At 65.7% G+C, this 57671-nt stretch carries 43 protein-coding genes; 28 read left to right on the top strand and 15 right to left on the bottom strand.

Features of this window, described 5'->3' with window-relative positions; translation table 11 throughout:
* The first annotated feature begins 184 nt into the window (after positions 1-184).
* The 3 genes from J0O65_RS00215 to J0O65_RS00205 all read left to right on the top strand — a co-directional run bounded on the left by J0O65_RS00215 (position 185) and on the right by J0O65_RS00205 (position 2112).
* Positions 185-382, top strand: a complete 198-nt coding sequence (locus J0O65_RS00215) for a hypothetical protein (RefSeq protein ID WP_131685576.1) — start codon at positions 185-187, stop codon at positions 380-382.
* 358 nt (positions 383-740) lie between these two features.
* The gene (locus J0O65_RS00210; RefSeq protein ID WP_152253193.1) at positions 741-1691 is read left to right on the top strand and encodes a GSU2403 family nucleotidyltransferase fold protein; all 951 of its coding nucleotides are present in this window, start codon (positions 741-743) and stop codon (positions 1689-1691) included.
* A 223-nt stretch (positions 1692-1914) separates the two neighbouring features.
* Entirely contained in the window at positions 1915-2112 is a 198-nt protein-coding gene (locus J0O65_RS00205) for a hypothetical protein (RefSeq protein WP_215402981.1), read from the top strand.
* Between the two features lie 61 nt (positions 2113-2173).
* Here J0O65_RS00205 and J0O65_RS00200 read toward each other — a convergent pair whose 3' ends face one another.
* Positions 2174-3562: a YfcC family protein gene (locus J0O65_RS00200; RefSeq protein ID WP_215402978.1), complete on the bottom strand. Its 1389-nt coding sequence runs from the start codon at positions 3560-3562 to the stop codon at positions 2174-2176.
* Positions 3563-3580: 18 nt separating this feature from the next.
* Entirely contained in the window at positions 3581-4717 is a 1137-nt protein-coding gene (locus J0O65_RS00195; protein ID WP_215402976.1) for a succinylglutamate desuccinylase/aspartoacylase family protein, read from the bottom strand.
* Between the two features lie 199 nt (positions 4718-4916).
* On the opposite strand from J0O65_RS00195, the gene J0O65_RS00190 reads away from it, so the two are divergent.
* The 3 genes from J0O65_RS00190 to J0O65_RS00180 all read left to right on the top strand — a co-directional run bounded on the left by J0O65_RS00190 (position 4917) and on the right by J0O65_RS00180 (position 10138).
* Positions 4917-5915: a MurR/RpiR family transcriptional regulator gene (locus J0O65_RS00190; protein WP_215402974.1), complete on the top strand. Its 999-nt coding sequence runs from the start codon at positions 4917-4919 to the stop codon at positions 5913-5915.
* A gap of 35 nt (positions 5916-5950) precedes the next feature.
* Positions 5951-8737 carry a TonB-dependent receptor gene (locus tag J0O65_RS00185; protein ID WP_215402972.1) on the top strand — a complete coding sequence of 929 codons (2787 nt, stop codon included), beginning with the start codon at positions 5951-5953 and terminating at the stop codon, positions 8735-8737.
* 147 nt (positions 8738-8884) lie between these two features.
* The gene (locus J0O65_RS00180) at positions 8885-10138 is read left to right on the top strand and encodes a cyanophycinase (protein ID WP_152253187.1); all 1254 of its coding nucleotides are present in this window, start codon (positions 8885-8887) and stop codon (positions 10136-10138) included.
* An 8-nt stretch (positions 10139-10146) separates the two neighbouring features.
* On the opposite strand, the gene J0O65_RS00175 is transcribed toward J0O65_RS00180, so the two are convergent.
* Positions 10147-11331, bottom strand: coding sequence for a DUF418 domain-containing protein (locus tag J0O65_RS00175; RefSeq protein WP_215402970.1), 1185 nt, complete (start codon positions 11329-11331; stop codon positions 10147-10149).
* A complete protein-coding gene (locus J0O65_RS00170; protein ID WP_215402968.1) occupies positions 11328-11942 on the bottom strand; it encodes a TetR/AcrR family transcriptional regulator in 615 nt (204 codons plus the stop codon). The genes J0O65_RS00175 and J0O65_RS00170 overlap by 4 nt, the downstream gene beginning before the upstream one ends.
* Before the next feature lie 215 nt (positions 11943-12157).
* On the opposite strand from J0O65_RS00170, the gene J0O65_RS00165 reads away from it, so the two are divergent.
* The 13 genes from J0O65_RS00165 (at position 12158) to J0O65_RS00105 (ending at position 29939) form a co-directional block, all read left to right on the top strand.
* Positions 12158-13597, top strand: a complete 1440-nt coding sequence (locus tag J0O65_RS00165) for an IgA Peptidase M64 (RefSeq protein ID WP_215402966.1) — start codon at positions 12158-12160, stop codon at positions 13595-13597.
* A gap of 428 nt (positions 13598-14025) precedes the next feature.
* Positions 14026-14211 carry a hypothetical protein gene (locus J0O65_RS00160; protein WP_215402964.1) on the top strand — a complete coding sequence of 62 codons (186 nt, stop codon included), beginning with the start codon at positions 14026-14028 and terminating at the stop codon, positions 14209-14211.
* Positions 14208-14993, top strand: coding sequence for an enoyl-ACP reductase FabI (gene fabI / locus J0O65_RS00155; RefSeq protein WP_215402961.1), 786 nt, complete (start codon positions 14208-14210; stop codon positions 14991-14993). Before J0O65_RS00160 ends, fabI begins: the two co-directional genes overlap by 4 nt.
* 10 nt (positions 14994-15003) lie before the next feature.
* Entirely contained in the window at positions 15004-16452 is a 1449-nt protein-coding gene (locus J0O65_RS00150; RefSeq protein WP_215403611.1) for an efflux transporter outer membrane subunit, read from the top strand.
* Positions 16453-16470: 18 nt separating this feature from the next.
* On the top strand, positions 16471-17544 hold the full coding sequence (locus J0O65_RS00145) for an HlyD family secretion protein (RefSeq protein WP_215402959.1): 1074 nt from the start codon (positions 16471-16473) through the stop codon (positions 17542-17544).
* Entirely contained in the window at positions 17541-20300 is a 2760-nt protein-coding gene (rbbA, locus tag J0O65_RS00140) for a ribosome-associated ATPase/putative transporter RbbA (RefSeq protein ID WP_215402957.1), read from the top strand. Before J0O65_RS00145 ends, rbbA begins: the two co-directional genes overlap by 4 nt.
* A complete protein-coding gene (locus J0O65_RS00135) occupies positions 20300-21424 on the top strand; it encodes an ABC transporter permease (protein ID WP_215402955.1) in 1125 nt (374 codons plus the stop codon). The genes rbbA and J0O65_RS00135 overlap by 1 nt, the downstream gene beginning before the upstream one ends.
* Positions 21425-21471: 47 nt before the next feature.
* Complete coding sequence (locus J0O65_RS00130) at positions 21472-23736, top strand: DUF3141 domain-containing protein (RefSeq protein ID WP_215402952.1); 2265 nt, start codon at positions 21472-21474, stop codon at positions 23734-23736.
* Positions 23737-23745: 9 nt separating this feature from the next.
* Positions 23746-25161: a bifunctional enoyl-CoA hydratase/phosphate acetyltransferase gene (locus J0O65_RS00125; protein WP_215402950.1), complete on the top strand. Its 1416-nt coding sequence runs from the start codon at positions 23746-23748 to the stop codon at positions 25159-25161.
* Positions 25158-26378 carry an acetate/propionate family kinase gene (locus J0O65_RS00120; protein WP_215402948.1) on the top strand — a complete coding sequence of 407 codons (1221 nt, stop codon included), beginning with the start codon at positions 25158-25160 and terminating at the stop codon, positions 26376-26378. The genes J0O65_RS00125 and J0O65_RS00120 overlap by 4 nt, the downstream gene beginning before the upstream one ends.
* Before the next feature lie 214 nt (positions 26379-26592).
* Positions 26593-27069 (top strand): hypothetical protein, encoded by a 477-nt coding sequence (locus tag J0O65_RS00115; RefSeq protein ID WP_215402946.1) that lies wholly within the window; start codon positions 26593-26595, stop codon positions 27067-27069.
* A 165-nt stretch (positions 27070-27234) separates the two neighbouring features.
* Positions 27235-29568 carry a DUF8189 domain-containing protein gene (locus J0O65_RS00110; protein WP_285896766.1) on the top strand — a complete coding sequence of 778 codons (2334 nt, stop codon included), beginning with the start codon at positions 27235-27237 and terminating at the stop codon, positions 29566-29568.
* Between the two features lie 26 nt (positions 29569-29594).
* Positions 29595-29939 carry a hypothetical protein gene (locus J0O65_RS00105; protein ID WP_215402944.1) on the top strand — a complete coding sequence of 115 codons (345 nt, stop codon included), beginning with the start codon at positions 29595-29597 and terminating at the stop codon, positions 29937-29939.
* Here J0O65_RS00105 and J0O65_RS00100 read toward each other — a convergent pair.
* The 6 genes from J0O65_RS00100 to J0O65_RS00075 form a co-directional block, all read right to left on the bottom strand.
* Positions 29936-30124 (bottom strand): helix-turn-helix domain-containing protein, encoded by a 189-nt coding sequence (locus J0O65_RS00100; RefSeq protein ID WP_152253174.1) that lies wholly within the window; start codon positions 30122-30124, stop codon positions 29936-29938. The genes J0O65_RS00105 and J0O65_RS00100 overlap by 4 nt on opposite strands.
* A gap of 199 nt (positions 30125-30323) precedes the next feature.
* Positions 30324-32678, bottom strand: a complete 2355-nt coding sequence (gene parC, locus J0O65_RS00095; protein WP_215402942.1) for a DNA topoisomerase IV subunit A — start codon at positions 32676-32678, stop codon at positions 30324-30326.
* 48 nt (positions 32679-32726) lie between these two features.
* The gene (locus J0O65_RS00090; RefSeq protein ID WP_215402940.1) at positions 32727-34547 is read right to left on the bottom strand and encodes a J domain-containing protein; all 1821 of its coding nucleotides are present in this window, start codon (positions 34545-34547) and stop codon (positions 32727-32729) included.
* Between the two features lie 75 nt (positions 34548-34622).
* Complete coding sequence (locus J0O65_RS00085) at positions 34623-36341, bottom strand: J domain-containing protein (RefSeq protein WP_215402938.1); 1719 nt, start codon at positions 36339-36341, stop codon at positions 34623-34625.
* Positions 36338-38047 carry a molecular chaperone HscC gene (locus tag J0O65_RS00080; RefSeq protein WP_285896765.1) on the bottom strand — a complete coding sequence of 570 codons (1710 nt, stop codon included), beginning with the start codon at positions 38045-38047 and terminating at the stop codon, positions 36338-36340. The genes J0O65_RS00085 and J0O65_RS00080 overlap by 4 nt, the downstream gene beginning before the upstream one ends.
* Positions 38047-40044 carry a DNA topoisomerase IV subunit B gene (locus tag J0O65_RS00075; RefSeq protein ID WP_215402936.1) on the bottom strand — a complete coding sequence of 666 codons (1998 nt, stop codon included), beginning with the start codon at positions 40042-40044 and terminating at the stop codon, positions 38047-38049. The genes J0O65_RS00080 and J0O65_RS00075 overlap by 1 nt, the downstream gene beginning before the upstream one ends.
* Positions 40045-40507: 463 nt before the next feature.
* Between J0O65_RS00075 and kdpF the strand changes: the two genes are divergently transcribed.
* The 7 genes from kdpF (at position 40508) to J0O65_RS00040 (ending at position 49455) form a co-directional block, all read left to right on the top strand.
* Positions 40508-40597, top strand: coding sequence for a K(+)-transporting ATPase subunit F (kdpF, locus tag J0O65_RS00070; RefSeq protein ID WP_034746483.1), 90 nt, complete (start codon positions 40508-40510; stop codon positions 40595-40597).
* Entirely contained in the window at positions 40597-42402 is a 1806-nt protein-coding gene (kdpA, locus tag J0O65_RS00065) for a potassium-transporting ATPase subunit KdpA (RefSeq protein ID WP_215402934.1), read from the top strand. The genes kdpF and kdpA overlap by 1 nt, the downstream gene beginning before the upstream one ends.
* A gap of 9 nt (positions 42403-42411) precedes the next feature.
* On the top strand, positions 42412-44496 hold the full coding sequence (gene kdpB / locus J0O65_RS00060) for a potassium-transporting ATPase subunit KdpB (RefSeq protein ID WP_215402932.1): 2085 nt from the start codon (positions 42412-42414) through the stop codon (positions 44494-44496).
* Positions 44497-44506: 10 nt separating this feature from the next.
* Complete coding sequence (kdpC, locus tag J0O65_RS00055) at positions 44507-45082, top strand: potassium-transporting ATPase subunit KdpC (protein WP_152253167.1); 576 nt, start codon at positions 44507-44509, stop codon at positions 45080-45082.
* 58 nt (positions 45083-45140) lie between these two features.
* On the top strand, positions 45141-47882 hold the full coding sequence (locus tag J0O65_RS00050; RefSeq protein ID WP_215402930.1) for a DUF4118 domain-containing protein: 2742 nt from the start codon (positions 45141-45143) through the stop codon (positions 47880-47882).
* Positions 47879-48577 carry a two-component system response regulator KdpE gene (gene kdpE, locus J0O65_RS00045; protein ID WP_215402928.1) on the top strand — a complete coding sequence of 233 codons (699 nt, stop codon included), beginning with the start codon at positions 47879-47881 and terminating at the stop codon, positions 48575-48577. Before J0O65_RS00050 ends, kdpE begins: the two co-directional genes overlap by 4 nt.
* A gap of 131 nt (positions 48578-48708) precedes the next feature.
* On the top strand, positions 48709-49455 hold the full coding sequence (locus tag J0O65_RS00040; protein ID WP_215402926.1) for a TorF family putative porin: 747 nt from the start codon (positions 48709-48711) through the stop codon (positions 49453-49455).
* A 55-nt stretch (positions 49456-49510) separates the two neighbouring features.
* Here the strand turns inward: J0O65_RS00040 and J0O65_RS00035 are convergent, their stop codons facing one another.
* From J0O65_RS00035 to J0O65_RS00025, 3 genes are read right to left on the bottom strand one after another with little or no spacing between them, the layout of a single operon-like run.
* The gene (locus J0O65_RS00035; protein ID WP_251373200.1) at positions 49511-50020 is read right to left on the bottom strand and encodes a P-loop NTPase family protein; all 510 of its coding nucleotides are present in this window, start codon (positions 50018-50020) and stop codon (positions 49511-49513) included.
* 10 nt (positions 50021-50030) lie between these two features.
* The gene (gene dapA / locus J0O65_RS00030) at positions 50031-51068 is read right to left on the bottom strand and encodes a 4-hydroxy-tetrahydrodipicolinate synthase (RefSeq protein WP_215402922.1); all 1038 of its coding nucleotides are present in this window, start codon (positions 51066-51068) and stop codon (positions 50031-50033) included.
* Positions 51065-51373 (bottom strand): hypothetical protein, encoded by a 309-nt coding sequence (locus J0O65_RS00025; protein WP_233515995.1) that lies wholly within the window; start codon positions 51371-51373, stop codon positions 51065-51067. Before J0O65_RS00025 ends, dapA begins: the two co-directional genes overlap by 4 nt.
* Before the next feature lie 211 nt (positions 51374-51584).
* Between J0O65_RS00025 and J0O65_RS00020 the strand changes: the two genes are divergently transcribed.
* Both J0O65_RS00020 and J0O65_RS00015 read left to right on the top strand, forming a co-directional pair.
* A complete protein-coding gene (locus tag J0O65_RS00020) occupies positions 51585-52586 on the top strand; it encodes a gamma-glutamyl-gamma-aminobutyrate hydrolase family protein (RefSeq protein ID WP_215402920.1) in 1002 nt (333 codons plus the stop codon).
* Positions 52583-53662: an alginate lyase family protein gene (locus J0O65_RS00015; RefSeq protein ID WP_215402918.1), complete on the top strand. Its 1080-nt coding sequence runs from the start codon at positions 52583-52585 to the stop codon at positions 53660-53662. The genes J0O65_RS00020 and J0O65_RS00015 overlap by 4 nt, the downstream gene beginning before the upstream one ends.
* A 13-nt stretch (positions 53663-53675) precedes the next feature.
* On the opposite strand, the gene J0O65_RS00010 is transcribed toward J0O65_RS00015, so the two are convergent.
* Complete coding sequence (locus J0O65_RS00010) at positions 53676-56147, bottom strand: TonB-dependent siderophore receptor (protein ID WP_215402916.1); 2472 nt, start codon at positions 56145-56147, stop codon at positions 53676-53678.
* Between the two features lie 95 nt (positions 56148-56242).
* On the bottom strand, positions 56243-57559 hold the full coding sequence (locus J0O65_RS28345) for a sigma-70 family RNA polymerase sigma factor (protein ID WP_215402914.1): 1317 nt from the start codon (positions 57557-57559) through the stop codon (positions 56243-56245).
* Between the last annotated feature and the right edge of the window lie 112 nt (positions 57560-57671).

Below are 57671 nucleotides of genomic sequence, written 5' to 3'. Positions count from 1 at the left end.
TGGCCGGGAATGGGGCTGGCAAGCGTCAAATGCCACGGCGCGGGCACCTTGTGCGTTCCATCCGGGCTTTTTGTATTCTGTCCCGCGAATCGTGCGTTTGGTCGCATGCCGATGGCAGTTGAGGGAGGATCGGCCTACAGTTCCATCATCGCAGCAGACAACCAGCCACCCAAAGGACACCATCATGAACATCGCTAAAAACATGGAAGCCATCTTCGTCGCCATCATCGCCATCGCCGCTGCCACCAGCCTGGCCACCGCCGCCGTGCCGAAGTTCCGCGCCGCGCCGGCACCCATCCTTGCCAGCGCCGATCAAGCCACCATGCACACCGTGTACGTCAGCGCCAAGCGCCTGAGCGCGGAAGAAAAAGCCGCCCTGTAAGCGCGGCCATGCAGTGCCTGCAGTATCAGTAAGCCATATCAGTACCACCATCAGCACCATCATTTCCAGCAATACAGCATCATCGCCAGTCAGGACCGGTGGCATCCCGGTCCTTGCCAGCCCAGCTGACAGCAAGGTCAATGCAGCGTCAGCTGACCGACCACCAGCGCGGTTCGGCGGCAGGGGCGTCCCGTCGGCATCCGTGCCGCGTTCAATCAACCATTGCTTGTGTCCTGGTGGCCGTGTTCTTTTCAAGCTGTAAAAAATTCCCAGCCCCGTGAATTAATTGTAAGTAATTGATTTTTATATTTTTTCGGCATAAAATTAAAAAACAAATAAATGTACCGAGGAGTCTTCCATGCGAGAGCGGCCTGCCGACGCCACGCGACAATATATTGATGCAGTCGCCACTTTTGAGGCCTATGAAGATGCGCTTGCCGAGGCCGCTAAAGTGCGAGGGGGGATGTATTGGCATAAAGGACCTGTCTCGGCGCCTGACGATGCCTATCTGGTGCGTACCAGTGCTTCCGGCAGTGAGAAGAGTTTGGGGCGGCGCTCGCCGGAAACGGAAGCAATGTACGCCAGTTTCCGGCAGAGAAAGGAAATGGCTGCCGCGCGGCGAGATGGTCTGAAGGCCTCATTGCTCAAGCAGAAGCGCATGAACCGTGCACTTCGCGTTGGACGCGTCGCACCGATTATTGTGGATATTTTGAACCGCCTGGCGGCTACCAGGCTCGGTGAGCACTTTCGTGTGGTTGGTACGCACGCGCTGTATGCCTATGAATCGGCTGCCGGCATGACCTTTGAGGACGATGCGGTAGCAACACGTGACATTGATCTGCTGTGGGATGTACGAAAACGCGTCGCATTCGCTACCGCCTTGAGCAAGGTTGACGTTTCCATGTTGGGCGTGCTTCAGAAAGTGGACCCGACGTTCCGAATCCGGGATTCGCAGAAATATACCGCCGTCAATAAAGATGGATTCGAGGTTGATATTATCCGCCGCGTGCAGGTCGGTGATGATCCGCATCCCATTCGCTTGAGTGATAAGGACGACGATTTCTGGGTGGCGCAAGCACCGCGTGCCCAGGAGTTGCTCGATTCAGCGCAATTCTCGGCGGTCATCGTCGCCACCAATGGCGCCATGGCCAGGATGAATACGCTGGAGCCGATGGCCTTTGTCCGTTTCAAGCAATGGATGAGTGCATTGCCCGAGCGCGATCCGCTCAAGCGTCGCCGCGATGCACTGCAGGCGAGGGCAGTCGAGGATGTTGTGCAAGAGTATCTACCGCAGTGGGTCCAGAACTGAGTCGGCAGTGTCTGCGCGCAGTGGGGCTGGGCGCCTGGCACCGACGCTGATATCGATGTCGATGCTGCTTCTTGCGTTTGCCGCTACTGGGGCGTTTCGTCGCGTCCGTTTGTATTCTGTCCCGCCGATTGGGCACTCTGTCGCAATCCGGTGGAGATGGCGGTTCGATGCGCCTACAGTTCCATCATCGCAGCAGACAACCAGCCAATCAAAGGACACCATCATGAACATCGCTAAAAACATGGAAGCCATCTTCGTCGCCATCATCGCCATCGCCGCCGCCACCAGCCTGGCCACCGCCGCCGTGCCGAAGTTCCGCGCCGCTCCTGTCACCATCGTCGCCAGCGCCGATCAAGCCACCATGCACACCGTGTACGTCAGCGCCAAGCGCCTGAGCGCGGAAGAAAAAGCCGCGCTGTAAGCGTGGCGCAATGCCCGATTTGTCGGCCTGCCATCGGCATGGGCCAATCGCGCGCTCCGTTTTACTGCCAGTGCATCAGGCAGGGAGGAATCAGGAGCAGCAGCGCCAGCACCAGGTAGATCAGCTGCAGCGGGATCATCCACTTGGCCCACGTAATCCACGGCACGCGCGCCAGCGCCAGCACGCCGACGGTGATGCCGGAAGTGGGGATCATCGGGGTGGTGAATTCGCCGAACTGGAAGGCCAGGATGGCGGTCTGGCGCGTCACGCCCACCAGGTCGGCCAGCGGCGCCATGATGGGCATGGTGAGCGCCGCCTGGCCGCTGCCGGAATGGATGAAGAAGTTGATCACCGACTGCATGAAGAACATCTTCTGCGCGGCGAAGACGGGACTCGACGAGGCCACCAGGGGCGTCAACGCATGCAGCATGGTGTCGATGATCTGCGCGTCGCGCGCCAGGATCATGGTGCCGCGCGCCAGCGCGATGACCAGCGCCACGCTGACCATGTCGCGCGCGCCCTGCACGAAAGACGCGACCAGGCCGTCCATGTCGAGCCGGCCGACCAGGCCGACGACGATGGCCATCACCAGGAACAGGGCGGCGATTTCATCGATGAACCAGTCGTACTTGACGACGCCGACGACCATCGTCAGCAAGGTCGCCATGAAGATCCACAGCACGGCGCGGTGCGTGCGCGTCATGCCGGCAAAGCTGTCCAGGTCCATCGAGTGCTCGCTGCGCTTTTCGATGTCGAGCAGGTAGGTGGGGCTTTTTTCCGGATGGCGCTTGATGCGCGCCGCGTACCACATCAAAAACACGATGCTGACCGCGGTGGCGATAGCCCACACGATCAGGCGGTAGCCGATGCCGGAGAAGATCGGCACGCCGGCGATGCCCTGCGCGATGCCGACATTGAACGGGTTCAGGAAGGCGGCGGAAAAGCCCACCTGCGAGCCGATGAAGGGAATCGACACGCCCGTGATGGTGTCATAGCCCAGGGCCAGGGCCAGCGGCACGAAGATCAGAATGAAGGGAATGGCTTCCTCGTTCATGCCGAAGGTCGCGCCGCCGAGCGAGAACATGGTGAAGAACACGGGGATGATGGCGGCGCGCACGAAGCGCGAACTGGTATGCGCCTTGGCGATGGCCTTGATCAGGGAGTCGAAGGCTTCCGTTTTTTGCAGCACGGCGAAGGCGCCGCCGACGATCAGCACGAAGCCGATGATCAGGCTGGCGTCGACGAAGCCCTTGATGGGCGCCATCATCAGGGCGGCGATGCCCTGCGGCTTGTTGTCGACATAGTGAAACGTGCCGGGGATGATCAGCTGCTTGCCGTTCACCAGCTGCGTGTCGAATTTTCCGCCCGGCACCAGCCAGGTGGCCAGGGCGATCATGGCCAGGATGGCGCACAGCAGGACGAAGGTATTGGGGAGCTTGAATTTTCTCATGGCGCTTTTTTGTGACATTTATTGGCTCAGCAAGCTGCCGCCGCGGAAGGCGATGGCGCCGGCGACCTTGCCGACGTTCATGCCGCGCAGGACGTGGCGGTGCGCGCTGCGCGCAAAAAAGACGCCGGCGACCGTGCAGCGCAAGGTCGTCGTCTCGCCGCTTACGGGGTCGATCAGGTCGGCCACCGCGTCGCCGGCGGCCAGCGCCTCGCCCATGTCGCGCAGGTAGACCAGCACGCCGTGATGCGGCGCGAGGATCGGTTCCACGCCGGCCAGCGGCGTCGGCGCGCATTGCGGCGCGGGCAGGTCGTCGCCGGCGCCGGGGATGTCCAGCACGCCCTCGATGGCGAGAAAACGCAGCAGGGCGGCAGCGTCGCGTTCGGCCAGGGCGTAGCTCACCTCCACTTCGCCGCGCAATTCGACGGTGGTCGACAGGCAGGCGGCGGGAATCGGATAGCGGCCGCCGAAGTGCGCGTCGAGATCCCACCACAATCGGCTGCAGGCTTCGTCGAACGGCTCTTCGCCGGCCGCCAGCTCCAGCAGCACGGCGCGCGCGCCCAGCAGGGCGGACAGCGGCGCGATCTGCGCGGCCAGCGGCGTGCCGGTATAAATGTGCAGCGCCGCCTCGTTGTCGCAATGCAGGTCGAGCACGATGTCGGCGTCGACGGCCATGCCCAGCAGGGTTTTCTTCAGCGCCTCCGCATCCGTGCCAGGCCGCCAGGCGGCGACGGCGGCGCGCGCATGCTCGCGTATCAGCGCCACGTTGGCTTGCGCATCCTGACCCAGCCGGCCGTCGAGCGTGGTTTTCAGTTCATCGGCCACGTGGCGGTAGGCGCGGTTGAAGTTGATGCCGGTGGTCAGGTCGAAGCGGCCGAACGGCGCGCCATGGATGGCTTGCGCCAGGCCGATCGGGTTGGCGGCCGGCACCAGGATGATTTCGCCGTGCACCTTGCCCGCCGCCTCCAGCGCCAGCAGTTCGCGGCGCAGGAACTGCGACACCAGCATGCCCGGCACCTCGTCCGCATGCAGCGCCGCCTGGATATACACCTTCTTGCCGCTGCGGCTATTGGCCGCCGCACCGCCAAAGTGGAAACTGCTCAATTGGCAGGCGACGCTGGCGTGCGCGGTGGAGATGGGATGCTGTTGTACTTGCATGGTGAATTCGCCCCAAAACGGGGCGCGGTTGATGGATTTCGGTCGATTATGTAGCAATATTTTCACGAAGTAAATCAATGAAAATCCTTTTACAAATATTTGTTGAGTTTTCTTTTTGATATGAGTAAAGTGGTTTCCAGCGACCCGTTTCGCCTCCATTCGTCATCCGCCATGCACAAGAACACAGGCCGCCAGTGATATGAAATCATCCGCCAGTCCTGCACGCAGCAGCCTTCACGCGCCACGGGTTGGCACGCTATCGGCGCCCGATGCCGCGTTCGCGCAATCGCCGCTGGGGCAGGCGCTGATGCATGTGCTGGCCAGCGGCTCGGCGTCGCAGCGGCAGATCGCCGATTACCTGCTGCGCAACCAGATGCGCGTGACGGCGCTGGGCATCGAGGAACTGGCCGACAGCTGCCAGGTGTCGACGGCCACCATCAGCCGCTTCGCGCGCGACATCGGCCAGAAGAATTATTCGGCCATGCGCGGCGCCATGGCCGAAACCCTGCAATCGCTGTTGCAGCCCGTCGACAAATTGCGCCGCACGATAGAGCGGCGCGCGCGCGCCACCTCGCCCGTCACGCAAAGCCTGGAATATGCGGCCGCGAACATCGCCGCCACGTCCGACGCCCTGTCGCCGCACGCCATGCAGGCCGTGGTGCGCCGCCTGACGCGCGCCAAGGTGGTGTATGTGATGGGCTTTGGCCTGTCGGCCAACCTGGCCGGCATGCTGGTGCAGCATCTGCAGCCGTTTTGCCCGCACGTGGTGGAAGTGGTGGGCATCGGCGGTTCGGAAGTGGCGGCCGGCCACCTGGTCAACTTGACGGCGCAGGACGTGCTGGTGGTGATCTCGTTCCCCCGTTACACGCTCGACTGCATCGGCCTGGCCAGTTTCGCGCGCGACCGCGGCGCCTGCATCGTGGCGCTCACCGACTCGCCCGCGTCGCCCCTGGCCGAACTGGCCGATCACGCGCTGTATGCGCAAAGCACGCATCCCGTCCTGCCCAGCGGCGCCAGCACGGCGCTGGCCATGATCGAGGCGCTGGCCGTGGCGCTGATGGTGTCGAACAAGAAGAACGTTGAAAAAGCGGCCCGCCTGAGCGAAGTCATCGCCGCCTACCTGTACGGCGGCGAGCATGGCGTGCAGGCCACGCGGAAAACAGCGGTGAAGCAGCGCAAGGCAGTACAAAAATCATGATAAAAATCAGACATACACCATCGGGGAGAGAGGCAATGCACATGAAAAGACAGGACGGCGGCTCCTTGCCGCGCGAGTCGGCGCTGGCGCAAGGCGTACGCCTGGCGCTGGGGGCCGTGGGCGTGTCGGCGGCGCTGGGCATGCTGGGCAATGGCGCGCAGGCGCAGGAGCAGGATGCAGAACCGGCGCAGAAAAAAATGCAGCGCGTGGAAATCACTGGGTCGGCCATCAAGCGGCTGGAATCGGAGACGGCGCTGCCGGTGCAGATCATCACGCGCGCCGAGATCGACAAGGCGGGCGTGACGACGGCGGCCGAGCTGATGGCGCGCGTGTCGGCCAACGTGGGCGGCCTGACGGACGGCGCCAGCATCAACGTGGGCGGCGACCAGCGCGGCTTCAACAGCGCCAACCTGCGCGGCGTGGGCACGTCGTCGACCCTGGTGCTGCTCAATGGCCGGCGCATGGCCAACTTTGCCTCGCCCGGCGACGATGCGGGCGTGGACCTGAACAACATCCCCGCCGCCGCCCTGCAGCGCGTGGAAGTGCTGCTCGACGGCGCCTCGGCCTTGTACGGCACGGACGCCATCGGCGGCGTCATCAATTTCATCACGCGCAAGGATTACCAGGGCGTGGAGCTGAACGCCTACGGCAGCGGCACGCAGGAAGGCGGGGCCGGCAAGCGCACGGCCAGCATCACGGCCGGCACGGGCGACCTGGCCACGGATGGCTACAATATCTTTGCCGTGGTCGATGTGCAAAAGACGGACCGCCTCAGCTCCTCGCAGCGCAAATTCATTCCGAACCTGCAGGTGCCGCAGCGCCTCGGGCATTTGCTGTCGAGTTTTACCAGCCCGGCGAATATCCGCCTGTCGGGGGAGCAGCGCGACTATTTGCAGGACAATGGCTTCCTGCTCAACGGCCAGCCGATCACCAACCGGCAGATCAATCTGTCGATCCCGAACTGTTCGCCGCCGGCCAATCTGTACCTGCCGGCGGGCACGGGCGGCGTCGATGCCTGTACCTACGATTACATGGGCGACACGGAGCTGTATCCGAAGACGGACAAGCAGAACCTGCTCACGCGCGGCGTACTGAAGCTGAACAACGACCACCAGCTGTATGCGGAGGTGGCGCTGAGCCGCTCGCGCAGCTATTACGTGGGCTCGTCGGCGCGTGTGATTGGCTATCTCGATTACAGCAAGGTGCCGCAGCTGGCCAATACCGGCCTCGATAGCATAGTCGACGAAGACGGCAATCCGACTGCGCGCGAACTGGAACTGCGCATGCGCCTGAACGAGGCGGGCATGCGCACCAGCCAGTTGACCAGCGAGAGCCAGCGCTTCGTGGTGGGCGCCAGCGGCACGCTCGCCGGCTGGGATTACGACGTGGGCTTCAATCACAGCGTCAATGTCGTGAAGGACCGCGATACGCATGGTTATGTCCTGTACGACAAGCTGTTGGAAGGCATCGCCTCCGGCGACATCAACCCGTTTGGCCCATCGAGCGCGAAGGGCAAGGCGCTGCTCGACAGCATCCAGGTCAATGACGAAGTACGGCATGCGCGCGGCACCATGGACTCGCTCGACTTCAAGGCGTCGCGCGCCCTGATGGCGTTGGGCGGCGGCGACCTGGCGCTGGCCGCGGGCGGCGAAGTGCGCCGCGAGCGCACCGAGTTCCGTCCATCCGCGTTGCTGATGAGCGACAACATCAACAACGACGCGGCGCCCGAAGGCGGCGTGGCCACCAGCGACAGCCGCAATGTAAAGGCCGTCTACGGCGAATTGCTGCTGCCGTTTACCAAGCAGTGGCAGGCGCAGTTGTCCGGCCGCTACGACCATTACCAGCAGGTGGGCGGCGCCCTCAGTCCGAAGATCGGTTTGACCTACATGCCCAGCAAGCAGGTGCTGCTGCGGGCTTCCGCAGGCAAGGGCTTTCGCGCGCCATCGATGTCGGACCTGCACCGGCCCACCGCCTACAGCAGTACGGCGACCTTGCCGGATCCCGTGTATTGCGCGAGCGAGAACAATGATTACTCCGTCTGCGCCGATAACTGGGATACGCGCCGCTACAGCAACGACAAGCTGAAACCGGAGCGCAGCCGCCAGTTCACGGCCGGCCTGGTGCTCGAACCGAGCCAGCACTGGACCTTCAGTGCCGACTACTGGAACATCAAGCGCACGGACCTGATCAGCGAAATCGGCGACGACATCATCCTCGGCAACCTGGCCAAGTACGGCGACCTCGTGCATCGCAACAAGGACAATGAAATCGACTACATCGAGCTGCGCAAGGAAAACCGCGGCGCGCAAAAGGCCGCGGGCATCGATATCACGGCCGACCTGCATGGGGTAAAGACGGCATGGGGGCGTTTCGGCAGCCACCTGAGCGGCACCTATGTGCTCGATTCGACCATCCAGACCAGTCCCGGCGACGCCTTCATCAGCAACCTGAACAAGTTCGTCACGGATGGCGTGGTGCAGCGCTGGCGCCACACGATCACCCTGGACTGGGACAATGGCCCGTATTCGGCCAGCCTGTCGAACACCTATTCGAGTGGCTACGATGACCAGAATTCGGCCATCAACACGGACGACGGCAGCGTCGTCAAGCCGAACCGGGTGAAGGCGTATACCTTGTGGGACATGTCGGGCGCATATGCCGTCAGCAAGCAGTTCAAGCTGCGCGCCGGCATCCAGAATCTGTTCAATACCAGTCCGCCGTACTCGAACCAGGCCTATTATTTCCTCTCCGGTTATGACCCGACCTACGCGGACCCGCGTGGCCGGCGCTTCTATGCCAGCGCCAGTTACAGCTTCAAGTGAAAAACTGGAGATTGCGCAACAACGCTGTCATATGCGGCAAGTAGTATCGTAGTTCGAGGCAGTTGGGTTGCAAGCAGCAGTGTTGGCAGCAAGGGCGCGCGCCTGTATCAGCCGGCGTGCGCCACTTTCCTTGTATTGAGAGGCACCATGAAATCATCCGCAAGCCTGTATCACACCTTTCGCGCCGCGCTGCTGTTCGCGCTGGCATTGTGCAGCGTCCATGCCGTGGCGGCGCCCGGCGGCAGTGCCATCGGCAGCGCGCCGCAGGGCACCCTCGTCATCATCGGCGGCGGCCTGCGCGCCGACAATGCCGAAGTCTGGCAGCGCATCGTCAAGTTGTCGGGCGGGCCAGGCGCGCGCATCGCCGTGCTGGCCTCGGCCGCGATGAACCCGGAAAAATCGGGCGAAAGCATCATCAAGAAGCTGAACCAGTATGGCGCGGACGCCTTTTTCGTGCCGCTGGCCGTCAAGCTGGCCAATCGCGATTACCGCAAGGCGGCCGAAGACCCGGCCATCGTCACGCAGATCAAGTCGGCCAGCGGCATCTATTTTGCCGGCGGCGACCAGGGGCGCATCACGCAAGCGTTGCTGCGCCCGGACGGCAGCCGCACGGCCGCGCTGGAAGCCATCTGGTCGGTCTACCGCAACGGCGGCGTGATCGCCGGTTCCAGCGCCGGCGCGGCCATCATGAGCACCACCATGTTCTACGACGCCAAGCCCGTGCTCGACATGCTCAAGATGGGCGTGACGGACGGCCGCGAGATCGCGCCGGGCCTGGGCTTTATCGGCAGCGACGTCTTCGTCGACCAGCATCTGCTGGTGCGCGGGCGCTTTGCGCGCATGATTCCCGTGATGCTGAAAAAAGGCTATCACCTGGGGCTGGGCATCGATGAAAACAGCGCCATGGTGGTCGACGCCATGCGCGACGTGGAAGTCATCGGCTACAGCGGCGCCTTGCTGATCGACCTGTCGGGCGCCATCAGCGACCGCGGCGTGAAAAATTTCAATATCAGCAATGCCGCCATCAGCTACCTGGACCGGGGCGACAAGTTCAACCTCGTCACGCGCGTCTTCACGCCGTCGCCGGACAAGGCCGACAACAAGCTCGATCCGAACCAGCCCGACATGCGCGAGCCCGTGTTTACCAACGATATCCTCGGCAACAACGCCGTGCTCGACCTGATGGGCAACCTGATCGACAACGCGCAGCAGGAAGCCATCGGCATCGCCTTCGGCAACCCGCGCGACCCGTATCCGGACCTGGGCTTCGAGTTCCGCTTCAGTAAAACGGTCAACAGCGTCGGCTACAGCTCGACCGAGGCGGAGGCGTATTCGGTGCTGAAGCTGCGTCTCGACATCCGTCCCATCCAGCTGCGCCAGCCCCTGTACCGCTACAAGTAAGCGCCGCGTTACCTCCACCAGCGCGGCCACGCGGCGATCGTCAAGGCCCTGAGCAGCCACTCGACAGGGCCATACGCGTGGCCGCGCAGCCACCAGCGGCTCAATGGCAGCTGCACGCAAAAGATGACGATGGCCAGCGCCACGGCGCCCAGCGGCGAGACGCTGCCCATCAGCCGCGCGCCATACGCGAGGAACAGCCAGGCGCAGATGGCCGACTGCAGCAGGTAGTTCGACAGGGCCATGCGGCCCGTGTCGGCCAGCAGCGCAAACAGCGTGCCGTCGCGCAGGCGCTCGAACAGGACCAGCGCCAGCGCCAGGTAGGCGCCCGCCAGCAGCGGTGCGCTCGCCAGGCCCACGGCCAGCCCCGCCACCTGCCATGCCTGGCTGTGGCCATACACGGAGGTCCACGCATAAAAGGCGGCGCCGGGCAATCCCGCCAGCGCGCCGGCCCACAGCAGGCGGCGGCGCAGCGGCAGATAGTCGGCCGCGTGCAGCAGCATCTCGCGCTTGCCGGCGGCCAGGCCGCACAGGAACATGGCCAGCGCGCACGGCGCCTGCACCAGCAGCAGGACGATCCAGATGTCGCGCAGTTCGCGCAGGTGCTGGGTCATCACGGCGGCCGGCGTGGCGCGATAGGCGGCCAGCGCGCTTGCCGCCTTCTGCGCCATCGCCACGGCGTTGTCCGCGGCGTCGCCCGCCGGCTGCAGGCTTTGCAGCCAGGCCATGCCTGCCCAGAATGCCGCGCAGACGGTGACGAGCATCAGCGCCAGGGACAGTGCCTGGCGTTCGCCGCAGCGGTGCAGCGCCAGCAGCACGATGCCCAGCAGAGCGTAAGTGGTGAGTATGTCGCCGTGAAACAGGAACACGGCATGCAGGGCGCCGATCAGCCACAGGCCCGCCTGCCGGCGCAGCATGCGCGGCATGAAGGGCGCGTCGGCGCGCGCCGCCGCCTGCATCTGCAGGGTGAAGCTGTAGCCGAACAGGAAGGAAAACAGCAGGTAGAACTTGGTCTCGAACAGCAGGGCGACGAGGAAGTGCGTGGCGCGGTCCACGCCGCCGTGAAAGGCGGGATCGGTCAAGCCCAGGCCGAACCAGGGCGTGGCGAAGGCGCCGATATTGACGACCAAAATGCCGAACAGGGCGCAGCCGCGCAGGGCGTCGACGTCGGCGATGCGCGTGGAGCGGATTGTCATGGCGCCGCTCCTGCCAGGGCCGGGCGCAGGAAGCGCGCCAGCAGCAGGTGCAGGCTGGCCCGCTGCGCCAGCGGCGCGTAATCGGAATCGACGGCGACCCGGTTGAAGATGCCGTCGATCAGCGCGGCGATCCAGCTGGCCGTTTGCGCGGCGTCCAGCGCGGCGTCGACCTGGCCTTGCGCGGCCGCGCTTTCCAGCAGCGCCTGCACGCCTGCGCGCAGCACGGCATCGTTGCGCGCCACCCTGGCCGCGATGTCCGCGTCGCGCATCGCCTCGGCGGAAATGTCCAGCGCCAGTGCCGCAACATCCGCATCGTCCGCCAGCGCCAGCACCAGGTCCATGAAGTCGAGCAGGGCGCCGTACGCATCGGCGCCGCCTTGCGCGCCGGCGAAATAGGCGGCCGTCTCGCCGCCTTCCTGGTCGACGATGGCGGCGATGATGGCTTGCTTGGAGGGGAAGTAGTGAAACAGGTTGCCGGGACTCATGCCCGCTTGCGCGCAGATGGCGGCGGTGCTGGTCTGGTGAAAGCCCTTGCGCGCAAAGCAGTGGCGCGCGGCGGCGAGGATGGCGTCGCGGCGCGCCGCGTGTTTGCCGGGATCGATGGTGCGCATGGTGGCTGGTTATCCTTTTTATTAATCGACTAATCAATCTAATATAAATCGATAGCCTCGTATGGTCAAGCGTAGCGTGTGAAATGGGCGCTTTGCACGCTCGCTTCCTCTCGCTACAATGTGCCGCAGCGGTTTTTCCCGCGCCGGCCGGCAGGCCCGCCGATTGTTTGGAAAACCGATCCCTTCACCTGTTTTTCTACCGTTTTAGGAATGACATGCAGCAGACCCCGATTCGATCCTTCCTCTGCGCGCTGGCGCTGGCCGCCGGCATCGTCCCTGCCGCGCAGGCTGCCACCGCGCCGCCGGCCACCATGCGCCTCGATTACCAGCACAGCGGCAATGCGCTGGGCGAGCATTATGCGGTCGAGCGCGTGCTGGTCGAGCCGCTGCCATGGCCGGGCAACCCGGCGCGTCCCATCGACGACAGCAACCGTGGCAACAATCTGCTGGAAGTGGTCGACATCAAATCGGGCAAGGTGCTGTACTCGCGCGGCTTTTCCACCATCTTCGGCGAGTGGGCCAGCACCGATGAAGCAAAAACCACCACGCGCGCCTTCCAGGAATCCGTGCGCTTTCCGCAGCCCGAGCACCCCGTGCGCGTGCGTATCCTCAAGCGCGACGAGCGCGGCCTGTTTTCCATCGTGTGGAGCACCGATGTCAACCCCGCCGCGCAGGACGTGATCCGCAAGCAGCCGCCGGCACCCGTCAAGCCGATCCCGATCCGTGTCGAAGGCCCTTCGTCCGAAAAGGTCGACCTGCTGATCATGGGCGATGGCTACACGGCGGCCGAAATGGGCAAGTTCGAAGCGACGGCGCGCAAACTGGCCGAGCACCTGTTTACGGTGTCGCCGTTCCGCGAACGGGCCAAGGATTTCAACGTGTGGGCCATGGCCGCGCCGACGCAGGAGTCGGGCGTGTCGCGCCCGTCGACGGGCGTGCATCACGCTTCTCCCTTGGGCACGCGCTACGACATCTTCGGCAGCGAGCGCTATGTGCTGACGACGGACAACCGCGCCCTGCGCGACCTGGCCCAATACGCGCCGTATGAATTCATCGAAATCCTCGTCAATAACGATACCTACGGCGGCGGCGGCATCTTCGGCCAGTTCAGCACGGCGGCGGCGAACAACGACTGGGCCAATTACCTGTTCGTGCATGAATTCGGCCACCATTTCGCCGGCCTGGCCGACGAGTACTACACCTCGCCCGTGGCCTACCAGTCGAATGGCGAACGCCAGGAACCGTGGGAGCCGAACGCCACGGCGCTGCGCGATCCGGCCAGGCTGAAATGGAAGAACCACGTCAAGGCGGGTACGCCGCTGCCCACGCCATGGCCGAAGGAGGCGTACGACAGCCATGCGCGCGAGTACCAGAAGCAGCGCGCGGCCCTGCGCGCGGCCAACCGCCCGGAAAGCGAGATGAGCGACTTGTTCAAGGCCGACCTGGCGTACACGCAGCAACTGTTCTCGAAGGCGCCGCAGCGCCATGCGGTGGGCGCTTTCGAAGGCGCGAACTACGAGTCGTCCGGCTATTACCGGCCGGAGATGCAATGCATCATGTTCGACCGCAGCGAGACGTTCTGCTCCGTATGCCAGGATGGCATCAGCACCATCATCGACCTGTATTCGCGTCCCGCCCCGGCGCCGGGCAAATAAGCCTGTTCAGCGCAGTCCGGCAACGCATGGTGGGCCATGTTGCAACGCAATAGCATGGCCCTCTCTCCCTATCCTCTCCCGCATCTCCCTTCCCCCGCCGTCCAGTGCTGCTTGTTTTTAAGGCAATTGGCATCCGCGCCGGCATGCTCCCTTTTCTTTGCGCCAGCCCGGTAGTATTATCAAATACGCACGCCCGCACGCTTGCCTGAAAAATATTTCATTTAGATAATATTGAGGTAGAATTTGATTTACATCAATGTTGCATTGCCGCATCCGGACGTATAGTTGACCTAGCTCAAACGATAGGCATGCGGACCCGGACTCATCGCGAATCACGTATCTAAATGCTGTAGAGTAATTTCGCCCCGTACCAGTTCCCCGAACATGCACTGGTGCGTGCCTCGAATTTCAGTGACGGAAGCCGATTCATGAAGATGCAGACCCCCGCGCCCGACGCGTGCAGTACCTTACACCCCCACACTCCCATCGCCTTGCCGCATGCGCGCGCCGGCGGCGTCACCCTGGCCATGTGCGCCGCCGCCATGCGCGCCGGCGCGGTGCGATCCGTGCATGCGGCCACGCCGTGGCCCGCCCTGCGTCCGGTCCAGGCATGACGGCCGACGCGCGCCAGCCCTTGCCTTTGCAGGGCAAGCGGGGCCTGGTGGTGGGCATCGCCAACGCGCAAAGCATCGCCTGGGGCTGCGCCAGCGCGCTGCGCGCGGCCGGCGCCGAACTGGCCGTGACCTGGCTCAATGACAAGGCCAGGCCGCACGTGGAGCCGTTGGCGCAGCAAGTGCAGGCGGCCATCGTGGCGCCGCTCGACGTGGCCGTGCCGGGCCAGCTCGAAGCGCTGTTCGCGCAGATCGAACGGCAGTGGGGGCGGCTCGATTTCGTCATCCACTCCATCGCCTACGCGCCGAAGCAGGACTTGCATGGCCGCGTGACGGACAGCTCCGCCGATGGCTTCGCGCAGGCGATGGATATCTCCTGCCACTCCTTCATGCGCATGGCGAAGCTGGCCGAACCGCTGATGCCGGATGGCGGCAGCCTGATGACAATGAGCTACCTGGGCGCAGAGGAAGTCATCGCCGACTACGGCCTGATGGGCCCCGTGAAGGCGGCGCTGGAAGCCTCGGTGCGCTACCTGGCCGCCGAACTGGGTCCGCAAGGCATCCGCGTCAACGCCATCTCGCCGGGCCCACTGGAGACGCGGGCCGCTTCCGGCATCGCCCATTTCGACCGCCTGATGGCCGACGCCATCGCACGCTCGCCCATGCGGCGCCTGGCCACCATCGAGGACGTGGGCGCGCTGTGCGCCTTCCTCGCCGGCGACGGCGCGCGCGCCATCACGGGCGGCACCCTGTATGTCGATGGCGGCTACAACATTCTGAATTGACTGGACGATGATGACCATGGCTGTTTCCCTTCTATCCCCGCGCGCCAGGGTGGCCGCCCTGGCCGCCAGCCTGCTGCTGGCCGGCTGCGCCTCGATGGCGCCGCCGTATGCGCCGCCGCCGCTGCCCGTGGCGGCGCAGTATCCGGAGACCGATCCGGCCGGCGCAAGCGCGCCCGACGTCGCCTGGCAAAGCTACTTTGCCGATCCGCGCCTGCAGGCGCTCATTGCCCAGGCGCTGGCGGGCAACCGCAACATCCGCATCGCCGCCCTGCGCGTGGAAGAGGCGCGCGCCGCGTATGGCATCCAGCGCGCGGAGCAGTTTCCCACCATCGCGCTGGGCGCCGCCGGCAGCCGCGCGCGCGTGCCCGGCGACCTGAGCGTGACGGGCCGCCCCATGACGAGCGCGCAGTACCAGGCGGGCTTGAACGTGAGCGCCTGGGAACTCGATTTCTGGGGCCGCGTGCGCAGCCTGAAGGACAGCGCCCTGCAAACACTCTTGGCCAGCGACGAGGCGCGCCGCGCCGTCGGCGTGGCCCTGGTGGCGCAGGTGGCCAATGGCTACCTGGGCTTGCGCGAACTCGATGAACGGGTGGAGCTGGCGCGCGCCACCGTCGACAGCCGCGCCGAATCGCTGCGCATCTTCACGCGCCGCTTCGAGGTGGGGGCGATCTCCAAGCTGGACCTGACGCAGGTGGAAACTTTGCTCAGCCAGGCCTTGTCGCTGTCGGCCCAGCTGGAACAGGCGCGCGCCGTGCAGGCGCATGCGCTGGCGCAACTGGTGGGCGGCCCCGTCGACCTGACGCCGGTGGCTGGTGAGGTGCGTCGCTTCGACGACGCCAGCGTGCTGCAGCCGCTGCATGCGGGCCTGCCCTCGGCCTTGCTCACGCAGCGTCCCGACCTGGTCGCGGCCGAACATCAGCTGCGCGCCGCGCAAGCCAATGTCGGCGCCGCGCGCGCCGCCTTCTTCCCGACGATTTCGCTGACGGCGGCCTACGGCACGGCCAGCGCGGAATTGAGCGGCTTGTTCGATTCGGGCAGCGGCGCGTGGAATGTCGCGCCGCGCCTGGTGCTGCCGATCTTTGACGCGGGCCGATTGCGCGCCAATATGGACCTGGCCGAGGTGCGCCGCGACGTGGCCGTGGCCAATTACGAAAAGAGCGTGCAGGGCGCCTTCCGCGAAGTGGCCGACGCGCTGTCGAACCGGCGCTGGCTGGCGCTGCAAGTCGATATCGGCAAGACGACCCTGGCCGCGCAGAGCGAACGGGCGCGCCTGGCCAAGCTGCGCTACGACAATGGCGCCGCGCCCTACCTGGAAGTGCTCGACGCGCAGCGCGACTTGCTGACGGTGGAGCAGCAGCTGGTGCAGACGCGCCGCGCGCTGCTGTCCAGCCAGGTCAGCCTGTATGCGGCGCTGGGTGGTGGCGCGCCTGCCGCTTCCGCCGTCGCTTCCACCCACTAATTTGATCGCCCCGATACCATGAATGCTCAACTGAAGAAAAAACTCATCCCCGCGGCGCTGGTCGTGGCCGTTCTCGTGCTGGGCTATGCGGCCTGGCAAAAAATGCGCCCCACGGGTCCGGGCGAAGGTTTTGTCAGCGGCAATGGCCGCATCGAAGCGACGGAAATCGACGTCGCCACCAAGCTGGCCGGCCGGGTCAAGGAGATCCTCGTGCGCGAGGGCGACTTCGTCAAGGCGGGTCAGCCGCTGGCCGCCATGCAGGTCGATTCCCTGGTGGCCCAGCGCGACGAGGCGCGCGCGCGCCAGCAGCAGGCGCGTGATGCCGTGGTCGGCGCGCAGGCGCAGGTGGCCGTGCGCGAGAGCGACAAGGCGGCCGCGCTGGCCATGGTGGCGCAGCGCGAAAGCGAACTCGATGCGGCCAGGCGCCGCCTGGCCCGTTCCGAAACCCTGTCGAAGGAGGGCGCTTCCTCGGTGCAGGAACTCGACGACGACCGCGCCCGCGTGCGCAGCGTGGCCGCGGCCCTGAATGCGGCCAAGGCGCAGGTGACGGCGGCGCAGGCGGCCATCGACGCGGCCAGGGCGCAGGTGGTCGGCTCGCGCTCCGCCGTCGTCGCCGCCGAGGCGACCACGGCGCGCATCGATTCCGACCTGGCCGATGGCCAGCTGGCGGCGCCGCGCGACGGCCGCGTGCAATACCTGGTGGCGCAGCAGGGCGAAGTGCTGGCGGGCGGCGGCAAGGTGCTCAACCTGGTCGACCTGTCGGACGTCTACATGACCTTCTTCCTGCCCGAGACGGCGGCGGGCAAGGTGGCGATGGGCGGCGAAGTGCGCATCATCCTCGACGCGGCGCCCAATTACGTGATTCCGGCAACGATCTCGTTTGTCGCCGCCAGCGCGCAGTTCACGCCGAAGACGGTGGAAACGGCCAGCGAGCGCCAGAAGCTGATGTTCCGCGTGAAAGCGCAGATCAGCCGCGAGCTGCTGCAAAAGCACCTGGCGCTGGTGAAAGTGGGCTTGCCCGGCGTGGCCTGGGTGCGTCTCGATGCGAAGCAGGCATGGCCCGCTGAACTGACGACGAAGGTTCCGCAGTGACGACGGACGTGAACAATTTCGTCGTCAGCATCCGGGGCGTCAGCCAGCATTACGGCAAGACGGTGGCGCTAGCCGCCATCGACCTCGACGTGCCGGCCGGCTGCATGGTGGGCTTGATCGGCCCCGATGGCGTGGGCAAATCGAGCCTGCTGTCGCTGGTGGCCGGCGCGCGCGCCGTGCAGCAGGGCAGCGTCATGGCGCTGGGCGGCGACATGCGCGATGCGCGCCACCGCGACGACGTCTGCCCCCGTATCGCCTACATGCCGCAAGGCCTGGGCAAGAATCTGTATCCGACCCTGTCGGTCGAGGAAAACCTGCAGTTTTTCGCGCGCCTGTTCGGCCATGACGCGGCCGAGCGCCGGCGCCGCATCGACCAGCTGACCCGCAGCACGGGTTTGCAACCGTTCCTGGCGCGCCCGGCGGGCAAGCTGTCGGGCGGCATGAAGCAGAAGCTGGGCCTGTGCTGCGCGCTGATCCACGATCCCGACCTGCTCATTCTCGATGAGCCGACCACCGGCGTCGATCCGCTGGCGCGCGCCCAGTTCTGGGACCTGATCGCCGGCATCCGCGTGCAGCGTCCGCAAATGAGCGTGATGGTGGCCACCGCCTACATGGACGAGGCGCAGCGCTTCGATTGGCTGGTGGCCATGGACGACGGCAAAGTGCTCGATACGGGCACGCCGGCCGAACTGCTGGCGCGCACGGACAGCGCCAACCTGGAAGCGGCCTTCATCAAGCTGCTGCCCGACGCCAAGCGCGCCGGCCACCAGCCCGTCGTCATCACGCCGCTGGACGCGGCCAGCGCGCAGGACGTCGCCATCGAGGCGCGAGACCTGACCATGCGCTTCGGCGACTTCACGGCCGTCGACCATGTGAATTTCCGCATCGGCCGCGGCGAGATCTTCGGCTTTCTCGGCTCGAACGGCTGCGGCAAGTCGACCACCATGAAGATGCTCACGGGTCTCTTGCCGGCCACCGAAGGCAAGGCCTGGCTGTTCGGCAAGGAGGTCGATTCCAACGATATCGACACGCGCCGCAGGGTCGGTTACATGTCGCAGGCGTTTTCCCTGTACGGCGAGCTGACGGTGCGCCAGAACCTGGTGCTGCACGCGCGCCTGTTCCACGTGGCGGAAAGCGAGATTCCTGCCCGCATCGACGAGATGGCGCAGCGCTTCGACTTGCGCGCCGTGATGGACGACCTGCCCGACAGCCTGCCGCTGGGCATACGCCAGCGCCTCTCGCTGGCCGTGGCCATGGTGCACAAGCCGGAAATGCTGATCCTCGACGAGCCCACGTCCGGCGTCGACCCGATCGCGCGCGACAATTTCTGGCGCCTGATGATCGAGCTGGCGCGGCGCGACCGCGTCACCATCTTCATTTCCACCCACTTCATGAACGAGGCCGAGCGCTGCGACCGCATCTCGCTGATGCATGCCGGTAAAGTGCTGGTCAGCGATGCGCCGGCCGAACTGGTGCGCAAAAAGGGCGCGCCATCGCTGGAAGCGGCCTTCATCGCCTACCTGGAAGAGGCGGGCGGCGGAACGGCGCCGGCGGAGCCGGAAAGCGCGGCGCCCGTGCAGAAGGCTGTCGCACCAGCGCCGCAGCCGCAGGAACAACAAGCGCGGCGCAGCCGCTTCAGCCTGGGGCGCATGCTCAGCTACATGTGGCGCGAAACGCTGGAGCTGCGGCGCGATCCCGTGCGCCTGACCCTGGCGCTGGGCGGCTCCGTGCTGCTGCTGTTCGTCATCGGCTTCGGCATCAGCCTGGACGTCGAAGACTTGAGTTATGCGGTGCTCGACCACGACCAGACCACCCTGAGCCAGAATTACACGAACAACCTGGCCGGCTCGCGCTACTTCGTCGAGCGCCCGCCCCTGCGCGACTATGCCGATATCGACCAGCGCATGCGCAGCGGCGAACTGTCGCTGGCCATCGAGATCCCGCCCGGCTTTGCGCGCGACGTGCAGCGCGGCGCGCCCGCCCAGGTGGGCGCGTGGATCGACGGCGCCATGCCGATGCGCGCCGAAACCGTGCAAGGCTACGTGCAGGGCATGCACCAGCTGTGGCTGGCCGACCAGGCCTTGCACCGCTATGGCGTCACGCTGAGCAACCCCGTCGCCATCCAGACGCGCTACCGCTACAATCCGGACGTGAAAAGCCTGCCGGCCATGGTGCCGGCCGTGATCCCGTTGCTGCTGCTGATGCTGCCGGCCATGCTGGCGGCGCTGTCCGTGGTGCGCGAAAAGGAACTCGGCTCCATCATCAACCTGTACGTGACGCCCGTCACGCGCCTCGAATTCTTGCTCGGCAAGCAGGTGCCGTACGTGCTGCTGGCCATGCTCAATTTCGTCCTCATGGCGCTGCTGGCGGTGACGGCCTTCGGCGTGCCGGTCAAGGGCAGCCTGCCGACCCTGATCGGCGCGACCTTCATCTACAATATCTGCGCCACCGGCATCGGCCTGTTCGCCTCGACGTTTACGCGCAGCCAGATCGCGGCCCTGTTCGTGACCATGATCGGCACCATGATCCCGGCCATCCAGTTTTCCGGCCTGCTCAATCCCGTCTCGTCGATGGAAGGCATGGGCAAGGCCATCGGCCTGATGTACCCGGCCACGCACATGCTCAACATCAGCCGGGGCGTGTTCAACAAGGCGCTGGGCTTTGGCGACCTGCACGCCGCGTTCTGGCCCCTGATCGTCGCCATTCCCGTGATCCTCGGCGTGACGGTGGCGCTGCTGAAGAAACAGGAGAGCTGATGCGCCACCTTGAAAACATCTACCGCCTGGGGGTGAAGGAAATCTGGAGCCTGATCCGCGATCCCATGATGCTGATCCTGATCCTCTACACGTTCACCCTGGCCATCTACGTGGCCGCCACGGCCAAGCCGGAAACCCTGCACATGGCCTCGATCGCCATCGTCGACGAGGATGGCTCGCCCCTGTCCGGGCGCATCGCCTCGGCCTTCTTCCCGCCGCAGTTCACGCCGCCGGCCATGATCAACCAGAGCCAGGTCGATGCGGGCCTGGACGCGGGCCAGTACACCTTCGTGCTGACGATCCCGCCCAAGCTGCAGGCCGACGTGCTGGGCGGGCGCCAGGCGGAACTGCAGCTGAACGTCGACGCCACGCGCATGAGCCAGGCCTTCAGCGGCAGCGGCTACATCCAGCAAATCGTCGCCGGCGAAATCTCCGAGTTCGCCAGGCGCTACCGGGGCGCGACGGTCTCGCCGGTGGAACTGGTGATGCGTGCGCGCTTCAACCCGTCGCTGAGCCAGGCGTGGTTTGGCTCGCTGATGGAACTCATCAACCAGGTGACGATGCTGTCGATCATCCTCACGGGCGCGGCCCTGATCCGCGAGCGCGAGCACGGCACCATCGAGCATTTGCTGGTGATGCCCGTGACGCCGGCCGAGATCATGCTGGGCAAGGTCTGGTCGATGGGCCTGGTGGTGCTGCTGGCCGCCGCCCTGTCGCTGAACCTGGTGGTGCGCGGCATGCTGCACGTGCCCATCGAAGGCTCGATCGCGCTGTTCCTGTGCGGCGCTGCGCTGCACCTGTTCGCCACCACGTCGATGGGCATTTTCCTCGCCACCGTGGCGCGCAGCATGCCGCAGTTCGGCATGCTCCTGATCCTCGTGCTGCTGCCGCTGCAGATGCTCTCGGGCGGCAGCACGCCGCGCGAAAGCATGCCCGAGCTGGTGCAGAACATCATGCTGATCGCGCCAACCACGCATTTCGTCGAATTGAGCCAGGCGATCCTGTACCGCGGCGCCGGCATCGACGTGGTGTGGAAACCGTTCCTGGCCCTGCTGGCCATCGGCACGGCCCTGTTCACCTTCGCGCTGGCGCGCTTTCGCAAGACCATCAGCCAGATGGCGTAGCCCCCGCGCCGGAATGGTCCGGCGTTTTTTGCTTGAAAAGGATAGCCATGACAACCGAAGCTGCACCATTTTTCTCCACCGGCGGCGTGCCGTCGCTGGGCGTGCTGGGCGACTATGCGCGCGACTCGTGGCAGCGCATCGTGCTGTACGCGGACGTGATGCGCCGGCGCGGCAACCAGTACCAGGAACACATGGCAGAGGAAGTGCCGAACGTGCTGGACTTCCCCGCCGAACTGGTGATGTCGGGCCTGGAGCTGGCGCGTCCCGTCAACTACGGCCTGGCGCGCATCCTGACGCCCGATGCGCCCGAACCCGATCCGTCGAAGCGGCCATTCGTCGTCGTCGATCCGCGCGCCGGACACGGCCCCGGCATCGGCGGCTTCAAGGCCGAGAGCGAGATCGGCGTGGCCCTGCGCGCCGGCCATCCGTGCTATTTCATCGGCTTCCTGCCCGATCCCGTGCCGGGACAGACGGTGGAAGACGTGATGCACGCCGAGGCGGCCTTCCTGGAGCAAGTCATCGCCCTGCATCCGCTCAGCGAGGGCAAGCCCGTCGTCATCGGCAATTGCCAGGCGGGCTGGCAAATCCTCATGACGGCGGCCATGCGCCCGGAGCTGTTCGGCCCCATCATCGTGGCCGGCGCGCCCGTGTCGTACTGGGCCGGCTGGCATGGCCGCAATCCGATGCGCTACGCGGGAGGGCTGATGGGCGGCAGCTGGGCCACGGCGCTGGCGGGCGACCTGGGCAACGGCCGTTTCGACGGCGCCAGCCTGGTGCAGAATTTCGAGAAGCTGAACCCGGCCAACACGCTGTGGAGCAAGCAGTACAATCTGTACGCGAACATCGATACGGAAGCGCCCCGCTACCTGGAATTTGAAAAATACTGGGGCGGCCACGTCTTCCTCAACGACGTCGAGATGCAGTACATCGTCGACAATCTGTTCATCGGCAACCGCCTGGCCACGGCCGAATTGATCACTTCCGACGGCGTGCGCCTGGACTTGCGCAATATCCGCTCGCCCATCGTCGTGTTTTGCTCGAACGGCGACAACATCACGCCGCCGCCGCAGGCGCTGGGCTGGATCACGGACCTGTACCGCGACGACAACGACGTGCTGCTGCACGACCAGACCATCGTGTATGCCATACATGACAGCATCGGCCACCTGGGCATCTTCGTCTCGGCCAAGGTGGGGCACAAGGAACACCAGAAATTCGCCAGCAATATCGACCTGATCAACCTGCTGCCGGCCGGCATCTACGAGGCGCGGATCGTCGACAAGACGCCCGATACGCCGAACGCCGACCTGGCCAGCGGCGACTATGTGCTGCAGGTCGAGCACCGCGGCATCGAGGACGTGCGCGCCATCGTGCAGCCCAGCGTGGAAAACGACCGCAAGTTCGCCGCCGCCGCGCGCGTGTCCGAGGTGAACCTGGCCTTGTACCGCACGTTTGCGCAGCCGTGGGTGCGCGCCATGGTCACGCCGCAGTCGGCGCGCTTCCTGCAGCTCGCGCATCCGCTGCGCGTGTCGTACGAGCGCTGGACGGACCACAATCCGCTGGCCAGGCTGGTGGCCAAGGAGGCGGAAAAAGTGCGCGCCCACCGCCAGCCCGTTGCGCCCGACAACCCGCTGCTGGCGATGCAGGAAGCCGTCTCCGGCGCCATCACGGCCGGCTTGAACAGCTGGCGCGACTGGCGCGACACGCTGCAGGAAACCACGTTCGACCTGGTATACGGCTCGCCCCTGGTGCAGGCGCTGACGGGACAGTCCATCGGCGACGCCACGCCGCCGCGCCCCCATCCGGGCATCTCGCCCGAGCATTGCGAGTACGTGCGCTGCGAAACGCGCAAGATGGACGAGGACATGCAGCGCGGCGGCCTGGTGGAGGCGGCCGTGCGCGCGCTGTTCTACATCTACCGCTTCCGCATGATCGCCGACGAGCGCAGGGTCAACCTGGCCCTCAAACTGATCAAGCCGCAATACCGGCAGGGCGTCGGCATGGAGGAATTCCGCGCCATCGTGCGCCAGCAGGCGCGCCTGATGCTGCATGATTTCGATGCGGCCATCGCCGCCTTGCCGATCTTGCTGTCGCGCGCCGAGCCGGACGACATCGGCGCGCTGGCCGAATGGCTGCAGCAGGTGCTGCAAGTGCCCGAGGCGCCGACGCCGGACGAGGAAGCGAGCCTGCAGCAGATGCTGGACGTCTTCGACCGCGCGGTGAAGGCGCAAGCGAAGGCGCTGCCGCCGGACGCGCGCGCATCCCATGCCGGGCCGAAAGCCAAGCCGGCCAAACACATTACCTCTGCCTAGAAGACCACGATGACCACTACCCAAGACGATGATTTGCATATCGTGCGCAACCGCACCTTCGACCAGATCGCCATCGGCGACAGCGCCAGCATCACGCGCACCCTGAGCATGGACGATATCGCCCTGTTCGCGGTGATGTCGGGCGATGACAATCCGCAGCACCTCGATGCCGAATTTGCCGCCGCCACCCGCTACCAGGGCGTCATCGCCCATGGCATGTGGGGCGCGGCCCTCATTTCCGCCGTGTTGGGCACGCGCCTGCCCGGCGCCGGCACCGTCTACACGGGCCAGACCCTGCGTTTCTTGCAACCGGTGCGCGTGGGCGATACGCTGGCCATCAGCGTCACCGTCACGGCGCTCGAGCCGCGCAACCGCCACGTGACCCTGGCCTGCCGCTGCGTCAACCAGCATGGCGCCGTGGTGCTCGACGGCGAGGCGCAGGTGATCGCGCCCGCCGAGCAGATCGAACGGGCGCGCGCCACCCTGCCCGAAGTGCGTCTGCATAACGGCGACGGCACGCGGCGCCTGCTGGAACATGCGCGCACCCTGGGGCCGATCCGGGTGGCCGTGATCCATCCCTGCGATGAACTGAGCCTGTCGGGTGCGCTCGACGCGCATGCGGCCGGCCTGATCACGCCCGTGCTGGTGGCGCCGCGCGCGCGCCTCGAAGCGGTGGCGGCCGAAGCGGGCCTGAGCCTGGACGGCATCGCCATCGAGGACGTCGAGCATAGCCATGCGGCCGCCGCGCGCGGCGCCGAGCTGGCGGGCAAGGGCGAAGTCGAGGCGCTGATGAAGGGCAGCCTGCACACGGATGAACTGATGTCGGCCGTGCTGTCGGCCAGCGCCGGCCTGCGCACCAAGCGCCGCATCAGCCATTGCTTCCTGATGCAGACGCCCGCCTATCCGCGTCCCTTCATCATCACCGACGCGGCCATCAATATCGCACCCAACCTGGCCATGAAGGCCGACATCGTTCGCAACGCCATCGACCTGGCCCACGTGATCGGCGTGGCCATGCCGCGCGTGGCCATCCTGGCCGCCGTGGAAACGGTGAACGCGGACATGCCGGCCACCCTGGACGCGGCCGCCCTGTGCAAGATGGCCGACCGTGGCCAGATCACGGGGGCGATCCTCGACGGCCCGCTGGCCTTCGACAACGCCGTCTCGATCGCCGCCGCCACCGTCAAGGGCATCGTCTCCGAGGTGGCGGGCCGCGCCGATATCTTGCTGGTGCCCGACCTGGAAAGCGGCAACATGCTGGCCAAGCAGCTTGAATACATGGGTGACGCGGACAGCGCCGGCATCGTGCTGGGCGCGAAAATCCCCGTCATTCTGACCAGCCGCGCCGACTCGCGCGCCAGCCGCATCGCCTCGTGCGCCATCGCCGTGATGCTGGCCAACCATTACCGGAGCACGCCGCCATGAACGCAGCCGTCCAACATGCGGCCGATGGCGCCCTGATCCTGGTGCTCAATTGCGGCTCGTCGAGCATCAAGTTCGCCCTGTTCGAGCAGGCGCACGGCGTGCTGCCGCAGCAGGCGCAATGGAGCGGCAAGGTCGAAGGCATCGGCCGCGAAAACGCCACCTACCGCGCTGGCGGCCTGCCGGCAGTGGCCTTGCAGCTCGATGCGGAGCTGCCCCATCATGCGGCCCTCGAATACATCCGCGCGCAAGTCGTGACGCAGCTGGCCGGGCGTCCGCTGCGCGCCGTGGCGCACCGCGTGGTGCATGGCGGCAGCAAGTATTTCGCCCCCGTGCGCATCGATTTTTCCGTGCTGGCGGACCTGAAAAGCTTTGTGCCGCTCGCGCCCCTGCACCAGCCGTTCGCGCTGGAGGCGATCGAGGTGCTGCTCGAATCGCGTCCCGACATCGCCCAAGTGGCGTGCTTCGACACGGCCTTCCACCACACGGTGCCGCAGGTCGAGCAGATGCTGGCCCTGCCGTACGATGCGTGGGAGCGGGGCTTGCGCCGCTATGGCTTCCACGGCCTGTCATACGAATACCAGTCGCTGGTGCTGGAGCGGCGTTTTGGTCCCGTCGCGCGCGGCAAGGTCATCGTCGCCCACCTGGGCAGCGGCGCCAGCCTGTGCGCGATGGACAATCTGCACAGCGTGGCCACCACCATGGGCTTTTCCGCGCTCGACGGCCTGATGATGGGCACGCGCTGCGGTGCGCTCGATCCGGGCGCCGTGATCTACCTGATGGAAATCGAAAAACTGTCGCTGGAAAAGGTGGCGCATGTGCTGTACCACGAGTCGGGCTTGCTGGGCGTGTCGGGCGTGTCGGCCGATCCACCCGTGCTGCTGGCGCAGCAGGACCGGCAGGATGCCACGGGCGAGCGCATCCGCGCCGCGCTGGCTTTATATATCCGCCGCACGGTGCGCGAGATCGGCGCCCTGACGGCCGTGCTGGGTGGGCTGGACATGTTGGTGTTTACGGCCGGTATCGGCGAGCACAGCGCGGAGCTGCGCCAGCGCATCTGCGCCGAGCTGGGTTTCATCGGCCCCGTGCTTGACGCGGACGCGAATGCGCGCAACGCCAGCCGTATTTCCAGCGCTGCCAGCCGCATCGTGGTGGGCGTGGAGCCGGCCAATGAAGAGTGGGTGGCGGCACGCCACGCGGCCCTGGCCGTGGGCGCCTGAGGATGTGACCGTGCCAGCGCACCCGATGGGAAATGTGCCGATTTGTACAGATTTTCCGTTGAGTGCGCTAACACACTGTCTGGTTTTGGTTTTGTCTTTACGATGAAGTCATGCCATCGAGCTGCTGATAAGCACAGCGCGATGCCTGGCAAATTTGGAACATTTTGCCCGCCTTTAGTAAAAATAAATCGAATCCATATTGAAAGGTCACATCATGAACAAATTACTCGCCGCCCTGATCGCCACCCTGTTTGCCACCGCCGCCGTCGCGCAAACCGCACCGGCCACGGAAGCCGTCGTGAAAGCCCAGGCTGCCGCGCAAAAAGACGTCAACAAGGCTGTCGCTGCGGAAGCCAAGGTCGATGCCAAGGCTGACGCGAATGTCGCCAAGGCCGAAATGAAGGCCGACGACAAGAAAGCCGACGCCCATCACAAGGCCAACAAGACCAAGGCCAAGGCACACGACAAAGTCGTCAACGCCGATGCGGAAGACAAGCTGAAAGCGCAAGCCAAGGCCGATAAAACCGATGCCAAGGCCGATGCGCAAGCCACCAAGGCGGCCGTGAAAGCGGACGCCAAGGTCGCCAAGGAAAAAGTGGAAGCGAACGCCGACAAGGCCCTCGCCGCCACCAGGACGGCAGAAGCCAAGGCCAAGGCCGACGCTGAAGTCAAGGCAGCCGCCGCCAAGTAATACCCCCCTTGCGGGCACGGCCTGCAAGCACCAAAGACAGCTTCGGCTGTCTTTTTTTTTCGTCCGCCACTTTTCCCAGGCACCGCTTGCCAGTTTTGATCTGGCGCAAATGCTCTTCTTCTCGCCATGCCATAGTGAACTGGTAAACAGACGAGGGGAGGCATCATGAGCACCGCGAAAACGAAAAAATCACCGGCTGCCGGTTCCGCCGAAGGCATGCCCGCCATGTCTTCCATGCAGGCGCTGCCGGTCGAGGGCGACATACAGGCCGACGCGCGCGCGGCAGGCGGCGACGATGCCATGTCCGGGACGCGCCTGGGCGTGTCGTACGCGGACCAGGCCGCTACCCATGCCGCGGCCACCGCCGGCGCCGCGAGCATGCCGGGCGGCGGCATGCAGCAGGCCTCGCAGGGCATGGCTGGCGCCAGTTGCATGCACGTGGGCGATGGCGGCGGCATGGGCGGCGACCGCGGTAGCGGGAGCGGCGGTGGCGGCATGGGCGGCGGCGGAGGCGGTGGGCAGGGCGGCGGCACGCCGCAGGTGCGCACCTGCGCCACGATGGACGTGCATCGCCGCCTGCTGACCGAAGATCCATCCTATGCGAGCGTGCGCGCCGATATCGAAAACCTGGCCGGACTGTACGAGGGCGACGGCGGCATCGCCGGCCGTTCCGGCGTGACGCAGATACCGGTGGTCGTGCACGTGGTGTGGAACACGGCCGCGCAGAATATTTCGGATGCGCAGGTCGCCAGCCAGATCGACGTGCTGAACCGTGACTTCCGGCGCGTCAATCCGGATGTCAACAGCACGCCAGCGCCCTTCCTGCCGCTGACGGCCGATGCGCGCGTGGAATTCGCCCTGGCCACGATCGATCCGAACGGTGCGGCCACCAGCGGCATCGAGCGGCGCCAGACGAGCGTGGCCTCGTTTGGCGCGGACGATGCCGTCAAGTCGCAGGCGACGGGCGGCATGGATGCCTGGCCGGCCGACAGTTACCTGAATATCTGGGTGTGCCAGCTGGGCGGCGGCTTGCTGGGCTATGCGCAGTTTCCCGGCGGCCCGGCCGCCACCGACGGCGTGGTGATCCTGCAATCGGCCTTTGGCACGAGCGGCACGGCGGCGCCGCCGTTCCACCTGGGACGCACGGCCACGCATGAAATCGGCCACTGGCTGAACCTGAACCATATCTGGGGCGACGACGGCACCGGCTGCTCGGGCACGGACAACGTGGCCGACACGCCGAACCAGGGCGGGCCGAACACGGGCCAGCCCTCCTTCCCCCATATTTCCTGCAGCAATGGGCCGAATGGCGACATGTTCATGAATTACATGGACTATGTCGACGATCCCGCCATGTTCATGTTCACGGCGGGCCAGGTGGCGCGCATGCAGGCTTGTCTCGATGGTCCGCGCGCCAGCATCGGCACGGGAACGGGCGGCACGGGCGCCACGCCGCGCCAGAGCTCCTCTCCCGTCGTGGCCTGGGGCGCGAACCGCCTCGACGTCTTCGTGCTGGGCACGGACCGCGCGCTGTACCACAAGGCGTGGAATGGCACGGCCTGGGCGCCGTCCGTCACCGGCTATGAAGGCCTGGGCGGTATCTGCACGAGTGCGCCGCAGGTGGTGTCATGGGCGCCGAACCGGCTCGACGTGTTCGTCACGGGCACCGACAGCGGCTTGTTCCACAAATGGTGGAACGGCACGGCGTGGGGGCCGTCGCTGACCGGCTATGAAGCGATGGGCGGCCTGTGCGTGGGCGACCCGCGCGCCGTGGCCTGGGGTCCGAACCGCCTCGACGTGTTTGTCGTCGGCACGGACCGGGCCCTGTATCACAAGTGGTGGAATGGCGCCGCCTGGGGGCCGTCGCTGACGGGCTACGAAGCCATGGGCGGCATTTGCCTGGGCCAGCCGGAAGCCGTGGCGTGGGGGCCGAACCGCCTCGATGTCTTCGTCATCGGCACGGACCGTGCCCTGTACCACAAGTGGTGGAACGGCACGGCCTGGGGACCGTCGCTCACGGGCTACGAGCGCCTGGGCGGCATCTGCACCTCGTCGCCGAAGGCGGTGGCGTGGGGGCCGAACCGTCTCGACGTCTTCGTCACGGGCACGGATGGCGCGCTGTACCACAAGTGGTGGGATGGCGCGAAATGGGGGCCGTCCAGCGACGGTTTCGAGCGCCTGGGCGGCATCTGCGTGGGCGAGGTGGAAGCCGTGTCGTGGGCGCCCAACCGCCTCGATGTCTTCGTCATCGGCACGGACAGCGCCTTGTACCACAAGGCGTGGAATGGATCCGCCTGGTCGCCTTCCTTGACGGGATTTGAAAACCTGGGCGGTATCTGCACCTCGCGTCCGCGCGCCACGGCGTGGGCGGCGAACCGCCTCGACGTGTTTGTCACGGGCACGAATGGCGCCCTGTTCCACAAGGCGTGGAACGGCACGGCCTGGTCGCCTTCCGTGAGCGGCTATGAGAGCCTGGACGGCGTGGTATCGTGTTTCTGATGACAATCTGTTCAACGGGAGGCGGCATGCACGGCATGACGATGGCTTTGCCCAGCGGTAGCTGGACGCATTCCTTCGAGGAGGATGCGGATGGCATCGAGGTGTACCGGCCTACGGCCACGTTCGCCTTTCCGCCCAGCCGCAAGGGGCGCAAGGTGCTGGAGTTCGGCGCGCCCGGCGCCATGGCGCCAGGGGAAGCGACCTTGACGTCGATGGCGCCCGGCCCCGACGACCGGCCCCGGGCCGGCCCCGTGACCCGGTTGCGGCCCATGGGCATGGGCCGCTATGCGCTCGGCGATGCTGGCGGGGCGCAGCAGGTGATCGACATCGTTGAAGCGACGCCCGACGTGCTGCGCCTGTCGCGGCGTTAAGGCGTGCCGCGCAGTTTGCAGGCGAGCGCCGTGCGGTTGCCCACGCCCAGCTTCTGGTAAATCGCATGCAGCTGGTTGCGCACGGTGGCCGGCGATTTGCCCAGTTCCCTGGCGATGCTTTTATACGGCAAGCCTTCGGCCGCCATGGCCGCCACTCGCCGTTCGGCCGGGGTCAGACGCTGCATGGCAGCCTGCCTGAAACGTTGTTTGTCATCCTTGTTCTCCTGTCCGTGGGCGGCATGCCGGCGGCCTGTCTGCAGGGATAACGGGAACGCGGGACATATCTGTCAAATTATCTGTGAACTTTTTTCCCCGCTGCTGCCGCTGCGCGGCGGGCGAAAAAAAAGACAGGCGAACCTGTCTTTTCGTATGGCCGGGTGGCGGTCAGCCGATGGCCGTCATGGAGACCGGTTTCAGCTTGGCCGCCAGCGCCTTGCCCTTCTTCGCGCGCTTGCCGAAATGCTCGGCCAGGGCCGTGGCGCCCAGCGACGCATCCTGCGGTTTCGAGGCCCGGCCGATGCCCGAGACCACCACGCCGCGCTGCGTGATCGGCTGCACGGCCAACAGCTTGTCCTTGGCATCGAGGTCGATCAGCTTGACGCCGGTGCCGCCCTTGGACAGGGTCTTCATTTCATCGAGGCCGAACACCAGCAGGCGCGCGCCTTCCGTCAGGCAGGCCAGGGCGCTGGCCGCCTCGGGGATGACTTTCGGCGCCAGTGGCACGTCGCCGTCGTCCAGGGTGATGAAGGACTTGCCACCTTTCAGGCGGCTCGTCATGTCGCCCGCCTTGGCGATGAAGCCGTAGCCGGCGCTCGTCGCCAGCAGCAAGCTGGTGGCGCCATTGCCCGCGAAATAATGGAGGATGCGCACGGCGTTGCCCGGCGTGCCGCCGCTGAGGTCGCACAAGGTCGTGATCGGCACGCCGTCGCCGCGCGCGTTGGGCAGCGCCGAGACGGGAACCGAGTAGATCTTGCCGTTGTTGCCAAAGCCTAGCAGGGTGTCGACCGTGCGGCATTCGAAGGCGCCATGCAGGCTGTCGCCCGCCTTGAACGTGAACTGCGCCGCGTCGTGGCCGATGCCGGTGCGCGCGCGCACCCAGCCTTTTTCCGAGATGATGACGGTGACCGGTTCATCGACCACCTTCTGTTCGGCCACGGCTTTCTGCGCTTCCTCGATCAGGGTGCGGCGCGCATCGCCGAACTGCTTGGCGTCCGCCTCGATTTCGCGGATGATGGCGCGCTTCATCGAGCCCGGGTTGTCGAGCAGGTCTTGCAAGGACTTTTCTTCCTTGCGCAGCTCGGCCAGTTCCTGCTGGATCTTGATCGTTTCCAGGCGCGCCAGCTGGCGCAGGCGGATTTCCAGGATATCGTCGGCCTGGCGCTCGGACAGCCTGAACGCCTCGATCAGGGCCGCCTTCGGTTCATCCGAATTGCGGATGATCTGGATCACCTTGTCGATATTGAGCAGGATCGCTTCGCGTCCTTCCAGGATATGGATGCGGTCCTTGACCTTGCCCAGCTTGTAGCCGGTGCGGCGCGTGACGGTGGCGAAGCGGAAATCGATCCATTCGCGCAGGATGTCGCCCAGCCCTTTTTGGCGCGGACGGCCATCGCCGCCTATCATCACCAGGTTGATCGAGGTCGACGATTCCAGCGAGGTGTGCGCCAGCAGCATCAGCATGAATTCCGTCTGGTCCTGGTTCTTCGACTTCGGTTCGAACACCAGGCGCACGGGCGCGGCGCGGCCCGATTCGTCGCGGATGGTGTCGAGCGAATTGAGGATCAGCGCCTTCATGGCCACTTGGTCCGGCGACAGCGCCTTCTTGCCCAGCTTGATCTTCGGATTCGTCAGTTCTTCGATTTCTTCCAGCACCTTTTGCGACGAGGTACCAGGCGGCAGTTCCGTCACGACGGCTTGCCACTGGCCGCGCGCCAGTTCCTCGATCTTCCAGCGCGCGCGCACCTTCATGCTGCCACGGCCGCTCGCATACATGTCCTGGATCTGCGACGGCGGCGTGATGATCTGGCCGCCGCCGGGGAAGTCGGGGCCGGGCATGATGGTCATCAGCTCCGCGTGCGTCAGCTTCGGATCGCGGATCATGGCGACAGCCGCCTTGGCCACTTCCGCCAGGTTGTGCGACGGGATTTCCGTTGCCAGGCCCACGGCGATGCCGGACGCGCCGTTCAGCAGCACCATCGGCAGGCGTGCCGGCAGCAGCTTCGGTTCTTCCGTCGAACCGTCGTAGTTGGGCTGGAAATCCACCGTGCCCATGCCGATTTCATCCATCAGCAGCTTGGCGATCGGCGTCAGGCGCGCTTCCGTGTAACGCATGGCCGCCGCGCCATCGCCATCGCGCGAGCCGAAGTTGCCCTGGCCGTCGATCAGCGGGTAGCGCAGCGAGAAATCCTGCGCCATGCGCACCAGCGCGTCGTACACGGACTGGTCGCCGTGCGGATGCAATTTACCCAGCACGTCGCCGACCACGGCCGCCGATTTGCGCGGCTTCGCCGCGGAATTGAGTCCCAGCTCGTTCATCGCATACAGGATGCGGCGCTGCACGGGCTTCTGGCCGTCGCACACGTCGGGCAGGGCGCGGCCCTTGACGACGGAGATGGCGTAATCGAGATAGGCGCGCTCGGCGAAGGTGGACAGGGTCAGCGCTTCGCCGTCGAATACCGGTTCATCCGGCAGGGTCGGCTCAGGCTGGGCATCGTCAAATAAATTGGTTTGTGTGGACATGGCGCTTGTTTCGGTGTGAAGTGGTTGCGGTTGAATTCGTGGGGCTGATTATGACAGCCCGGGTTTGGCTGACGACAGCCGGTAAGTCTGATACATATAGCGCAGGGTGAAATACAGCACGGCCAGGGCGATTTCGACGCTGTGATGCATGATGGGGCGCGCCCCCATGGCCGGGGCCAGGTTGGCCAGCACGACGCTGGCGATGGACGGCGCCAGCACCAGCGGCCACATGCTGCGCCACTTGAAATCGCAAGGGGAAAACAGCATGCCGGCGCAGGACCAGACCAGCAGCGCTGCGCCAAGCAAGGCGGCCGGCGGCTGCTGCAGATACAGCAGCGACAGCAAGCCCGCGCAGCCGATCAGCCATGCCGCGCGCAGGCGCGGCAAGAGCGCCTCGGGGAAGCGGCAATCGCCATACAGGCCGGTGGCGCTGCGCAGGGCCAGCGCCGCCAGGCAAAAGATCAGGGGCATGGCTTCGCCGACGGCCAGTGCCGGCTGGCCCCTGCCGCTCATGAACATGGCGCCAAACAGCGACAGGCCGAGGACAAGGAGCAGCAGCATGCCATGCAGCAGCTGGCGGTTCATCGCATACGCGAGCAGGGCCGATGCGCACAAACCGGCCGCGGTGACGAGGCGCATGGTCTCGCCGCGTTCTGGCAGGAACAGCAGCAAGGCCAGCACGAGATAGGGCGCGATCCAGCCCAGTTGCCGCAAGCCGGGCCGCTTCCACAGCACGGGCAGGCGTTCCTGCAGCGACTCCTGGAGTGTGTCCAGCCGCGCGAACAGCGGCGCCGGCCAGCGCAAGGCATGCATGGCCAGCAGGCCAAAGGCGAACGCCTGGAAGCCCAGCAGGCTGGCATAGGCCGCCGTGTCGCCGAGCTTGAAGCCGGCCGCATCGAGCACGCCGGCGAGCATGAAGTGCAGCACGAAGCCCAGGCCGCCGGAGGCCAGCGCCGTCTGCTTGAAGTAGCGCTTGGCATGGACGGCATGTTCCCACTGCTCGAACAGGTCCGTATCGAGCTTGCAGGCCAGCATTTCGGCGTGCTGCCAGCGTATCGCGTGCAGCAGCTCGCGCAGCTGCAGCGTGAATTTGCGGTCGAACAGCTGGCGCGCGTAGGCCGATGGCGGCTGCTGCGACATGATGCAGTCCAGGCCGGGATAGCTGTCGCGGTTGTCGCTGAAATGGGCGAACGAGCGGTCCGCCCGGTAGCGCTGCACGGCGCTGCGCACCAGGTCCGCGTGGCTGCGCGCCAGGTAGGAAAAATCGTGGTCCCAGCCCAGCTGCTCGAACAGGGCCCGGCGCAGCGCCAGGTCATAGCCGGCGCCGGCGCAATAGCGCAGCGCGCACAGCTCGAGTTCCTCGCGCACGTCGAGGTTCAGCATGGCGTCGTCCTGCAGCATGCGGGCCAGCACCTCGCCGGCATCGGCGTGCCGCATCTGCGCCAGGCAGCCTTGCCACAGATTGGCCGCTTCCTGCGCCGGGTCGATGGCGACCACGCCCCACTGTTCCGGCGGCGGTGCGGGTTCCTGGGCAATGACGCCCCACAGTTCCGCCGGCGGCGCCTGCGTTTCCTGCGCCGCCTCGTCGATGACGCCCCATAGCTCAGCCGCTTCCGTGGACGGCGCTTCCGGCACTTCCGCCGCTTCGGCCTTGGTCCCGGCCATTTGCGCTTCCGGCAGTTCCCCGGCAAACAGGTGCGCATGGCGCAGCGCATACTCATAGGCGTCGCGCAGCTCCTGGAAGGCGGCCGGGTCGTCTTCCGGCCGTGTCACTTTCAGGCGTTTCGCGTAGGCGCGCTTGATGGCGCGCTCGTCGCCCGTCGGCGCCGTGCCGAGGACGTCCCACAGGCTGCGTTCAGCACCATGCATGCCGCCGTCCATCAGACGTCGCTCCCGTTCCGGGACAGGTCGGGTGAAGTGGCTTGCTTGGGCATGGGGGCGCGTTCAGGCATGGACGTTTTCTTGCTGGTTTTCATAGAACAGATTGGCCAGGATTAGCATGGCGATGAGTGGCAGCAGGGCTTGCGGCAGTATCAGGCGGGCATCGGGCAAATTGGCAAAAAAGGAGGTACTCGATACCAGCGTGATCTTGACCAGCAGCAGGGCTGGCCATACCAGGTGGCGGGAAATATTGGGCATCGTGAATGCGTACAGCGGCACACCGGCCAGGCACCAGAGCCAGGCCAGCACCGGGGCCAGGCCGGCCGGCAGCACGCCCGCCGCCGCGACAAAAAACAGCAAGGTGCCACCCAGCAGCCAGGTGATGCGCAAGCGGTGGTGCCACGCCTTTGGCAAGCCCAGGGCTTGATACAGTTGCGCGCCGCTGCGCGCCAGCAGTATCAGCAGGCACAGGCTGAAAGCAAAACAGGCGCCGGCAGGAAAGGCGTCGAAGCCGGTTTCCCGCATCATCCAGGCCAGCAGCGAGGCAATCGGCAGCAAGAGCAGATAGGCGCGCAGCTTGAAGTGCGCCGAGGAAGCAAATACGGCCACTAGCGCGCAGACGGCAAGCAGGAGCGTGGCGCCGGAGACCAGCATCGGCGATGGATGGTTGATAAACAGCAGCAGCGACAGCCCGGCATAGGCATACACCCAGCCGAATTGCCACAGGTGCCGATGCCGGTACTGCAGATAGACGCCGAAGTGCTGCTGCCTGAATTGCGCCATCCGCTCAATCAGCGCGGCAGGGCGGTAAAAGGCGTATGCGGCGTAGGCGGAGAAGGATAGCAGCTGTGACAGTACGAAGAAAGTCGCATAAAAGGAGTCGATGCCGAAGAAACCCCAGCGCTCATGCATGAACAGCGCGAGCCCGTAGATGGCGAGGCCGGTCACTGCGGAACGTATGGCGGTACCGCCGAAGTATTTTTTGGCGCGCGCCTTGCGCTCCCACCAGGTGATCGACACGGGATCGATCTTGTAGGCCAGCAGGTCGCCATGATGCGCGCGTATGCCCTCGATGAGTGCCAGCAGGGTCCGCGTTAATCGCACATCGTGCAGACAGAATGCGGATGCCGGCGGTGCTGCCATCAGCAGATCGAGGCATGCGTCGTGCTCTCCGCTGCTGCGCAAATAGGCCAGCGAAGCCGTCGCATTCTGGCGCCCGACCAGGCCGCGTGCCGCTTCCGCATCCATTTTGCGCAATTGCGGCAGCCGCTGGTCCCACTGGTAGTGCTCGATGAAGCGGCCACGAGTGGCGTCTTGACACGCGGCCGTGGCGCAGTAGCGCAGGGCCAGGAGTTCAAATTCCTCGCGTACGGCGAGGTGGGTCATCGCTTCGCGCTTTTCCAGCGTCGACAGCTTGATGCCGTTGCCGGAGGCCAGCCATTCCCGCCACAGGATCTGCGCTTCTTTCCGGGGGGCGGCTGTCATGGCAGGCGATGCCGCTGGCGGCGTTTTGCCAAAGTCGATCTTGCCAGCTGCCAGCGGGGCTGGTGCGGGCGCTGTGGCCGGGGGGGCGGATACTTCAGGCGCCTGCTGTTCCTGGCTGTGCGCGGCGATGCGCAGCGCATACTCATAGGCATCGCGCAGGCGCTGGAAGGCGGCCGCACCGTCTTCAGGACGGTTCAGCTTTAACTGGCGCGCATAGGCGCGCCTGATGTCCCGTTCATCGCACGTCTCTGCGATGCCCAGGACTTGCCAGATATCCAGCGTCTCGCTACCCATCACAGGAAACTGTCACTTTCTATCTCTTTGAGCACCTCCGCAAACGCCGTACGCGCTTGCCGTATGGTGTTCGGATCCTGCGTCTCCAGCGCGGCCTGGAAATTGGCCGTGTGCGCCGCCAGGTACTGGCGCACGTCGCCCAGCGACTGTTCGTACAGGCGGTCGGCGCGCGTGACCAGGGTGCGGTTTTCCATTTGCTCGCGCGGATGGATCTTCAGGTCGGCCAGTTCCGCAAAGCGCTGCTCGATCTGTTCCGGCGTCATCACGCCCGCGTTGTCGCTGATGATCATCTTGTGCTTTTCCTGCGTGGCCAGCACCGTCACTTCCGCTTCCAGCACGCCGCTGACGTCATAGGTGAAGCGCACGTCGATGCCGACCTCGCCCGCCTTTTTCGCGGGTATCGGGAAGCTGATCTTGCCGAGGAAGACGTTGTCGGCCACCAGGCGCGACTCGCCCTGGAAGATCGCCACGTTGATTTCCTTCTGGTTGTCGTAGATGGTGGTGATGTTTTCCGTGCGCGAGACGGGCACCACGGAGTTGCGCTCGATGATGGGCAGGTAATGTCCGCCTTCATACTGGTTCGCGCCGACCTGGCGCGAAATCGAAATGCCCAGCGAATACGGCGCCACGTCCGTCATGACCACTTCGTCGAGGGCGGAGTCGCGCATCTTGAGGCCCGCCTGCACGGCGGCGCCCAGCGCCACGGCTTCGTCCGGGTCCAGGTGGATGGCGGGGAAGCGGCCGAACATGCGCGAGACGAGCTTGCGCACCAGCGGCATGCGCGTGGCGCCGCCGGCCAGCACCACTTCATTCAATTCCGCGGCGCGGATGGTGGCGTCGCGCAGCGCCCGTTCCACGGGCAGGCGCAAACGGGCCAGCAGCGGTTCGCACAGCTGCGCCAGCCTGTCTTCGCTGATCTCCCAGCTGTATTCCTTGTCCTGGTAGCGCGTGGCCATGCGCACGGACGGCTGGTCCGACAGCAGGCGCTTGACGCGCTCGGCCTCATCGCGCAGCAGCTGCTGCTGGCGCGGGTCGAGCAGGCGGCTGCCGACGGCGTCGCGCAAGCCGCTGCCTTCCATAAAGGCGTCGACCAGCACGGTGACGAAGTCTTCGCCGCCCAGGAAATTGTCGCCGGCCGAGGCGCGCACTTCCATCACCCCTTCGAACAGTTCCAGGATCGACACGTCAAACGTGCCGCCGCCCAGGTCGAAGACGAGGAATTTGCTTTCCTGCTCCTTGTCGCGGATGCCGTAGGCCAGCGCGGCGGCCGTCGGCTCGTTCAGCAGGCGCTCCACGCGCAGGCCCGCCAGCTGGCCGGCGATGCGCGTGGCCTTGCGCTGCGCATCGCTGAAATACGCGGGCACGGTGATGATGGCTTCCTCGACCTTGTGGCCCAGGAAGGCTTCGGCATCCTCCTTCAGCGCGCGCAGCACCATCGACGACAGCTCTTCCGGACGGAATTGCTGCGTGCCGAGGGTGATCTTCTTTTCGCTGCCCATGTAGCGCTTGAAGACGGCCGCCGTCAGCTGCGGGTGCGTCTGCAGGCGCTCGCGCGCGGCGCGGCCCACCAGCACGGTGCCGTCGTCATCGATGCTCACGCACGACGGCGTCAGGTGTTCGCCGAGCGCATTCGGAATGATGGCAGCCTTGCCGTCGCGCCAGATGGCGACCAGGCTGTTGGTGGTGCCCAGGTCGATGCCGATGATCATCAGATATCCGCCTCCGCCTCATTGCCGTGTTCTTCGATCCAGGCGCGGCGTCCGGCCGCTTCGCCCTTGCCCATCAACATATTGAAGCGCGAAGCCGAGGTCATGTGGTCGACTTCGCCCAAGGTGACGGGCAGCAGGCGGCGCGTGTCCGGGTTCATCGTCGTTTCCCACAGCTGCTCGGCGTTCATCTCGCCCAGGCCCTTGAAGCGCGAGATCGACCAGGCACCCTGTTTCACGCCTTCCTTGCGCAGCTTGTCCTCGATGGCGAGCAGTTCGCCGTCGTCGAGCGCGTAGATTTTCTGCATCGGCTTCTTGCCGCGCGCCGGCGCGTCCACGCGGTACAGGGGCGGGCGGGCGATGCAGATGTGGCCCTTGTTGATCAGCGCCGGGAAGTGCTTGAAGAAGAGCGTCAGCAGCAGTACCTGGATGTGCGAGCCGTCCACGTCCGCATCCGACAGGATGCAGATCTTGCCGTAGCGCAGACCGGACAGGTCGGGCGAGTCGCCCACGCTGTGCGGATCGACGCCGATGGCCACGGCGATGTCATGGATCTCGTTATTGGCGAACAGGCGGTCGCGGTCCGTTTCCCACGAGTTCAACACCTTGCCGCGCAGGGGCAAAATCGCCTGGAATTCCTTGTCGCGGCCCATCTTGGCCGAACCGCCCGCCGAGTCGCCCTCGACGAGGAACAGTTCATTGCGCGCGGTGTCCGACGATTCGCAGTCGGTCAGCTTGCCCGGCAGGACGGCCACGCCCGAGGATTTTTTCTTTTCCACCTTTTGCAGCGAGCGCTGGCGCGACTGCGCCTGCTTGATCACGAGCTCGGCCAGCTTCTTGCCGTAGTCGACGTGCTGGTTCAGCCACAGTTCCAGCGGCGGCTTTGTGAAGGTCGAGACGAGGCGCACGGCGTCGCGCGAGTTCAGGCGTTCCTTGATCTGGCCCTGGAATTGCGGGTCCAGCACCTTGGCCGACAGCACGAACGAGGCGCGCGCGAACACGTCTTCCGGCAGCAATTTGACGCCTTTCGGCAGCAGCGAGTGCATCTCGACGAAGTTTTTCACGGCGCCGAACAGGCCGTCGCGCAAGCCCGATTCGTGCGTGCCGCCGTTCGAGGTGGGAATCAGGTTGACATACGATTCGCGCACGATGGCGCCTTCTTCCGTCCACGCCACCACCCAGGCCGCGCCTTCGCCTTCGGCAAAGCCTTCCGAGTCCGGCCCCGCGTATTGCGCGCCTTCGAACAGGGGAATCAGGGTTTCGCCATTCGATACCTGCGCCAGCGTTTCGGTCAGGTAGCCGCGCAAGCCTTCCGCATACTGCCAGGTCTGCGTGTCGCCCGTCTTCGCGTTGGTCAGCGTGACGGTGACGCCCGGCAGCAGCACGGCTTTCGAGCGCAGCAGGCGTTGCAGCTCCGTTTGCGAAATGTTGGGCGAATCAAAATACTTGGGGTCAGGCCAGGCGGTGACGCGCGTGCCCGACTTTTTGCCGTCGCGCGGGGCGGGGCGGGAACTCAGGGGCTCGATCACGTCGCCGTTGGCAAACACCATGTGGTGCAAGCCGTTGCCGTCGCTTTCCTTGCGCCAGACGGTGATTTCCAGGCGCGAGGACAGCGCATTGGTGACGGACACGCCGACGCCGTGCAAGCCGCCCGAGAACGCGTAGGCGCCGCCCGAACCCTTGTCGAACTTGCCGCCCGCGTGCAGCCGCGTAAACACGATTTCCACCGTCGGCACGCCTTCTTCCGGGTGCAGGCCGACGGGAATGCCGCGGCCATTGTCTTCGACGGTGATGCTGCCATCCGTGTTTTGCGTCACGGCGATATGCGTGCAATGACCGCCCAGCGCCTCGTCGGAGGCATTGTCGATCACTTCCTGAATGATGTGCAGCGGATTTTCAGTGCGGGTGTACATCCCCGGGCGCTGCTTGACGGGTTCCAGTCCTTTCAGGACACGGATGGATGATTCGCTGTAGTCGGATGCTGGTTTTTTAGTGGCCATACGTGTTCAAGCTAAGTAAAGACAGTGGTTGGAACGCCAGGCCAGGGCACTGCGGGGCGCAATGACAGCGGCGGCGATAGCTGTATGAATATACAGTATATCCCGTCCAGCGTCACTGGGGGAGGGCAGTGCGGCAGGCTAGGCATCCTTGTGCGGACGCTCGCGCATTCTATCTTGTCCCGCGAGCAATAGCGCTACTCCAAGGCAACAACAGTGCGCCGCGCGCGAGCTTTGGCGCCCATTGTGAAGGATTTTATGCGGTAAAGCCCCCGTTTTTACATCTTGTTTACAAGCGACTCCCCAGTCTTTACGAATTTTTTAGACCCTTTTGGCTAATCTGCTCACTATCAAAACAAACCTGTGTGAGGGTGGGAATGGATCTCGTGTATCTCGGCTTGATTGCCGTGTTTTTCGTCCTGGCGGCCGGCTTTGCCGTCGCCTGCGACAAATTAGGGAGCGTCAAATGAACGCGTTTTATGTGCTGGGCGCCGTCGTCTCGGCTGGCCTGCTCGTGTACCTGCTGGTCGCGCTGCTGAAGGCGGAGGAACTGTGATGACGACGCAATCGATATTGTTATTGGTGGCCTTCCTGGCCGTGCTGCTGGCCGCCGGCTATCCGCTGGGCCTGTACATGGCCAGGGTGGCCGGCGATGGCCCCGTGCGCGGCCTGGGCTGGCTGCAAAAGCTGGAAAACGTGCTGTACCGCTGGTCCGGCCTGCCCGCCGACAAGGCCATGGGCTGGAAAAGCTATGCCATCGCCCTGATCGTCTTCAATACCGTGGGCGCCGTCTTCGTCTACGGCCTGCAGCGCCTGCAGGGCTTCTTGCCCTTGAATCCGCAGGGCCTGGGCGCCGTCAGCCCCGATTCCTCGTTCAACACCACCGTCAGCTTCGTCGCCAACACCAACTGGCAGGGCTACGGCGGCGAGCAGACCATGAGCTACCTGACCCAGATGCTGGGCATGGCCTGCCAGAACTTCTTTTCGGCGGCCACCGGCATCGCCGTGATCTTCGCGCTGGTGCGCGGCTTCGCTTCGCGCTCGGGCAAGTCGATCGGCAATTTCTGGGTCGACCTGGTGCGCTCGACCCTGTACATCCTGCTGCCCCTGTCGCTGGCCCTGTCCGTCGTCTTCATGGGCGAGGGCATGATCCAGAATTTTTCCGCCTACAAGGAAGTGACCCTGCTCGACCACGTGGCCTATGAAACGCCGAAAGTGACGGCCGACGGCCAGCCCGTGCTCGATGCGGCCGGCAAGCCCGTGATGGAAGCGCAAGTGGCGACGACGCAGACGATCGCCATGGGCCCCGTCGCGTCGCAGGAATCGATCAAGCTGCTGGGCACGAATGGCGGCGGCTTCTTCAATGCCAATTCCTCGCACCCGTACGAAAACCCCACCGTGCTGTCGAACTTCCTGCAGATGCTGGCCATCTTCATCATTCCCGCCGGCCTGTGCTTCACGTTCGGCCGCATGGTGGGCGACCTGCGCCAGGGCTGGGCCGTGCTGGCCGCGATGAGCCTGATCTTCGTCGTCATGACGGCCGGCGTGATGAGCGCCGAGCAGCAAGCCAGCCCCGCCTTGCAAGCGCTGGGCGTGGACCAGCAGGCCAGCAGCCTGCAATCGGGCGGCAATATGGAGGGCAAGGAAACGCGCTTCGGCATCAGCTCCTCGACCCTGTTCGCGGCGGTGACGACGGCGGCATCGTGCGGCGCCGTCAATTCCATGCACGATTCCTACATGCCCCTGGGCGGCATGGTGCCGCTGCTGCTGATGCAGTTCGGCGAAGTGATCTTCGGCGGCGTCGGCACGGGCCTGTACGGCATGCTGATGTTCGCCATCCTGGCCGTCTTCATCGCCGGCCTGATGATAGGCCGCACGCCTGAATACCTGGGCAAGAAAATCCAGGCTTATGAAATGAAGATGGTGTCGCTGGCCATCCTGATCACGCCGGCCCTCGTGTTGACGGGCACGGCGATCGCCGTGATGGTCGAACCGGGCCAGATCGGCGTGGCCAATCCGGGCGCGCACGGTTTCTCGGAAATCCTGTACGCCTTCACGTCGGCCGCCAACAACAACGGCAGCGCGTTCGCCGGCCTGTCCGCCAACACGCCGTTCTATAACGTGATGCTGGCGATCGCCATGTGGTTCGGCCGTTTCGGCGTGATCGTGCCCGTGCTGGCGGTGGCCGGTTCGCTGGCGGCCAAGCAGCGCCTGTCGGCCAATGCCGGCACCATGCCCACGCACGGCCCCATGTTCATCGGCCTGCTGATCGGCGTCGTCGTGCTCGTCGGCGTGCTCAATTACGTTCCCGCGCTGGCCCTGGGCCCGATCGTCGAACACCTGCAACTTTTCATCAAATAAGAGGCTACCATGTCACGCACAAGCCTGACTTTGTTCGATTCCGCACTGATTGGCCCCGCCATCGTCGATGCGTTCAAAAAACTCGACCCCCGCACGCAGTGGCGCAGCCCCGTGATGTTCGTCGTCTACGTGGGCAGCATCATCACCACCCTGCTGGCGACCCAGGCCGGGATCAGCGGTGGCCAGGGTGAAGCGCCATTCGGCTTCATCGTCGCCGTCGCCGTGTGGCTGTGGTTTACCGTGCTGTTCGCGAACTTCGCCGAAGCGCTGGCCGAGGGCCGCAGCAAGGCGCAGGCGGCCTCGCTGCGCGCCCTGAAGCAGACGGTGATGGCGAAGAAAATGCAAACGCCGAAATACGGCACGTCCTGGCTGCCCACGCCGGCCACCGACCTGCGCAAGGGCATGACGGTGCTGGTCGAGGCGGGTGACGTGATTCCCGCCGACGGCGAAGTGACGGCCGGCGTGGCCTCCGTCGACGAAAGCGCCATCACGGGCGAATCGGCGCCCGTCATCCGCGAGTCGGGCGGCGACTTTTCCGCCGTCACGGGCGGCACCCGCGTGCTGTCGGACTGGCTGCTGGTGCGAGTCTCCGTCAACCCCGGCGAAGCCTTCATCGACCGCATGATCGCCATGGTCGAAGGCGCCAAGCGCCAGAAGACGCCGAACGAGATCGCCCTGACGATTTTGCTCGTGGCCCTGTCGATCGTGTTCCTGATCGTCACCGTGACCCTGCTGCCGTACTCGCTGTTTTCCGTGGCGGCGGCCGGCAGTGGCACGCCGGTGACGATCACCGTGCTGATCGCGCTGCTCGTGTGTCTGATTCCGACCACCATCGGCGGCCTGCTGTCGGCCATCGGCGTGGCCGGCATGAGCCGCATGATGCAAGCCAATGTGATCGCCACCTCGGGCCGCGCCGTCGAAGCGGCCGGCGACGTGGACGTGCTGCTGCTCGATAAAACCGGCACCATCACCCTGGGCAACCGCCAGGCATCGAGCTTCGTGCCGGCGCCCGGCGTGACGGAGCAGCAGCTGGCCGATGCGGCGCAACTGGCCTCCCTGGCCGATGAAACGCCGGAAGGGCGCAGCATCGTCGTGCTGGCCAAGCAGAAGTTCAACATCCGCGAACGCGAGATGGCCAGCCTGCACGCCACCTTCGTGCCCTTCACGGCGCAAACGCGCATGAGCGGCGTGGACATTCCGGGCGAGCAGCAGGTGCGCCAGCTGCGCAAGGGCGCGGCCGACTCCATGAAGAAGTACGTGGAAGCGCTGGGCCAGCCGTATCCGGCCGAGGTGGGGCGCGCCGTCGACGACATCGCGCGCCGCGGCAGCACGCCGCTGGTGGTGGTCGACGACGGCCGCGTCATGGGCGCCGTGGAGCTGAAGGATATCGTCAAGGGCGGCATCAAGGAGCGCTTCGCGGAATTGCGCCGCATGGGCATCAAGACCGTGATGATCACGGGCGACAACAAGCTGACGGCCGCGGCGATTGCCGCCGAAGCGGGCGTGGACGATTTCCTCGCCGAGGCGACGCCGGAAGACAAGCTGAAACTGATTCGCAGCTACCAGTCCGAAGGCCGCCTGGTGGCGATGACGGGCGACGGCACCAACGACGCACCGGCGCTGGCGCAGGCCGACGTGGCCGTGGCCATGAATTCGGGCACGCAGGCGGCGAAGGAGGCGGGCAATATGGTCGACCTGGATTCGAACCCCACCAAGCTGCTGGAAATCGTTGAAATCGGCAAGCAGATGCTGATGACGCGCGGTTCGCTGACGACGTTCTCGATCTCGAACGACATCGCCAAGTACTTCGCCATCATCCCGGCCGCCTTCGTGGGCACCTATCCGCAGTTAAAGGCGCTCGACATCATGCACCTGGCCAGCCCTGCCTCGGCCATCATGTCGGCCGTGATCTTCAATGCCTTGATCATCGTCGTGCTGATTCCGCTGGCGTTGAAGGGCGTGCAATACCGGGCCATCGGCGCGGCCAGCCTGTTGCGCCGCAACCTGCTGATCTACGGCCTGGGCGGCATCGTCCTGCCCTTCGTCGGGATCAAGCTGATCGACATGCTGCTGTCCGCACTCAATTTAGTCTAAAGGAACCATCATGAGCACTATCGTACGTCCCGCCCTGGTCCTGTTTGCCGCGCTGACCGTGATCTGCGGCGTCGTCTATCCGTTTGCCACGGCCGGCATCGGGCAGCTGGCCTTCAACGATGAAGTCAACGGCAGCATCGTCGAGCGTGGTGGCAAGCCCGTCGGCTCCACCCTGATCGGCCAGTCCTTCACCTCGCCCAAGTATTTCTGGGGCCGTCCATCGGCCACCGCGCCGATGGCGAACAACGGCGCCGGTTCGGGCGGTTCGAACCAGGGACCGACCAATCCGGCCCTGGTGGACGCCGTCAAGGCGCGCATCGCAGCCCTGCAGGCTGCCGATCCTGGCAACCGCAACCCGATCCCCGTCGACCTGGTGACGGCGTCGAGCAGCGGCCTGGACCCGGAAATCAGCCTGGCGGGCGCCCTGTACCAGGCGCCGCGCGTGGCCCGCGTGCGCGCCGTGCCGCTGGCGCAAGTGGAAAACGCCATCGCCAAGGTGCAGAAAACCGCGTATATCGGCTTTTTCGGCGAACCACGCGTGAATGTGCTGGAACTGAATCTGGCGTTGGATGCAGCCGCGAAGTAAGATGATGCAGGGGCGGAGCCGCCGGTTTTGCCCCTGGTTTTGACATTAAAAGATGCCCATGCTCCCCAACGACAGCCAACGCCCCGACCCTGATGCCCTGCTGGCGCAAGTGCAGGCGCAGGAAAAGAAAGCCGCGCGCGGCCGGTTGCGCATTTATTTCGGCGCCTCGGCCGGCGTCGGCAAGACCTACGCGATGCTGGCGGCCGCCCGCAAATTGCTGGCCGATGGCCAGGACTTGCTGGTGGGCGTGGTGGAGACGCATGGGCGGCAGGATACGGCGGCCCAGCTTGACGGCTTGCCCGTGCTGCCCCTGAAGGCCATCGAGTACCGCGGCAAGACCTTGTACGAGTTCGACCTGGACGAAGCGCTGCGGCGCGCGCCGGCGCTGATACTGATGGATGAACTGGCCCATTCGAACGTGGCCGGTTCGCGCCATCCGAAGCGCTGGCAGGATGTCGAGGAATTGCTGGCGGCCGGCATCGACGTGCTGTCGACCGTCAACGTGCAGCACCTGGAAAGCCTGAACGACGTGGTGGGGGGGATCACCGGCGTGCGCGTGGCCGAAACGCTGCCCGACACGGTGTTCGACCGCGCCGATGAAGTGGTGCTGGTCGATATCCCCGCCGATGAACTGCTGCGCCGCCTGAAGCAGGGCAAGGTGTATCAGCCGCTGCAGGCCGAGCGGGCCTCGCAGCATTTTTTCCGCAAGGGGAACCTGATCGCCCTGCGCGAACTGGCCTTGCGCCGCACGGCGGACCGGGTGCAGGACGACGTGCAAGCCTACCGCGTCGAAAAATCCATCAATCCCGTGTGGAAGACGGGCGCCGCGCTGCTGGCCTGCGTGGGACCGCACGCGGGCGGCGAGCACGTGATCCGCAGCACGGCGCGCCTGGCCAGCCAGCTGAACGCGGAATGGCACGCGCTGTACGTGGAAACGCCGCGTTTGCAGCGCCTGCCGGCGAGCCAGCGCGAGCGCATCCTGAAAACCCTGAAACTGGCGCAGGACCTGGGCGCGCGCACCGCCATTGTGCCGTCCGCCGACATCGCCGGCGCCGTGGTCGAGTATGCGCGCAGCGCGAATATCTCGAAAGTCATCGTCGGGCGTGGCCGCGCCGGCGCGCTGGCGCGCCTGTGGCATGCGCCGCCGGCTGCGCGCATGGCCAGCCTGGCGCCCGATATCGATCTGATCGAGGTCGGCTTGCCGCCAGCCGATGCTGCGCCCCGGCGCGCAGCCGGCGAAGAGACGGAGGCGCCGCGCCGGCCGTCGCGCCATTGGCGCTACATCCTGGCCGCCGGCGCCAGCCTGGCCACGGCCCTCGCCTCGGTTCCCCTGCAACCCTATCTGGACCTGGCCAATATCGCCATGCTGTCCTTGCTGACGGTGGTGCTGGTGGCCGTGCGCCTGGGGCGCGGGCCGGCGGCGCTGGCCAGCCTGGTGGGCGTGGCCAGCTTCGATTTCATCTTCGTGCCGCCGCGCTTCTCGTTTGCCGTGGGCGATTTCCAGTATGTGATCACCTTTGGCGTGATGCTGGCCGTGGGACTGATCACGGGCCACCTGACGGCCGGCCTGCGCTTCCAGGCGCGCGTGGCCTCGCACCGCGAAGCGCGCGCCCGCGCCCTGTATGAATTCTCGCGCGAGCTGTCCGGCGTGCTGCAGACGGAACAGATTTTCGACATCACGAAAAGCGCCATCGAACGGGCGTTCCGCGCGCGCGCCACCTTGCTGCTGCCCGATGACGAAGGCAGCTTGCAGGCCCCGAATGGCGGCGAGCCGCTCGACATCGGCATCGCGCAGTGGGCCTTCGACCATGCCCAGGCGGCGGGGACGGGCACGGACACCTTGCCGGCTTCGCCCATTTTCTACCTGCCGCTGATCGCACCGATGCGCACGCGTGGCGTGCTGGCGCTGCTGCCGCTCGATGGCGCGCAGCGGGGGCGCTGGCTGCTGGTGCCGGAACAGCGCCAGCACCTCGATACCTTTGCCGCGCTGGCGGCCATCGCGCTCGAACGCGTGCATTACATCGACGTGGCCCAGGGCGCGCTGCTGCAGATGGAGTCCGAGCGCTTGCGCAATTCGCTGCTGGCGGCCCTGTCGCACGACTTGCGCACGCCACTGACGTCGCTGGTGGGACTGGCCGAATCGCTGGCCTTGTCGAAACCGGCGCTGTCTCCCGCGCAGCTGGACATGGCGCGTTCGCTGCAGTCCGAAACCGTGCGCATGAGCGCCCTGGTGGCGAATTTGCTGGACATGGCGCGCATCGAAAGCGGCCAGGTGCGCCTGAACCTGCAATGGCAGGCGCTGGAAGAAGTGGTGGGCAGCGCGCTGCGCGCCAGCGGCCCGCAATTGCAGCAGCACGCCGTGCAGACGCAGCTGGCGCCGGACTTGCCGCTGGTGCGCTACGACGCCGTGTTGATCGAGCGCGTGCTGTGCAACCTGTTGGAAAACGCGGCCAAGTACACGCCGCCCGGCAGCACCATCACGGTCGCGGCCGGGGTGCACGGCCAGTTCCTGCAGGTGACGGTGGCTGATGATGGGCCGGGCTTGCCGCCCGGCCGCGAAGAAGCCATCTTTGAAAAATTCACGCGCGGCGAGCGCGAATCGAACAAGCCGGGTGTCGGCCTGGGGCTGGCCATTTGCCGCGCCATCGTCGAAGCCCACGGCGGCACCATCCACGCGCAGCCGCACACGCCGGGACAGGGCGCCGCCATCGTCTTCAGCCTGCCGCTCGGCACGCCCCCGGCGCCGCCCGAGATCGAGCGCGATGACGCCAATGACCATGAAACAGGAAAAACATCATGAACGAACCTTCCGCCACCGCCTTGCTGGTCGAGGATGAGCCGCAAATCCGCCGCTTCGTGCGCGCCGCGCTGGAAGACGAGGGCTGGCAGATTTTCGAATCGGCCACCATGCAGCGGGGCCTGATCGATGCCGGCACGCGCCGGCCCGACTTGATCGTGCTGGACCTCGGTTTGCCCGACGGCGACGGCATCGATTTCATCGCCGACATCCGCAAATGGTCGGCCGTGCCCATCATCGTGCTGTCGGCGCGGGTCGACGAGCAGGACAAGATACGCGCGCTCGACGCGGGCGCCGACGACTATCTGAGCAAGCCGTTCGGCGTGGGCGAACTGCTGGCCCGCGTGCGCGCCACCCTGCGCCGCCAGCGCCAGCCCGCCGCCAGCGATGATGGCGTGGTGCAGTTCGGCGACGTGCGCGTCGACCTGAAGGACCGCCTGGTGACGCGCAACAAGCAGCTGGTGCACATGACGCCGACGGAATTCCGCCTGCTGTCGGTGCTGGTGAAGAACGCGGGCAGGGTGGTCACGAATCCGCAACTGCTGCGCGAAGTGTGGGGGCCGTCGAACAGCGAAAACGGCCACTACCTGCGCATCTACATGGGCCACCTGCGCCAGAAGCTGGAAGCCGATCCGGCCCAGCCGCAGTACCTGCTGACGGAAACGGCCGTCGGCTACCGGCTGCTGCTGCCGCTCTAACACCTGTTCATCCCCTGTTGGAAAACAGGCGCCGCGCGCGCCAGGGGGACGCTTTACCCTATTTTTTGCAGCGGCGGGCCAGCTGCGCCATGTTGGCAAAGGCCCATACCACCCATGAAGAAGAAAAAACCATGAATAAAATGTTACTTGCACTTGCCGTCGCGACCGCCTTTACCGGCAGCCTGGCTCACGCGGACGAGGCCAAGCCCGACAACGAAGTCAGTTTCAACGTGGCCGGCGTGTCCGACTACCGCTACCGCGGCATTTCGCAGACGCGTTTGAAGCCGGCGCTGCAGGGCGGCGTCGATTACGTCAACAACCCGACGGGCCTGTATGCGGGTGCCTGGGCCTCCACCATCAAGTGGACCAAGGACGCGGGCGGCAGCGGCGACGTGGAAGTGGACCTGTATGCGGGCAAGCGCGGCCAGCTGACCGGCGATATCGGCTATGACGTGGGCGTGCTCGCTTACGTGTATGCGGACAACGGCTTGAAGAATGTCGGCCTGGCCAACGCGGACACCCAGGAAGTCTACGGCCAGCTGTCGTACGGTCCCGCCTACGTCAAGTATTCGCACGCCGTCTCCAACCTGTTCGGCATCGTCAACAGCAAGAACAGCGGCTACCTGGACATCGGTGCGACCATCGACCTGACGAACGGCTGGAGCGGCAACCTGCACGCTGGCCACCAGAAGGTCAGGAACAACGACGCGGCCAGCTATACGGACTGGAAAGTGGGCGTCACGCGCGACTTCGGCGTTGTTTCGGGCGCGCTGGCCGTGATCGGCACGAACGCGGACAAGTCGGCCTATGCCTCGCCCGTGAATGGCAAATTCATGGGCAAGACGGCGTTGCAGCTGACGGTCAGCAAGACGTTTTAATGGACTGATTTGACTGAAAGAAGAGGCGGCGCATGCGCCGCCTTTTTTTGCGTACTTACCCTGGCAGGTTGAAGACGGCGCAGTACAGTTGTCCGAAGCCGACCACGTGGGCGGACGGAATCTGCGCGGCCAGCGCATGGGCGGGCGCCGCTTGCGCGTCCGTTGCCAGCAGCACGCGCAGGCCAGGATTGACGCTGCGCGCATGCGCGATGCGGCGCGCCAGGCCGGCCTGCGCGGCGCCATCGACGACACCATCGAGCGGCACCACCAGCACGCGCGCGGCGATCAGGGCCGAACGGCTGCCCATGGAGTCGCGGCCTTCGCTGTCGATGACGATGTCGTGGTAGCAGTGCACCAGGTGCTCGAGCTCGGGCTGCAAGCCCTTGGCGCTGATGGCGCGCGCCATCAGGCGCGGCCGCGTCAGGCTGCCGTGCATGGCGCCGTCGTGCAGGTTCCTGGCTTGCGCCATGGCGCCCTGGCGCGGATCGGCATCGAGCAGCAATACCTTGCGTCCGGCCAGCGCGCGCGAGGCGGCCAGCCGCCCGGCCAGGATGGATTTCTCCATGCCCCCGCGTTCATCCGTGATGGCGATGATCATCTTGGCGCACGGCTGGCATGATGTTGGCGGGGGAGACCAGCTGCAGCAGGCAGCCTTCGCGCGGCGCATCCCTGTCGCTGGCGCTCCATACGGGCAGTTCCATCAGGGGTTGGAGCGCCGCGCCCAGGGCGGCCTGGCCGGCGGCGGACATGGGCGTCATCGGCAGGCGCAATGCGTCGCGCACCTTGCCCTGCATGGCCAGCGCCGCTTTCACGGGAGCGGGATTCGGTTCGGCAAACAGCAGGCGGATGAGGGGCAGCATGGTCTTGAACAGGGCGCCGGCGGCGCCGTGGCGGCCCTGCCTGACGAGGTGGTACAACTGCGCATACAGGTCGGGGCGCACCTGGGCGGCGGCCGACATGGCGCCGTGGCCGCCCATGGACAGGCTGGCCAGCAGCAGTGCATCGTCGCCGCACAGGACGTCCAGGCGCGTGTCGAGCAGCAGTTCGCCCAGCTGCTGCAGCTTGCCGCCCGCTTCCTTGATGGCGACGAAGTGCGAGTCGCGCGCCAGCAGCGCGGCCGTTTGCGGTTCGATGTTGACGCCCGTGCGCGCCGGCACGTTGTACAGCACGATGGACTGGTCGGTGGCGGCCGCGATGGCCTGGAAGTGGCGCACGATGCCGTCCTGCGAGGGGCGCACATACGACGGCGCGGAGACCAGCAGGCCGGCCAGCGGATGGTCGTTGTAGCGCTGCACCGTGGCGACGACGGCGCGCGTATCGCTGCCGCCGATGCCCATCACGACGGGAAAGCGGGGGCCGACGGCTTCGAGCACGCTATCGAGCAGCATGGTCTGTTCGGCGGCGCTCAGCATGGCCGCTTCGCCCGTGGTGCCGCACACCACCAGGCCATCGACGCCGCTGGCGGCCAGCTCGCACGCCAGTTGCTGGGCGGCGTCGAAGTCGATGTCGCCATCGCCATCGTGGAAGGGCGTGACCATCGGCACCCAGATGCCCTGGAAGTGGGCGGTGATGCGCGAGGAAGACATCGCCTGGTCGCAGGCATACTGGTTCATAGCGATTTCCCCTGGCTGATGCGGCCAAACTCCGCCGCCGGCAGCAGGCGCATGACGGCATCCATGGTCAGGCGCAGGGCCGGTTCCGTCACGCACAGCCAGACCTTCATGCGTTCGGCGTGGTCGACCGCCTCGACGCGCATGAACGACAGCATGCCGCCGCAGGTCCGCACGACCAGCTGGCGCAGCTCGGCCAGGCAGGCCTTGTCGACCGTGATGTGCATGAGGAAGGTGGGCAGGCGGGGATGGCGGTGGGGCAGTGCTTGATGCGCTTGATGCGTTTGCAGGCGTGAATGGGGTTCCATGGTGGCTTTGCAGCGGTGGTTGAGGTACGTTCAAGATTAGCAGCGGGGGCGTAAAGATTCTCTAAAAAGCAGGGCAGCGGGCGTAAACGGGCCGTATGTGCGGGCGTGTTGCGCGGATGCGCCGCGCGTGGGCTTTTGTTACAAAATTGAATCGTGCTTTCCGGGGCAGGGGTTTATATTGAAAACGTCTCCGCTTTCAGTCAGCTCCGCCATGTCAGACGAAAAAGATCCCCAGCTTCCCCCTTCCATCGATCCGGCCGCGCCAGCGCCATCGCGGCCCGACCGGGTGGGCCGCCGGGCGCCCGATGATGAGCACCGCGCGCGCGATGCTGCGCCGCGCTACCTGAAGGATAACGATACGCCGCTGGCGCTGGCTTGGCGGGTGATCTCGTCGCGCTACCGCTCCATGCGCGACAAGGCCAGCCGCGATTTCATGCGGCGCACGCTGCGCATCGGCATCTCGGCGCGCATTTTTCACCCGGAGCCGGGCGCCACTGGCCTGCGCAGCAAGAACCTGCAATACCTGGAAGAGTCGATCGCACAGTGGGTCATGTCGCGCGACGTGCTGGTGTTCATGATCCCGACGGTCAATACCAGCGGCCAGCTACACCCGAGTAACATCACTCTGCGCCACTATGCGCGCCACCTGGACGGGCTGGTGCTGCAGGGCGGCGCCGACGTGTCGCCGCAGACGTATTCCGAGGCGGCCACGCGGCCCGAATGGAATGGCGACCGCGCGCGCGACCTGTACGAGCTGGAGCTGCTGCACGAATTCGTCGACGCGGGCAAGCCCGTGCTGGGCATTTGCCGCGGCTGCCAGCTCATCAACGTGGGCTTCGGCGGCACCCTGTACCAGGACATCGCCTCGGACGTGGCGGGCGCCACCTCGCACGTCAACGACCTGTATGACCGCCACCGCCATACCGTCGTCTTCCCGCAAGGCTCGTCCCTGGCTGGCATGTTCCCGAAGGCGGGCGAGGCGCTCGTCAATTCCATCCACCACCAGTCGGTGAAGGACCTGGGGCGCGACATCACGGTGGAAGCGTATTCGCAGGGCGACAACATCGTCGAAGCCATCCGCTACCAGCGGGCGCGCTTCGTCATGGGTTTGCAGTGGCACCCGGAATTCCATTCGGCGGGCGGCGTCGAGCTGCTCGATTGCACGCCCATCCTCGATAACTTTTTGCGCGCGGCGCGGGAGACGCGGTTTTGAACACGTTCCTGACGCGCCGGCGCGCCGTGCTGGCCGGCCTGCTGGCGCTGCCCCTGGCCGGCGTGCGCGCGGCGCCGCGCCCGCACGAGGGCACCTTGCCGTTTGCGCTGACGTCCGCCGCGCGCGCCCGCACGCTCAAGGCGCGGGTGGCGCCTGCCGTTGCCGAACAGGTGGTCAAGGCGGCGCGCAAGGATGCGGCGCGCCCCGTGCACCTGATGGCCGAAGTGCGCACGGGCGGCTTGCTGAAGGGAGAGGGCGGGCGCGAGACCAGCCAGCAGGCGCAGGAGGACTGGCGCCAGGTGCGCTTGCAGGCGCTGGCCTGGCGATTATCGGGCGAGATGGCGCATTTCGAGGCGGCGCGCCAGCTGCTGCTGGCCTGGAGCGGCGGCTACCAGCCCTCGTTCAGTCCCGTCGACGAGACGGAGCTGGCCAGCCTGCTGGCGGGTTTTGACCTGATGCAGGAACGCTTGAGCGGCGTCGAGCGCGAGCAGGTACAGGCGTTTTGCCGCACCCTGGCGCAGGGGTATCTGAGCGATCCCATCAAGGTGGGCGGCCCGTCCACGGCGCGCAACAACTGGCATAGCCACCGCATCAAGATCGGCACGGCCGCCGCGTATGTCACGGGCGACGCCTTGCTGGTCGCGCGGGCGAAGGAGCGCTTCCTGGCGCACGTGCCGCGCAATATCGGCGCCGGCGGCGTGCCTTTCGACTTCGAGCAGCGCGACGCCCTGCACTACGCCACCTACAGCCTGGAGCCGCTGCTGACGACGGCGCTGATGGCGCAGGCGCATGGCGACGACTGGTATGGCGCGCCGGAGGCGCGGCGCCTGGCCGAGGCGCTGGCCTGGCTGGCGCCGTACGCGCAAGGCAGAAAGACGCACGAGGAGTTCGCGAAAAGCGCCGTGCCCTTCGACCGCAAGCGCGTGGCGGCCGGCGAAAAAGGCTTTACGGGGAATTGGGAGCCGACGGGCGCCGCCAATGTGTATCTGCTGGCGGCCCGCTTCGATCCCGCTTACCTGCCCCTGGCGCTGGAACTGCGCCCGCCGGCGTGGGCGCTGGCGCTGTACGGCGCTTAGCTGGAACTTCGCGTTAGAACTTCGTGCGCACGGTGAACATCACATTGCGCGGTTCGCCGTAGAAGCCCGTCTGGAACAGGCCGAGGCCCGTGAAGTACTGCTTGTCCAGCAGGTTGTTCACGTTGACGCTGGCCGTGACGTTCCTGCTGATCTCGTAGCGGGCCATCAGGTTGAGCAGCGCGTAGCCGCCCTGCTTGATGCGTGAATTGTCCTCGATGGCGGGGTTCCAGATATTGCCGTCGTAGCTGCTTTGCCAGTTGATGCCGCCACCGACGGTCAGCTTGTCCAGGCTGGCCGGCAGGCGCCACGTGCCTTGCACGCGCACCAGGTGGGCAGGCTGCGTCGTTTGCAGCATGGTGGAAAACACGTCCTTGCCATCCGCGTCGCGCACGTGGGTATAGGTGTAGCCGGCGCTCAGCTTCACATCCTGCAGCACTTCGCCCGTCACTTCCATTTCCACGCCGCGGCTGGTGACGCCGTCGATGGCTCTATACATTACCTCACCGTTGACTTCGCTCACAGGGCTGGCCACATTGCTTTGACGGATATGGAACAGGGACGCGCTGGCATTGACCTTGCCATCGAGGTATTCGGCCTTCACACCCGCTTCCACGCCCTTGCCGCGCACGGGGGCGAGGAAGTTGCGGTTGATGTCGCGGCTGCTTTGCGGCGCGAAGATGCTCGTGTAGCTGCCGAACACGGAATACGTCTTGTCGAGGTCATACACGACGCCCGCATACGGCGTGATGACCTCGTTTTCCTCGATGCGCGAGGTGATGCGCGCGGTGCCGGCGTCGAAGAAAGTGCGGTCCTGCTCCTGCTTGTAATCGCTGACGCGCGCGCCGAGAATCACCGACAGCGCGTCCAGCGGATGCAGGCGCACGGCGCCATACAGGCCGCTCTGGCGCGTGCTGTCGTCATCGTTGCCCAGGCGCTTGAACGCCGGTTCCGCGTACTGGCCACGCCAGTCGAAATAACTGCCTTCGACGGGCGGATAGACGGATTCGTAGACGGGACCATCCTGCTTCGCCGTCGAGGTGGAGTAGCCGAGCATCGCTTCATGCCGGCGGCCAAACGCGGTAAACGGGCCGCTGGCGTCGACGTTGACGGTGGTCTGGCGGCGGTCGCCCTTGTATTTGCCCATGAAGAAAAACGCGCCTGCGCCCGTGGCGGGGTCGGGATTGCCGCCGCTGGCCGAACCGAGCACGCTGTCATGCTTGCTGCGCAGTTGGTTGGCGCTCAATTTCAGTGTCCACGCGTTGGCGAACGTATGTTCGAGCGACGTGAACAGCGTGGTGTTGCGCATGTCGCGGCGGCTCCAGTCCGTGGCCGGGTTCCACGAGGTGGGAAAATCCGTGCGCGTGCCGTCGGACAGCAGAACGGGGAAGCCCGTCCAGGTCGAGCCGCGCGGCTTGTAATCCTGGTGCGTGAAGCCGGCCGTCAGCAGGGTGACGGGTGTCAGGTCGGCCTCGATGATGCCGTAGGCGACCGATTTCTGCTGCGTGTAGCGGTCCAGGTAGGAGTGCTTGTCCTGGTAGGCGCCCACCAGGCGGCCGCGCACCGTGCGGCTGTCGTTCAGGGGGCCGGAGATATCGGCTTCGCCGCGGTAGTTGTCCCACGATCCCGCGCCCAGGGTGGCCGCGCCTTCGAAGTGGGCGGTGGGGCGCTTGCGCACCATGTTGACGGTGGCCGATGGGTCGCCAGCGCCGCTCATCAGGCCCGTCGCTCCCTTCAGCACTTCGATGCGGTCGTAGATGGCCATGTCGCTATTGGTCGTGCCCCAGTCGTAGACACCGTCATAGATGGCCGACACGCCGTCGTACTGGAAATTGGTGACGGCAAAGCCGCGCGCCTGGAAGCTCCAGCGGTCGCTGTCGTAGTTTTGCACGCTCACGCCATTGACGTTCTTCATGACGTCGGAGACGGCGTTGCTGTTCTGGTCATCCATCTGCTGGCGCGTGACGATGGTCAGCGATTGCGGCGTTTCGCGCTGGCTCAAGGCCAGGCCCGTGGCGCCGCTGGCGGGGCCGCCCGTATAGCTGCCGGTGCCGCTGGTGGCGGCGCTGCGCTCGGCCGCCGCGACCACGGTGACGCCGCTCATGACGGCCACGCCACGGCTGTCCGCCGTGGGTGCGCTGGCGCTGGCGGGGATCTTTTGCAGCAGGTAGCCGCCATTCGATTGCGGCACGGCTTGCAGGCCGCTGCCGGCCAGCAGCACGCGGAAACCGTCTTGTACGCCATAGCTGCCCTGCAGGCCGGCGCTGCGCAAGCCTTGCGTCGTATCGCTGGAGAACGACAATAAAATGGCGCTGTCGCTGCCGAAGCGCGTCAGCACGTCGTCCAAGGAAGCTGCGGGGATGCTGTAGCTGCGCACTTGCCGGGTTTGCGTCTGGGCTGATACCGGCAGGGCCAGGGCCATGCCGGTCTGCGACAGGGCGCAGGCCAGGACGGTGCGGGTCAGGAGGGAACGTGAAGCGTGGTGCATGGAATAAAACCTTTCGTGGATGCGCGAGATGGAGACTGCCTGTCTTCTAGGTCACGCGAGCACGCTAAAACAGCTCACTTTGCAGAAAATATTTTTCAGTGGGCCGCCAGTTCGATGCGCACCACCTGATGGCCCCAGAAGCGCGTCACGGTATTGCGCCGCAGTTGCAGGCTGGCGCCGACGGCGTCGAGGATGGCATTGACGTCGGCCAGCGGGTAGGAACCGGACACGCGCAGGCCGGCGCTGGCCGGCGCGCAGGCCAGCGGATGCTCGCTATAGCGCGACAGCTCGGCGAGGAAATCGGCCAGGCGCATGTCGCGCGCCACCAGCATGCCATCGAGCCAGGCGCCGCCATAGGGCGCCAGCGCCTGGCGGTGCGCGCCCGTGGCGTCGAAATGCGCGGCTTCGCCGGGACGCAGCAGCAGGCGCCGTGCGCCATCGCCGGCCAGCACGGCGACGGCTCCTTCGAGCACGCCGGCGCTGGCGTATTGTTCGTGCAGGCGCACGGTGAAACGCGTGCCCAGCGCCTGCAGGCTGCCATGCGGCGTGTCGACGAAGAAGGGCCGTCGCGCCGCCTCCTTGCCGGTGGCGATGAAGATTTCACCGGCCAGCAGTTCGATGCGGCGCTGCGCGCCGTCGTAAGCGATATTGACGGCGCTATGCGTGTTGAGCGTGAGCCGCGTGCCATCGTCCAGGGTCACGACGCGGCGCTGGTTGACGCCCGTGCGATAGTCGGCCGTCCAGCCGCGCCATGGGCCGCTGCGTTCGAACGCATACAGCGAGGTGCCGCAGGCCAGCAGCAGGGCCAGGGTCTTGACGGCGTGGCGGCGCGGCGCGTTCGCTTGCACGCAGGCGCGCAGCAGGGTGGCGTGCATGGCGGGCGGCAGGTGTTCCTGCTGCGTTTGCAGCTGCTGCCACGCCTGGGTGGCGCTGGTGGCCCGCTGCAGATGGCGTTTCACGGTGGCCAGCGAGATGCCGAGCTGGCGCGCGATGTCTTCCTGCGGCACCGCGTCGAGCTGGCGCAGTAAGAAAGCCCGTTTGACGGGAGGCGGCAAGCCGTCGAGCATGCGGTCGAGTTCAGACACGGTGGCCAGCAGCATTGCCCGCTCTTCCGGCGATGGCGTGTGCAGCGGCGGCAGCTGCGCCAGCACGTCGAGGTAAGCCTGTTCCAGTTTCTGGCGGCGGTAATGGTTGAACAGCACGCGCTGCGCGACGGTGGCGAGCAAGGCGCGCGGCTCGCGCGCGGCGACGGCGTCTTCGCGGTCGAGCAGGCGCATGAAGGTGTCCTGCGCCACGTCGGCCGCGCAGGCCGTGCTGCCGAGTTTCTTGCGCAGCCAGCCCTGCAGCCAGCCGTGGTGGTCGGCATACAGTGTCGCGATGTCCTGGCGTTGTAGCGGCTCTGCCAGCGGCATCGCGTTCCCCTTGCATGACCGGCCCGGCTGGGCTGATACTTTTAAACAATAATAAGAATCATTCTCATTGTATCAAGCGGGGGAGGGGGCTGTAAATGACGGGGGGACGGGG

This window comes from Janthinobacterium sp. JC611, from assembly GCF_018682595.1.
Lineage (GTDB): Bacteria > Pseudomonadota > Gammaproteobacteria > Burkholderiales > Burkholderiaceae_D > Janthinobacterium.
This window is presented reverse-complemented; position numbering and strand designations above follow the sequence as displayed.

What these genes read in the sequence shown, in the direction of transcription:
- J0O65_RS00210 (WP_152253193.1), top strand. Translation starts at nt 741, where the DNA reads ATGCGAGAGCGGCCTGCCGACGCCACGCGACAATATATTGATGCAGTC.
- J0O65_RS00040 (WP_215402926.1), top strand. Translation starts at nt 48,709, where the DNA reads ATGAATAAAATGTTACTTGCACTTGCCGTCGCGACCGCCTTTACCGGC.
- J0O65_RS00125 (WP_215402950.1), top strand. Translation starts at nt 23,746, where the DNA reads ATGACCACTACCCAAGACGATGATTTGCATATCGTGCGCAACCGCACC.
- J0O65_RS00130 (WP_215402952.1), top strand. Translation starts at nt 21,472, where the DNA reads ATGACAACCGAAGCTGCACCATTTTTCTCCACCGGCGGCGTGCCGTCG.
- J0O65_RS00145 (WP_215402959.1), top strand. Translation starts at nt 16,471, where the DNA reads ATGAATGCTCAACTGAAGAAAAAACTCATCCCCGCGGCGCTGGTCGTG.
- J0O65_RS00190 (WP_215402974.1), top strand. Translation starts at nt 4,917, where the DNA reads ATGAAATCATCCGCCAGTCCTGCACGCAGCAGCCTTCACGCGCCACGG.
- J0O65_RS00080 (WP_285896765.1), bottom strand. Translation starts at nt 38,047, where the DNA reads ATGATCATCGGCATCGACCTGGGCACCACCAACAGCCTGGTCGCCATC.
- J0O65_RS00050 (WP_215402930.1), top strand. Translation starts at nt 45,141, where the DNA reads ATGCTCCCCAACGACAGCCAACGCCCCGACCCTGATGCCCTGCTGGCG.
- J0O65_RS00035 (WP_251373200.1), bottom strand. Translation starts at nt 50,020, where the DNA reads ATGGAGAAATCCATCCTGGCCGGGCGGCTGGCCGCCTCGCGCGCGCTG.
- J0O65_RS00025 (WP_233515995.1), bottom strand. Translation starts at nt 51,373, where the DNA reads ATGGAACCCCATTCACGCCTGCAAACGCATCAAGCGCATCAAGCACTG.
- kdpF (WP_034746483.1), top strand. Translation starts at nt 40,508, where the DNA reads ATGAACGCGTTTTATGTGCTGGGCGCCGTCGTCTCGGCTGGCCTGCTC.
- J0O65_RS00150 (WP_215403611.1), top strand. Translation starts at nt 15,004, where the DNA reads ATGACCATGGCTGTTTCCCTTCTATCCCCGCGCGCCAGGGTGGCCGCC.
- J0O65_RS00160 (WP_215402964.1), top strand. Translation starts at nt 14,026, where the DNA reads ATGAAGATGCAGACCCCCGCGCCCGACGCGTGCAGTACCTTACACCCC.
- dapA (WP_215402922.1), bottom strand. Translation starts at nt 51,068, where the DNA reads ATGAACCAGTATGCCTGCGACCAGGCGATGTCTTCCTCGCGCATCACC.
- J0O65_RS00110 (WP_285896766.1), top strand. Translation starts at nt 27,235, where the DNA reads ATGAGCACCGCGAAAACGAAAAAATCACCGGCTGCCGGTTCCGCCGAA.
- kdpC (WP_152253167.1), top strand. Translation starts at nt 44,507, where the DNA reads ATGAGCACTATCGTACGTCCCGCCCTGGTCCTGTTTGCCGCGCTGACC.
- J0O65_RS00075 (WP_215402936.1), bottom strand. Translation starts at nt 40,044, where the DNA reads ATGGCCACTAAAAAACCAGCATCCGACTACAGCGAATCATCCATCCGT.
- fabI (WP_215402961.1), top strand. Translation starts at nt 14,208, where the DNA reads ATGACGGCCGACGCGCGCCAGCCCTTGCCTTTGCAGGGCAAGCGGGGC.
- J0O65_RS00165 (WP_215402966.1), top strand. Translation starts at nt 12,158, where the DNA reads ATGCAGCAGACCCCGATTCGATCCTTCCTCTGCGCGCTGGCGCTGGCC.
- J0O65_RS00205 (WP_215402981.1), top strand. Translation starts at nt 1,915, where the DNA reads ATGAACATCGCTAAAAACATGGAAGCCATCTTCGTCGCCATCATCGCC.
- kdpB (WP_215402932.1), top strand. Translation starts at nt 42,412, where the DNA reads ATGTCACGCACAAGCCTGACTTTGTTCGATTCCGCACTGATTGGCCCC.
- J0O65_RS00115 (WP_215402946.1), top strand. Translation starts at nt 26,593, where the DNA reads ATGAACAAATTACTCGCCGCCCTGATCGCCACCCTGTTTGCCACCGCC.
- J0O65_RS00175 (WP_215402970.1), bottom strand. Translation starts at nt 11,331, where the DNA reads ATGACAATCCGCTCCACGCGCATCGCCGACGTCGACGCCCTGCGCGGC.
- kdpE (WP_215402928.1), top strand. Translation starts at nt 47,879, where the DNA reads ATGAACGAACCTTCCGCCACCGCCTTGCTGGTCGAGGATGAGCCGCAA.
- J0O65_RS00020 (WP_215402920.1), top strand. Translation starts at nt 51,585, where the DNA reads ATGTCAGACGAAAAAGATCCCCAGCTTCCCCCTTCCATCGATCCGGCC.
- J0O65_RS00135 (WP_215402955.1), top strand. Translation starts at nt 20,300, where the DNA reads ATGCGCCACCTTGAAAACATCTACCGCCTGGGGGTGAAGGAAATCTGG.
- J0O65_RS00185 (WP_215402972.1), top strand. Translation starts at nt 5,951, where the DNA reads ATGCACATGAAAAGACAGGACGGCGGCTCCTTGCCGCGCGAGTCGGCG.
- parC (WP_215402942.1), bottom strand. Translation starts at nt 32,678, where the DNA reads ATGTCCACACAAACCAATTTATTTGACGATGCCCAGCCTGAGCCGACC.
- J0O65_RS00120 (WP_215402948.1), top strand. Translation starts at nt 25,158, where the DNA reads ATGAACGCAGCCGTCCAACATGCGGCCGATGGCGCCCTGATCCTGGTG.
- J0O65_RS28345 (WP_215402914.1), bottom strand. Translation starts at nt 57,559, where the DNA reads ATGCCGCTGGCAGAGCCGCTACAACGCCAGGACATCGCGACACTGTAT.
- J0O65_RS00105 (WP_215402944.1), top strand. Translation starts at nt 29,595, where the DNA reads ATGCACGGCATGACGATGGCTTTGCCCAGCGGTAGCTGGACGCATTCC.
- kdpA (WP_215402934.1), top strand. Translation starts at nt 40,597, where the DNA reads ATGACGACGCAATCGATATTGTTATTGGTGGCCTTCCTGGCCGTGCTG.
- J0O65_RS00200 (WP_215402978.1), bottom strand. Translation starts at nt 3,562, where the DNA reads ATGAGAAAATTCAAGCTCCCCAATACCTTCGTCCTGCTGTGCGCCATC.
- J0O65_RS00180 (WP_152253187.1), top strand. Translation starts at nt 8,885, where the DNA reads ATGAAATCATCCGCAAGCCTGTATCACACCTTTCGCGCCGCGCTGCTG.
- J0O65_RS00010 (WP_215402916.1), bottom strand. Translation starts at nt 56,147, where the DNA reads ATGCACCACGCTTCACGTTCCCTCCTGACCCGCACCGTCCTGGCCTGC.
- J0O65_RS00100 (WP_152253174.1), bottom strand. Translation starts at nt 30,124, where the DNA reads ATGCAGCGTCTGACCCCGGCCGAACGGCGAGTGGCGGCCATGGCGGCC.
- J0O65_RS00215 (WP_131685576.1), top strand. Translation starts at nt 185, where the DNA reads ATGAACATCGCTAAAAACATGGAAGCCATCTTCGTCGCCATCATCGCC.
- J0O65_RS00195 (WP_215402976.1), bottom strand. Translation starts at nt 4,717, where the DNA reads ATGCAAGTACAACAGCATCCCATCTCCACCGCGCACGCCAGCGTCGCC.
- J0O65_RS00090 (WP_215402940.1), bottom strand. Translation starts at nt 34,547, where the DNA reads ATGCATGGTGCTGAACGCAGCCTGTGGGACGTCCTCGGCACGGCGCCG.
- J0O65_RS00170 (WP_215402968.1), bottom strand. Translation starts at nt 11,942, where the DNA reads ATGCGCACCATCGATCCCGGCAAACACGCGGCGCGCCGCGACGCCATC.